Origin of the sequence: Methylobacillus caricis (genome assembly GCF_020532705.1) — a bacterium.
Classification (GTDB): domain Bacteria; phylum Pseudomonadota; class Gammaproteobacteria; order Burkholderiales; family Methylophilaceae; genus Methylobacillus; species Methylobacillus caricis.
Genome location: NZ_JAJAVD010000004.1, coordinates 517,491 through 573,983, shown reverse-complemented (window position 1 = coordinate 573,983; position 56,493 = coordinate 517,491). Strand labels below are relative to the sequence as shown.

Here is a 56,493-nt window from a genome sequence, read left to right as displayed (position 1 = left end):
TGGGATGGCATATTTACCAGCTTACACATGATCCCCTGTCACTGGGGTTGATAGGCCTTGCGGAGGTCTTTCCTTATTTCTGTACCGCATTGTTTGCCGGGCATGCAGTGGATCATTATTCCAGGCGTATGTTTGGCGTCATGGCCAGTGTCGTCCTCACTTTTAATGCATTGATTCTGGCTGCCATTGGGGCTGGCTTGGTATTGCCTGATAGCGAGTCCTCACTGTTTATCTATGCCTCTGTCGCTTGTGTGGGATTTGCACGTGCTTTTATCGGACCTTCCTACGGTGCGCTGTTTGCTTTGGTATTGCCTCGCCAGCAATTTGCACGTGCTGCAAGCATTGGCAGCTCTGTCTTGCAGACAGGGCTGGTGCTAGGGCCTGCGATCGGCGGTGGCATGATCGCCTTGGCAGGCATCAGCGCAGCTTATCTTGCTTCTGCCTTATTTTCCCTGTTTGCGGTGGTTGCCATGCTGAGCCTGAAGGTCAAGGAGCCACCAGCGACGGATAGCGCGCCCGTATTTGCCAGCATTGCGCAAGGCTTGCGCTTTGTATTTGGCAACCAGATCATGCTGGGTGCGCAGGCGCTTGATATGTTTGCCGTGCTGTTCGGCGGCGCGGTAGCCATGCTGCCCATGTTTATCCACGATATATTCCATTATGGTCCGGAAGGCCTCGGGATATTGCGTGCCGCTCCTGCTATTGGCGGGATTGCCACCGGGATATGGTTGACACGCCATCCAGTGAACCTGCATGCCGGACGCATTCTGCTGGTTGCCGTGGCTGGGTTTGGCCTCAGTATTATTGCATTTGCGCTGAGTGGCAGTTTCTGGATGGCGGCGGCCCTGTTATTGATTTCCGGGATATGTGACGGTGTTTCGGTTGTGGTGCGTACCACCATCATGCAGTTGATCACGCCGGATGCCATGCGTGGCCGGGTATCCGCGATCAATGGTATTTTTATCGGTTCATCCAACGAGCTGGGCGCATTTGAGTCCGGCATGATGGCGCGCCTGATGGGCCTGATTCCATCCGTGATATTTGGCGGGGCAATGACAGTTGCGGTGGTAGGGACTGTGGCCAGGTTTGCGCCAGGTCTGCGCAAACTGAACATGCGAGACCTGCACTGATTTCAAGAGCTGGCTAGGGCTGGATGGGAAACAATTTCTTATCACCGAGGGCTTTGGCGATTTCGTCATAGACCAGCCGTATCCGATCCGGCACCGGGCCTCGTTGTGGACGATATACATACAGATCCCATGAGGGAGCAATGTGTTCATCAAGCACCGTGACCAGATGCCCGCTTTTAATATATGGAATGACCAGCGGTGCGCCAATCTGGGCAAAGCCTATGCTGTCCAAAGCGAGATCAAGTTCTACGCTGGAGTCATCAGTGATGAAACTTGCCATTTTGGGAGTCAGCTGCTGTCCGTCGGCAAAGAACCAGGGCCAGGTCTTGCCACTACTTTTGTCGACGAGGGCGATAGTGGGATGATCATGCAGTTCCTGCAAGGTGCGTGGCCTGCCGCTACGTGCTACCAGCTCTGGCGTGCCAACTATCAGAAAGGATACTTTGGACAAGGCGCGTGCCACAAAGCTGCTGTCGCGTAAAAAGCCGACCCTGACCCCGATATCAATCTGTTGTTCCACCACATCACTGTGCGTATCCGACAAGCGAAGATCAATGGTGATCTGCGGATGCTCGCGGGATATCTTGCCCAATAGCGGCACCAGGAAGCGCTTGCCGATGACGATGGGGGCCGTGATACGGACTATGCCGCTCATCTCGCTGGCAAGCTGTTTGCCTGACCGCAGGAATAATTCGTCCACATCAGCAATGGTGTCGCGTGCGCGTAGTGCCAGTTGCTCACCAAATTCGGTAATACGCATTTGCCGCGTGTTGCGGTAGAACAATGGCTCTGCAAGGATTGCTTCAAGCTCCTTCACTGCGCGCGTGACGGCCTGTGGCGATACCCCAAGGCGAATGGCTGCCTCCTTGAAGCTGGAGGCTTCGGCAGTAGCGCAAAAGATGCGCATCATTTCCAGGCGATTGAGCATGATGGGACGATAGGAAGGTTGATGTCGCAATTATTCCATATTATGGAATTCTAAAATAAATATATTTCCATTTATTCAATAGGGGAATTTCCGCATACTCTCGGCATATAGTTGATTTTAAACGATATATTCAAGTATATATAACGTTATCAACAGGATTTTTGCTTTTTATGAGGGAAACGCTTCATGGTCAGTTTGAATATCAACGGCAAGGACAGGCAACTGGATGTGCCCGGTGAAATGCCAATCCTCTGGGCCCTGCGTGACATCGAGCACCTGACTGGTACCAAGTTTGGCTGCGGTATGGCGCTGTGCGGAGCCTGTACCATTCACCTGGATGGTGAGCCAGTACGCTCTTGTGTCACCCCTGTGTCGGCGGCAGCCGGTAAGAAAATTACAACGGTGGAGCAGATTTCCGCTGACCCGGTGGGAAAAGCCGTGCAAAAAGCCTGGCTGGATCTTGGAGTAGCGCAATGCGGATACTGCCAGGCTGGCCAGGTGATGTCTGCTACTGCCCTGTTGAAAGCAACGCCCAATCCCAGCGATGAAGAGATTGATGAAGCCATGAGCGGCAATATCTGTCGTTGTGGAACCTATCCGCGCATCCGTGCAGCCATCAAGCAGGCAGCAACAGGAGCGGAAAAATGAGTCTGGAGATTGAACTGGATTTGCCCAACCTCAGCCGCCGCCAGTGGCTGAAGGGCGCGGGCGCCATCACTGGTCTGGCATTGACTATCGGTGTTAGCGGACTGGTACGTGCAGCGGTGGAAGAGCCCAAGAAATTTGGCGGTGACGCCATGCCGGGTGGCCTCAAGGATGATGCACTGGTGTTTGTCTCCATCGGGACGGACGGCATTGTCAGCATCGTGGCCCATCGCTCTGAAATGGGCCAAGGTGTGCGCACCAGCTTGCCTATGGTGGTAGCGGACGAGCTGGAGGCTGACTGGAGCAAGGTACGTGTGGTGCAGGCTGAAGGCAATGAAGCCAGGTACGGCAACCAGAATACCGACGGATCACGCAGCATACGCCATTCCTTTGAGCCGATGCGACGCGTGGGTGCGACGGCCCGCCACATGCTGGAAACCGCGGCGGCGGCCCAATGGGGAGTGCCAGTCAATGAGGTGGAAGCCAGGCATCATGAGGTCATCAATAAACGCACGGGCAAGAAGCTAGGCTACGGCGAACTTGCGACCGCGGCTGGTAAGCTCGCGGTACCTGCGCGTGAGAGCCTGCACTTGAAAACGCCAGCACAGTTCCGCTATATCGGTAAGCAGAATACACGCAATATTGATGGCCGGAAGATCGTGACTGGCGCTACGCATTACGGTATCGATACCCAGCTGGACGGCATGCTGCATGCGGTGATTGCGCGTCCCCCCGTGTTTGGTGGCAAAGTGAAGAGCTTTGATGCGAGTACCGCGTTGAAAGTGCCAGGCGTGGTAAAGGTGCTGGAGCTCAAGGGCAGCAATTTACCACCGCTGTTCCATCCGCTGGGCGGTATTGCCGTGCTCGCAACCAACACATGGTCTGCGACCAAGGGGCGTGAAGCGCTCAAGATCACCTGGGATCACGGCCCAAATGCCAGTTATAACTCGCCTGCCTTCAGGAAAACACTGGAAGCCGCTGCCCGTAAACCGGCCAAGGCGGTACGCAATAACGGCAATGCGAGTGCAGTATTGGCCAAGGCCAAGCAAAAATTTGAGGCGGAGTATTACCAGCCCCATATTGCGCACTCCTCCATGGAGCCGCCTGCTGCTACGGTGCGTATCATCAACGGCAAGTGCGAAGCCTGGGCCTGCGTGCAGGCGCCACAGGCCACGCTTGAAACAGTAGCAGCGCACTTGGGATTCAAGCCAGAAGACGTCAAGATCAATGTCACCTTGCTGGGTGGCGGGTTTGGTCGTAAATCCAAGCCGGATTTTGTCGCTGAGGCAGCACTCCTGTCACAAGCCATAAAAGGCAAGCCGGTCAAGGTGACCTGGACCCGTGAGGATGATATTCACCATGATTATTTCCACACGGTCTCCCTGGAGCGCATTGAGTGCGCGCTTGATGAAAAAGGCCTCCCCACGGCCTGGCTGCACCGTACCACGGCGCCTACCATTGCATCGACATTTGTGGCTGGCGCCAAAGGTGGCGCACCATTTGAGCTGGGCATGTCAGCGGTGAACATGCCGTTCAATATTCCTAATGTGCGGGTGGAAACCCCTGAAGTGGCTGCCCATACCCGTATAGGCTGGTTCCGCTCAGTGTCCAACATTCCGCATGCGTTTGCAGTGCAGTCTTTTGCTGCTGAACTGGCACACAGGGCAAAGCGCGATCACAAGGATTACCTGCTTGACCTGCTCGGACCGGCCCGCAAGATCAACCCTGATGATATTTCCGATAGCTGGAATTATGGGGAGTCGCCTGAGCGTTATCCGCTGGATATCGGCCGTATGCGCAATGTGATTGAATTGGCGTGCAAGAAAGCGGGATGGGGTCGTAATTTGCCCAAAGGACACGGCCTGGGCCTGTCGTTGTGCTATAGCTTTGTGACGTATGTCGCCACCGTGGTTGAGGTCGTGGTCGCGGACAATGGTGAAATCAGCATTCCCCGCGTAGACCTGGCAGTGGATTGCGGTCCGCAGGTGAATCCTGACCGCATACGCTCACAGGTGGAAGGCGCTTGTATCATGGGTGCCAGCTTGGCGTTGAGCGGCGAGATTACGTTCAAGAACGGGGTTGCCGAGCAAAGCAATTTTCACCAATATGAAGTGCTGCGCATCAACGAAGCCCCGCGGGATATTCAGGTGCATATTGTGGAACACGGCTTGGATGTTCCACTGGGCGGCATAGGTGAACCTGCCACGCCGACCATTGCGCCTGCCCTCTGCAATGCCATTTTTGCGGCAACGGGCAAACGGATACGTACCTTGCCTATCCGTGATCAGTTGAGCAAGGCTTAAGCCATGGCCATTATGCATGCACTGGATCAGGAAGTGCTTGAGCAGGCGTTGGCATGGCTGAATGCCGACCATGAGGTGCATCTTTTCACCGTGGTGCAAACCTGGGGCTCTGCGCCACGCCTGCCGGGCGCTTTGCTGGCGGTGCGTGATGATGGTCAATTGGTTGGCTCGGTTTCTGGGGGGTGTATTGAGGATGATCTGGCTGACAAAGCCAGGGAAGGCGTACTGCCCACCAAGACCGCGCTGCTTGAGTATGGGGTCAGCCGTGATGAGGCGCAGCGTTATGGCATCCCTTGTGGAGGACGGTTACAGATATTTGTTGAGCCATTGAAAAGTACGCAGCACATCCAGCTGTTGCTGCAAAGTCTGCATGAGCGCCGTTTGGTGAAGCGATCTGTACGCCTGGGTACTGGCGAAGTCATGCTGGCCGATGCGATGCCAGGCTCGGTGGCAGCGCTGGATGGCGACTGGTTCCACAGCTATTTCGGCCCACAGTGGAGGCTGCTCATCATCGGAGCCAATCAGCTCGGTGCTATGCTGGCCAGTATGGCGCAAGCCCTGGAATTTCAGGTATTGATGTGTGACCCGCGTGAGGAAATGCGCGCGCAGTGGCGTGTGGATAGTGTGAGCTGGCAAGCAGGTATGCCGGACGATGTGGTGCTGGATATTACGCCTGATTCCTTTACCGCCATTGTAGCCGTGACTCACGATCCCAAGCTGGATGACATGGCCCTGCTGGAAGCACTCAGGTCAGAAGCGTTCTACATAGGTGCCCTGGGCTCCAGACTCAATCAGGAAAAGCGCCGCGAACGCCTGCGCATGTTTGACTTGAATGACGAGGAAATTGGCCGGTTGCATGGCCCGGTAGGCTTGCCGATTGGCAGCCGGACGCCCGCTGAAATCGCTGTCGCCATCCTGGCCGAGATCATCCAGATTCGCTCTCAACAACGTGCTGCCGCACTCACCAGCCAGTCAATTGCCCAGGCTTTCCCTACAGGCAGTGCTTGCGCCAGTTAAGCCATGTTCTAGGCCCTGGGCAAACTAGCTTAGCTGGAGCTTAGTCGCTCCATATCTTCCCAAGTATCAATGTCTTGCAGGATGCCCGGGTCGTTACATTCCAGAAAATGAATCTCCTGCGCATGGCGACGCAGGATGGATCGTGCCCCTTCATCACCATTTAAGTCAGCGAGTTCTGCAAAAAAACGCTTATTGAAACCCACCGGGTGACCGCGTTGCTGCTGATACGTCGGTACCACAATGCCAGCATCAGTTTCCAGTTGTTGCCTGATGCTGGCGATGGTCTGCGGGTGAATAAAGGGCATATCCGCCAGCGCAATCACAATGGCATCAGGCGGCGGGTTGCGAGAAGAGACATGGCGCACAGCGACAGCCAAGCTGTCTGCCATTTCCTGCTCATGCGCTTGACAGGTCAATACCCTCAATCCGGCACTTGACATCAGCTCTGCAAGCTCAGGCACCTCAGGCCTGGTGATTGCCAGGCTATCGGGAAGCGCTGTAATCAGGTTGTGGGCGGAAACAGCAGCAGTTGGCTGGTCTGCTTGCAGTGGCTGGAGCAACTTGTTGCCGCGAGTAAAACGGCGAGAGTGTCCAGCGGCAAGCAGAATGCCTGTAATTCTCATTGCACAGAGGGTTGCTCTGGCTCATCAACCACAGGTTCTGAGGCTGGGGCTTCCTTCTTGGGTTTGCGTGGCTGCTTTCGGCGTGCCTCCAATGAGCGGGCCAGGGATGCGTCCCGTGCGGTCACTTGCCCTGCCGGATTGCCTTCCAGGTCAATGCGAGGCGCATTTTCAACGATGCTTGCCCAATAGCGGGTGCCGCGACACCAAGTCTTGATTGCTTCCGTAATCGTCGCTTCATCTAGTCCAATCTCCTTGGATTTTGCAATGAGGTCTTGGTAAATGCCAATCTTGAGTGGAAGCTTGGGTGCCGGGTTCTTGGGAAATGTCTTGGGGAAATGCTTTTGCAACCTGCCAATTGCAAGCACTACCGGGTCAACCGGATTGGCCGTTGCCGGCTTGCGCGGTACGCCCTTTGGCTTGGCCGGGTGCTCTGCCTTTGCTGTGGCGGCCAGTTGTTTTTTCAGTTCTGCGAGTTGTTCAAAGCCCATGGTGGTATCTGGAAAAAGAGAAAAAGGGATTCTACTACTGAAATCACGAGGATTATGCTGCTAATCACATAGTAAGCATTACAGCACAGAGTATGCCAGCTACTTTAACGCTGCGGGCCGGGGAGCAGGAGCTTGGGAAAGTCATGAAAAATCATAGGTGGCGAATGGATCATGGTTATTCCCCTGCCTGGTTTGCATGATGAATAATTACCCGGATTCCTTTGGGCTTATGGTTTCCAACGTCTACCCGTGACAATCCAGCCAAAAAAGACAGCTTCCAATAAAACACGCAGTGAACGCTGAGTAGACCGCTTGGTTGAATTCAGCTCGAGCTTATCTGGTGCTATGAATTCTGATAACAATTCTTTCGTGATATCTAAATATTCAATATGCACCATAAATGTTTGCGTATTGTAATCCTTGACATGCATGCCAGGATAAAGCTTGCTGAAGCTGCCGCCTCGAATAAAGAATGGAATTTCATAAGCATCTAGCATTGCCGAAATCACTGCCGCCTCAGATTCCGATATGGGTGAATATACAGGAAGCATAAAATTACTTAGCTTGCTGCCTGTACTGGTGTATCCAGCGCTTGTTTCAACCGATACATAAATTCCCGGCGCACACTACTCTTATCCTGCGGCTTCACCTGGAGGCGGCCGCGCAACACGGCAGTTTCATGGTCCATTTGCTCGATACCGGCAATTTCCAGGTCGCTGTCTATCTTGTCCTTGTAATCTTTATCAGTACGTAGCTCAGCGCCAATCTCGCGCATGGCCTGCATGATATGGTTGAAATCGCTCATCACTGGCACTTTGAGGTCAATCACCGCATAGGCAAAGTCGCGGCTCATGTTGCTGACGGTAGTGATGACGCTGTTGGGAATGAAGTGCACGCTGCCTTCATAATCGCGCAGGCGGATGTGGCGCAGAGTGACCTCTTCCACGATACCCTGTTTGCCTGCGGCTTCTATCGAGTCTCCCTGGCGAATCTGGTTTTCCAGCAGCATGACGAGGCCATTGAAGTAATCCTTGACCAGGCTTTGAGCGCCAAAGCCGACGGCCACTCCAACAATTCCGGCAGCAGCCAGAATGGGGGCGATGGAAATGCCTAGCTCATGGAGTATTTCAACGACGGCAATACCGCCAATCACAGTGGTAGCGATATAGCTGATCACGCGCCCTAAGGTTTCTATGCGTTTGAGTTCTTCCAGGTTTTGCTGGGCATGCTGGCGCAGCCTGCCTTTCAGCAGGCGGATGGCGTTGCTGCTGAGGCGGATAAGGATGAGGGCTGCGATAATGACCAGGATAATCCTTAGGCCGGACTGGATGAAGTGTGTGAGACTTTCAGCGTTGGAGATACCCAATGAGTTTAGATATTGTTCCATATGCTTCCTTTGCTAGTGGTTAAAGTTGCAGCCAGTAAAAGCCCAGTGGCGGAATCACCAGTTGGCCATGACGGGTGGACAATACTTTATCGCTGTATAGCTCACGTACCTGGCTGTGCCCGAACACATTCACTGCTTCCAGCTCTTTCAAATCCAATGTTTGTGGAGCTGTATCGAAATTGGCAACTACCAGCACACGGGAATGAATGCCGCTGGAGGTGAAACGCAGGAATGCAAACAGGTGCGGGTTGCCGATGGTCAGCATCTCACGGTTGTTGAGATCGGCAAATGCCGGGATCTGCTTGCGGATGGCGAGGATTTTCTTGATAGGGTGGAAAATACGGTGTTCCACCGTGCCTTCGATATGGCGTTTTTCTGCGTTCTCCCAGTTCAGTCGTGGCCGATGTACCCAGCGGCTGTCATGGTGCTTGTTCTCGTCGGTCAGGTAAGTGTTGTCGTTCAGGGTGCCGATGGAGTCACCGTAGTACAGCAACGGGATACCGCCGAACGAGGCGATCATGCTGTGCAGCAGAATGATGGTCTTGATGCTGATGTCGATGGCGGTCTCGTCCTGGTTCAGCAAGGCAGCTTCCAGCCCTGCCAGCGAAGCCAGGGATCCGGAAATACGGGCATCGCCGGTTTTCTCGTTGCGGCCGAAGGCAACGCCAGTGGCGGTGGAAGCCGGGTATTGGCCAGTGTAGTAATCCACCAGGAAGCGGCGGTGCGCCTGGGGGTCATAACCTGCTTCGCGGATATCGTTGTCATCGAAACCCAGGCCGATGTCGTCATGGCAGCGGATGTAATTGAGCCAGGTGGCACGGTCCAGTTTGGTTGGCAGGCTGCGTACGCCTTTTTCCAGCAGGGTGGCTTTCTTGGTAGCGACTGCCTCCCAGAGTAAAGCCATGAATGTGGCGTTGTAGGCGATCTCGCACTCCTTGGCATTGACTGCGTCCTCGCCGAAGTACTTGATGATTTCCACTGGCGCGACAATGGCTTCGGCGATGAACAGTGCGCCCGGGGCCGTGACCTGGCAGCAGTCTTTCATCAATTGCAGGATGAGGTGGGCTTCACGCTCGTTCTGGCAGGTGCTGCCCACTTTTTTCCAGAGGAATGCCACTGCATCAAGCCGGATCACGTCGGCGCCGTGGTTGGCCCAGAACAGGATGATGTCTATCATCTCGATGAAGACAGCCGGGTTCTTGTAGTTGAGGTCCCATTGGAAGTCATTGAAAACCGTCATTACCCACTTGCCCATTTCCTCGTTCCAGGTGAAGTTACCCGGCGCGGTTTCGGGGAAGACCTCAGGCATGGTCTGTTCAAACAGGTCAGGTATTTTCCGGTCGGAATAGGTGTAGTAGTAATCCTGGTATTTCTTGTTGCCCTTGCGTGCTTTCCTGGCCCATTCATGCTCATCGGAGGTATGGTTGACCACGACGTCCAATATCAGCAGCATGTCGCGTGAGCGCATATCGGCACTCAGCCTGTCCAAATCTTGCAGGGTGCCGTATTTGCTATCTATCTTGCGGAAGTCGCGCACTGCATAACCGCCGTCGTTACGCCCCTTGGGGCCGTCCAGCAGCGGCATGACATGCACCAGGTTGATACCCAGCTCCTGCAGGTAGTCCAGCTTGCTGTGCATTCCGTTAATGCTGTCTGCGTATTCCTGGCAATAAAGCGTATATCCTGCCAGTTTTTGACTCAGGAACCAGTCGTGGTCTTTTTCGCGCGCAAGATCGCGTTGACGTAATTCGGTGGGGCGGTTGGTATATTGCCTGGCCATCACATCCACTAGTTTGTGCATCTGCAGGCGGAAATCGCGGCGATCACCATAGAGCTGGTGGAATAAGGAGTGAATGGCATAGAAATTAGCCCCAAGGCGGATGTAAAAATGCTTGAGGTCATCACAATCGACCTTGGGGTCAAGTCCGATCAGGATGTCGTTGAGTAAAGAGTGGGAAACTTGTTCATACATGCCGGTTCACTTTCTTTTTTATTGATCGCCTTTGCAACAGGACGTGCGTGCCTGGGTTAGTACTCGACCACAGGTTCTGGCTCAATCTCGTCAAAGCGGTAATGTTCAATGCCTTCCAGGATACCCGCAGCACAATGACCCTGGGCAAAATAAACCTGCTCAATGCCGCGTAACTTTTCCAGCTCCTCACTGTGGTTGCCCACCACCACGCCGAGGGTATCGCCCACCAGCATTTCATGATCATTGCCTGAGTCCCCTGCTACCAGGAAGTTCCGTAACGGTACTTTCCATTTGTATGCAAGATAGCGAATGGCATGACCCTTGGATGCACGGATGGGCAGGATGTCAAGAAACTCGCCATGGGAGTAGATCAACTGGGCAAAAAGTTGTTGGTCACGCAGCTGGCGGTTGATATCTTCCAGCGAGGGCATTTTTTCCTGGTCAACGATATAACTCAGTTTGAATTCCCGCTGGTTCTCTGAAGCCTGCAAGGTCAAGCCGGGGAACTTGTTCATGGCTATGGCAAGGTCATCACGTCGCCACTTGTGGCGAATATGGTTGGCCCAGCCAGTGTCCGGAATCAGGCGTGAGCCGTAATGGATTTCACTACCGACCGAGGTGATCAATACTTCCGGAATAGGCACCTGCCATTCCTTGAGGACGGCGACTGCGCTTTCCAAGGGGCGGCCTGTGGCAATGCCGAACGCCTGCTTGCCTTTGTGGGCCTTGAGCCAGGCTATCAATTGACGCAGGGAGCGCTTGTCCCCCAACAGGGTGTTGTCGATATCGCTGATCAAGGCGGAATTCACCAGCGGCATATAGGATTTTCCTGAGTCCAAAGTAATGACGAGCTGGCGGCGCCAGCGTTTGCGATCACGCCTCAATACATGGCGTACCTGTCTCATATAGGCATTCACATGCGCTTGCCAGTTGTAATGGCGCTTGATGCCGGTCAGTCCGTTCTTGGCCCAGGTACGCCAGCGTTTCTTGTCTGACAGGATTTCCCTGAGCGCCTGGGCAATGGCGCCGCTATCCAGTGTATTGGCGAGCAGGCCGCTGCGACAATTGTGTGCAATATCGCGTGGACCGCCATCATCCGGTGCAACAAAAGGCAGGCCGCTGGCGGCGGCCTCAATTAGGGTGAGACCAAATGGTTCGGTCAGAGCGGCGTTGACAAATACGCCACGCCTGCGTGCTGCCAGCCGGTAAAGCTCGGGGATATCGTCCTGTGTGACATGCTTGGGGATGGATACCTTGCCCCATAAGTCATAGCGGTCTATATCCAGTAATAAGTCCCGCATGACCTGCTGCTGCGATTCTTCCAGGGTACGTATGTCTTCTCGTGTACCTGCCACGATGAGCAGGTTGGCTTGTTGCTGTAGCTCAGGATCTTCGCCAAACGCGGTGACCAGGCCTTTCAGGTTCTTGCGCATCTCTGGACGGCATATCGTGAGGATGAGCGGCTTGTCAGGGTCAGAAAAAAACCGGTCTATATTTTGCTGCAGGCCGGAAGATATTTTCTTTCGTCCCGGCGGGGAAAAGCGGGATGTATTGGTGCCGGGAGGAATCACGCGGAAGCGCTGGTGGTCGAAGTGACGGTATGTGCTGTATTGCTCATCAATTTCCTGCTGTGTGCTGGTGATGATCATGGAGGCATGCTCCAGTACGGACTCTTCCACCGCAATGCGACGCTCGAAATTGAATTGCCGTTCTATGCTCTGGGGCTTCTTGCCGGATGCCAGCAAGCGCTCACGTTTGGGGTGCCCCAGCGAGTGGCCGGTATGTACCTGTGGAATGCCCAGCAGCAGTGACAGCTGTTGCCCGACATAGCCGGCATCTGCGTAATGCGTATGCAATAAGTCTGGCAGGCGCCCGCCTTGGCTACGCAGGAAGTGCAGGCACTGATCCACCATCTGGTCCAGGTGCGGCCATAAGGACTCCTTGCGCAAATAGCGCTTGGGGCCGCATGGCAGGCGGATGATACGGGCGTTGTCCTCAAGGTTTTCGCAGGGGCGGCTGTAATCCTCAGGCAGGCTGTCGTCGTCAATCAGGCGTGTGAGCAGGTCTACTTTTTCTACCAGTGCATGCTTGGAAAGCGCATGTGCCAATTCCACCACATAGGTAATCTGACCCCCTGTATCTGCATCACGGCCCAGTTCGAGGTTCTCAGAGCGGATCAGCCCATGCATGCTGATCATCAGGATGTAGATGGGGCGCTCATTATGTTTTTCTGGTGGCGTCATATCTGCCATTCCTTGAGAAATTGCAGATAAAAATCGGAAGACTTGGGCGCGGCACCGCGTACAGTACACAGGGCGGCAGCAAACTGGTTGGCCCGTTGCAGTGTGATGTCCTTTGGCCAGTCCTTGAGTATGCCGAGAATATAGGCAGCGGCAAAGCCATCACCTGCCCCTACCGTGTCAACGAGTGCATCCGGCAGTTCGGTGCCCTTGATCTCGGTAACCGTGCCATGTTGATCCATCAACCATGCGCCTCCTGCTCCTACAGTAACAAGTACTATGTCTAGGTTAAAACGCTTGATCATCGCGGAAGCATGTTCCAGCGCAGTCTTGCCAGGCAGGCGCAACATGGTGGCCAGCACGCCAAGTTCATCATCATTCATCTTGACGATGTCTGCGCGTAACAGGGAGCGCCGTACCGTATGCTTGTCATACCAAGGGTCGCGCAGATTGATGTCGAGGAAGCGTGGGCTGGTGCCGTAATTGAGGAAGTTATCCAATGCCAGCCTGGCTTCCATATTGCGTTGGGCTAGCGTGCCGAAGTAGACCAGGTCGGGCTTGGTCGACATGGTCACCATATGCGTGACGCCTGCATTGATGTAATCGTAGGCCTGGGTGGGCAATATCTCGAAACGATGGCCATCTTCCTCGACATGTACCTTGACCTGCCCTGTAGGGTGGATAGGGTCAGCCTGTACGCCGGCGGTATCCATGCCCAGGCGTGTCATTTCATCCAGCAGTTGTTGCCCCAACTCATCATGCCCGATGCGTGTGATCATGACCGGGTGCAAGCCAAAGGCATGCAGATGGCGGGCAACATTGAAGGGAGCACCGCCCAGTACGCTGCCATCAGGGAAGATATCGGCGAGTACTTCGCCGAAAATGGCCACAGCCTGGCCGTTTTCCTGTGAGAAATTACGCTTGTTAAGTGCCAATGTTGCTCCTTTTTTATTTACCGTGAACGGCAACTGCGCATAAATACGGAGTTGAGTGGCGTGTTAATTACTTGGTCAGCTGTATATTTGCCCAGTCGTTACCTCTTGCCTCCAATAATCGGGCCAGGGCTTTGCTCTTGCTGCGGTAATTGTCTGTGTTGGCATCCCAGCGTTGTTTGACCGACATATGAAGTGGCCCAGAAATCTCGCGGACATGTTCTTCGCGCGCCAAGTAAATGCCTTTCCGTTCGTTGTGTTGCTGGTCGTTTGCATCAGGTTTGATGGCATTCTTCAGGTGAGGTTCAAAAATCAGTCCACATTCTTCAGCTTCACTGATCATCCATTGAGCGGCGCAATAGCTTAATCCGGGCTGATCATAACCTCCGCCGACGTCGGAATGCACGCCCGCAAACCAGACCTGTTTCAAATCCAGTCCGGGTTTCTCGCTCCACAGCGTAGGTTCAAAGTCCTTGCGATTTTCGTCGATGGCGACTGCATGACGTGCATGTAGGATGATTTTGCTGGGTTCTGTGTCATGGAAGAGGAACTCACGTTCACCCAAGGTGCCCCAGAACGGAATGGGAATGCCAAGTGCGCCAACTGTATCCCAAACGCCAACGAAATTGATGTAGGTGATATCGTCCACCGCGTAATCCTGCCGGAATTTGACAGCATCGGGCTGGCTGGGTCCGCTGGTACGGGAGCGTTTGCGGTAAAGCTTGTAGGCATCGGGGATCCTGCCTGCAAATTCACGCTTCAAGAGGCCGCTGTTGCGGATAAAACCCGCCAGAGAGCGCACGGTATAGGCACCGCGGCTAAAGCCAAAGAAATATAACTCATCACCCGGGTCATAGTTATGGACAATAAATCGGTAGCAATCCATGATGTTCTTGTCTATGCCTGCGCCGGTAATTCCACCGCTGATCTTGTTGCCGTCAGACCCTATGCCCCAGTCGTAAAAGGCTACCTGGTCAATATTCTTGGCCGTGGGTTGTACAGCCTGCGCCATGCTCAATACATTGGTAGGTTTTCCCTGTTCCGGCGAGTTCCAGGTGCCATCAGCGAAAATCGCAATTCTTTTCATGGAGTACTCCTTTTTTCCAAATGGTCAGCGGCTGATAAAACGTCCTTCTAGATACAAAAAATCCTGTCCGCGCGGTCACGGACAGGATGGTTATAACGGTGCCGGCAACATATGGGCTGGCAATTTGATGCAGTAATTACAAGGTACGGCCGAATAGTTGTAGCGCAAGCTGGTAGCCAGTGGCAGCCAGTTGTGGATCGTAACGTTCTCCCTCGTCACGCATGAAGGCATGCTGGCCGTTGAACTCGTGCCAGGTAAAGCTGAGGCCAGCTTCCGTCAATTGTTGGTAAACCTGTATGCGGCCTGCTGTCGGGATATGGTTGTCCTGCTTGCCCCAGATCATGAGTAGTTCGCCCTTGATGTCTGACAAGCGTTCCATGCTGTGCTGGCCTGGCTGGTTGGGGATGACCTGGGTATGCAGGTCAGTGGCATAGAAACAAGCTGTGGCCTTGATTTCTGGCTGCAATGCTGCGCGGAATGCCAAGTGGCCGCCGATACAGAAGCCCATGGCACCGATTTCGCCTGCGCTCCATGGCTGTTGCTTGATGTATTCGATCAAGGCACGGTTGTCGGTGTCATAGCCTTGCACGTCCTTGGCGGACTTGTCGGCATTGCCCTTGTCACGGCCTGCATCATCATAGGCCAGTACGGTGCCTATCGGGTTGAGTTCATGAAAGACCTCGGGGACCAGGACGGCGTAACCATGGCCCGCCATGATCTTGGCTGCACGTTCAATCGGGCCGGTTTGCTGGAAAATTTCCGAGTAGAACAGGATGGCCGGGAAGCGGCCTTCACCGGCAGGACGGTGAACATAGGTCCGCATGACACCGGTTGGGGTTTCCAGGTCGGCGATATGGCTTTGAATCAGCATTGCGTGGCTCCTCCCACAGTAGGTCTATTGATAATGCTTATATTCTATCGCGGCACAGCATGAAATGCAGGATTAATCATGCTTAGGAAACTTGGAAATGGCAGGTTGCCTGACAGCGGGCAACCCGTTGTCAGCCTTATTTGCTGGAAGACAGGCAGCTTTGCATGAATGTCTTGCGTTCGTTGCCTTCCAGTTTTTTGCTGGAAGCCTCGGTGTTGCAAGTCTTCATCTTGAGTTGCTGCGTGTTGCTGCTGGCTTGCGGATTTGCAGACAGGCAGTTCTTCATGAAAGCTTTGCGCTCATCACCTTTCAGGCTTTTCTCCCCTGCTTCTGCATTGCAAGCCTTCATTTTTTGTTGCTGGGTGTTTTCCGTCGTGTCAGGTGTGGCGGAAAGACAGGTTTTCATAAACGCTTTGCGAGTATCGCCCCCCAGGTCCTTGGCAGAGGCTTCCGCGTTACAGGCTTTCATTTTCTCTTGCTGGGTGCCGGCGTATGCCACGTTGATGGCCAGGGAGGAAAGCAGGATGGCCGCGATCAGTGTTTTCATGGTGTAACTCCTCAGCGTGTTGTTGTCGAATGAACTACCACGATATCTTATGCCAATTGCATGTAAAGAGGAGGAAGCAGATTGTGATCTATTGTCAACATACGAGGCATTGGCTTGCTTTAGTGATCAGCCAGATATAGCACAATAATATGCTGGACATATAAAATCATTAGAGCAATGCTATTGGCAATGCGTAAAGCGAATTGATTGACTATTTGTATCATGCGATGTCCTTTGTGCCTGTCTTATTCATTCAGGCCTTCTTGTCCAGAAAGCGTGTCAGGGCGTGTCCCAGGGAGTAATCCGCCCCCGGATTGGTCACTTCCAGATACGGCATCAATGTCGGTACGATATCCATATGGAGTGCTGAGTTCCTTATGTACCCTTTCTCTTCATCCCTAGCAGCTACAAGACCAGCAGTGCGGATTTCTGTTCGTTGACGGAGGTGGAATTCCCCAGTAGCCATGTCCCAGGAACTCTTTGCCATAATCACCGACCATGATGACAATGGTGTGATCCAGCAGGTTTTCCACGTAGGCACGGGAACTGGTAGTTGCCTGGCAGGGTTGTAAACATGGAGAACGCATCCATTCGAGTGTCAATTCAACGCTGTAGTGGTTGATGAAACGTTGTGCCTAGTTCGGCAAATTTCCAAGTTTCAGGCATGATCTCCGGGTTAAGCATGCCTGCGCGCAGTGATTCCGCGAAGAGCCAGATAATGTTGTGAGGTTTCGGGGGCGGTGATATTGCCGGCTTCAAGAGGTAATTCGGATGCCCGTCTTAAGTTCAGCTTGGCTTTCGGTTTGACATTCGTGCCCTGGCTTGAAAAAATTTCTGGCAATGTTTGCAGGGAGAGCTGTGCAGAGAAAGCCATGCAAGTTTTGTATGGTCCTACAGAAAGGTTTCAGGTGGATATCATGAAGAACAGTTTGTTGGCTGCGGTGCAGGCAGCATTAAGTGGTGATTGGGATGCGGCGCATCATATCGCCCAGGATTCCAGTGCACCGGAAGCCCATTGGTTGCACGCGGTATTGCACAAGATTGAAGGGGATGAATGGAACAGTCGCTACTGGTACCAGCGTAGCCAGCGTCGATATGAGGATTTTGATGACACCAGTGCCGAGCTGCAGGCAATTGCCAGGCAACTTGAAGCGCAGCATGAGTGACCTGAAGGACCAGGCGGGCCACGATGGCAGCCCGCCTGTTGTTGCCTAGACTTCCAGTTGCGGGCGCTTGGCTTCGGGCCAGTCAACGTGGAAGAATTGGCCACGTGGCTGGTCTATACGTTCATAAGTATGAGCGCCAAAGTAATCGCGCTGGGCCTGCAGCAAGTTGGCAGGCAGGGTGGCGCTACGGTAGCCATCGTAGTATGACAAGGCCGCGCAGAAAGCCTGGGCGGGAATACCATTGCGTACTGCCAGTGACACGACTTCACGCCAGCTGGATTGGCCTTCTTCCAGTGCCTGGGTGAAGTAAGGATCCAGCATCAGGTTTTTCAAGCGTGAATCCAGCGCATAAGCATCTGTGATCTTCTGCAGGAAGCGTGCGCGGATGATACAACCCCCACGCCAGATCTGGGCGATCTCGCCAAAATTGAGTTTCCAGTTGTAAGCGACCTGCGCCTTGTCTATCAACTGGAAGCCTTGTGCGTAAGCACAAATCTTGGAGCAATAGAGGGCATTGCGGATTGATTCGATCAGCTTTTTACGGTCAGATTCCTGCTTGATTTCGGGACCCTTGAGAATGGTGCTGGCGGCTACGCGTTCATCCTTGACGGTGGAAAGCGCGCGCGCAAACACGGCCGCTGCAATGGCATTGGCTGGAGAGCCAAGTTCAAGCGCATTTGCTGCAGTCCATTGCCCCGTCCCTTTTTGGCCAGCGGCATCCATGATCTTGTCGACCAGGAAGCCTTCACCCGCGGGATCCTTTTGTTGCAGAATATCGCCAGTGATCTCGATCAGGAAGCTGGAAAGTTCACCCTTGTTCCACTCCTCGAATACCTTGCCGATTTCATCGGCACGCATACCAAGCAAGTTCTTCATGAGCCAGTAGGCTTCGCAGATTAGCTGCATGTCGATGTATTCAATACCGTTGTGTACCATCTTCACATAATGGCCTGCGCCGTCGGGGCCTATGTATTCTGCACATGAGAAGCCGCCCTCTACGGGCTTTCCGGGGGTGGCGCCTTCAATTGGGTTGCCGGTGCGCGGGTCAACCTTGGCCGCAATGTCACGCCAGATGGGTTCCAGTGACGACCATGCCTTGCGTGTTCCGCTGGGCATCAGCGATGGACCGAAGCGGGCACCGGTTTCACCACCGGAAACACCTGATCCGATGAATTCCAGGCCCTTGGCGCGCAATTCTTTCTCGCGGCGTATGGTATCTGTCCAAAGGGCGTTGCCACCATCAATGATGATGTCCCCTTCTTCAAGGAAGGGCACGAGGGCGTTGATGGTCACGTCAGTGGCGCTGCCTGCCTTGACCAGCAGCACGATCTTGCGTGGCCGTTTGATGCTGAGAACGAAAGTGGCAAGATCCTCGAAACCAACCAGGCGTTCAGCGGATGGCTCGTTTTCCTTGCAATGTGTGATGAAGTCGCGGGTTTTTTCCGGATTGCGGTTGTATACCGAGATCGTGTAGCCATGATCTGCGATGTTCAATGCCAAGTTTTGCCCCATTACTGCTAAACCAATGAGGCCAATATCTGCCGTATTTGTACTCATAATGATTGCTTCTTATTTAAGTAGGGTGGAAAGGAACGAAAGCCGGCTTAATGCAACGATATATACAAATCGGTACAGCGACTTCCAAGGCAAACTATAGACCTTTATGGCAAAAGTCACAAAGCGTGAGTTCCGGGAATTTTGGAAAAAATGGAAATTTATGACGGTTTTGCTGCCTGGGTGGCGGCAATCTGGGAAAGGGTGTTCAGGCGGCGGTTTAGGCTGTGGCCCGCAATCAGTAGCAAACTGCCCGGTATTGTTACCGCGACTTCTGCTGCTTCACCTATTGGCAGGAAGGCGGCAAAGCCTACAAGAGTCAGGCCTCCGGCAAGCAGCATGCTGGGCTTGAGGTCATGGTGGTGACGCCATCCAGACCAAGCACCAAATATCGCTGCCGGCAGCAATGCAATGAACAGCCATACATGGACACGCTCATCCATCAATATGGCTAAGGGCAGGGTCAAGGCTAACCAAGGCAACGCGATGCAGTGGATCAGGCAGAGAAAAGACAGGATGTTCCCAAGCTTGTCCCAGTTGATCAATTTTTGCTTTAAAGAATGAATGATGAATACACGGGTCAGATCAAGGATGTAAATTCTAGTGCATTTTGCTTCAATCAAGCAACATTGTTGCAAAAATATCAAGTGATTAATTGTGATTTAACACTCGCTTTGATGGCTTACGAAAAATTACTCATCTTTACAGAAACCGCTAAAACTTCGCATTTGCTACACCAGTCTTAATCTATGCCCACTTGATGGGTTTGTTAAAGGCGAGGTTGAAAATGCATACAATCAAAAAGATCATGTTACTAGGGTTGCTTGTTGGCCTGGTCATCAGCGGTTCAGCCAATGCTGATCCCTGGCGCGGCGGTCATCGTCATGGTGGCGCCAATATAGGCTTCTATTTTGGGCCAGGTTTCGGCGCCAATTACTACGGTCCAGGCTGGGGGCCTTACTATCCAAGGCCATATTACGCAGTTCCCACTTATCCCTATTACCCACCCGTCATCGTGGCGCCTGCTCCTGCTGCCCCACCGGTTTACATAGAACAGGCACCGCAAGAGGCTGTTCCGGCACCCCAGGCTTCCAGCCAGGAAGGCAGTTTCTGGTATCACTGCAACCAGCCGGAAGGCTACTATCCTTACGTCAAGGAATGTCCACAAGGCTGGCAGAAGGTGGCTCCCCAGCCACCCTCACAGTAAGCGGGGCGCATCATGAAAATTGCAGCTTTATTGATCCCGTTGGCTTTGCTGGCGGGATGCGCCACGGTTCCGCCTGATGGCCCCAGCCGTATGGCATTGCCGGGAACTGGCAAGAATTTCGACCAATTTCGTTATGACGATAGCTTATGCCGCCAGTTTGGCCTGGAACAGAGTGGCTCAGTCAAGGCCGCAGCCAAGGAAAGTGCAGTGACCAGTGCTGCTGTTGGTACGGTAGTAGGCGGTTTGCTGGGAGCTGCGGTTGGCGGTCATCAAGGTGCAGCGGTTGGGGCAGGCTCGGGCCTGCTGGTAGGAACGGTAGCAGGTGCCGAGGCTTCTTCAGATTCTTATTACACGGCCCAGCAGCGTTATGACAACGCTTATACCCAATGTATGTATGCCCAAGGCCACAAGGTGGCAGTCTCTGGCAGGCTTGCGCAGGGTCGCCAGCAGGTTCAGCCCGTCAGCCGCAGTCCTGCCGTTGCTCCTCCGCCTCCACCACCGCCAGGTTACACAGGGCAACCCCTGTCAGCCACGGTACCGCCGGATTACCGGGAATAAGCTGACTAGGGCTGGAGAGAATCCAGTAGTGGATGGCAATACAACAGTGAATAACTGCATTACCAGGAGGAAGTCATGAATAAGTCACTCAAGCGTACCCTGCCCGCTTTATTGCTGGGGCTGATGATGGGGGTAATGAGCGTCGGCAGCGCATATGCCGACCGCGATGGTCGCGGAGACCGACGCGACCGGTATGAACAGCGTGGAGGCAAAGGGAATGGACACGATGGTCGCTGGGAAAGCCGTGGGCCAAGCCGGTATGACGGCCAACGCGGGAACAATAGGCAGGCAATAGTACGACCTGTAATTGTCCAGCAGGATGTGCACTATCATTTCCGTGATAATGACAGGTATCGCCTGCGTGTCCAGTATGAGCGCAGCCTGCGGATGGTGAACCGTGACCACCGGCCTTATTTCCAGCCTGGCTATGCAGTGCTCCCTGCCTATAGGCCTTATATTACCCCGGTGCCGGTGCAGATCCTGCACAGGTTGCCACCCCCGCCGCCGGGATATGTGATTGGCTACTATCAAGGTTATAACGTGGTGTATGACCCGATCAGTTTTATAGTGCTGACGACGATAGACTTGCTGCGTTAAGGCTGATTGATCAACCCATCTTGGGCCTGGTTGTTTTGGCAGCCAGATAGCAGAAAGCTTTGGCATGTGCCGCATTCAGAGCGCCCTTGAAGCGTTGTCCTGTTACCAGTTGACGGGCGGCGTGCCCAGTGTGGCGAGGGCGATGTTGGTTTTGCTGAAAGGGCGGCTGCCAAAAAAGCCGCGGTGCGCAGATAATGGGGATGGATGCACCGAGCTGATCACGATATGTTGCGGCCCGATTAATTCTTGAAATTTCTGTGCATGCCCTCCCCACAGGATAAATACCAGCGGCTTTTCCCGTTTGCCCAGGTAGACCATCAATGCATGTGTAAATGCCTGCCAATGTTTGCCATGCGCACCGGCTATGCCACCGCGCGTGGTTAATGCCGCGTTTAGCAGCAATACTCCCTGTTCTGCCCATGGCGTCAGGTTGCCGCCACTGATCACGGAAGTTACCCCCAGGTCGCTGTGCAGCTCCTTTAGCATGTTGCGTAAAGAAGGAGGCGGCCTTACACCATCGGGAACCGAGAATGACAGCCCATGCGCCTGCTGTATGCCATGATCTTCACCATGGTAGGGATCCTGGCCAAGCAGCACCACACGGACCTGTTCTGGCGCAACCCTGCGTAATGCCTCAAACCACAACCCTCTCCTTGGTCGTACATCTTCTTCATTAGCCAGTGTTGCGGCAATGGCCGTGTAATGCGCCAGGAGTTCAGGGATGGCGGCCATCCAGGCCGGTGGCAGGGATTCTTCTCTTGTGTGATTCATGGTGCTGGTGCCAGTGGCTGTAATAAATGCCTTTTAAACTACTGGATTCAGTAGTGCTCGGCAACTACAAAAGGCGTAATATCATCTCTATGAGTGTGCCGGCTTCATGCAGGACACAGCCTGAAGTACCGTGCATGCCGTGGGATCAAGACAGACTCAAGATCTGTGATCAATCGCATTCGACTATGGAGAAACGAATATGAAAACCCTGCTTGCAGTCATCCCGGTATCACTCCTGTTGGCTATGCCAGCCCAGGCCGATTCCCAGTCAAATGAGAACGAGTTCGAGCTCATGAAAGTCTGTCATGTGAATGCGACCGCCATGAATCTGCATGGAGGTGTTCGCGAGCATTACCTCAATAACTGCATACTGTCACGTGCCTCCGAGGATAATCAGCCACATATGCGCAAGCAGTGTCAGGTCAATGCCACTGCCATGAACCTGGCAGGTGATGTGCGCAGGAACTACTTGCTGTCTTGTCTCGCCAGCAATTGAAGGTAATTGGCTAGGCAATGTAGTCCTGCAAGCGCTCGGCCAGCCAGGCAATGAATACCTTGATACGTTCAGGCTGGTTGCGACGGTTGGGATAAAGCAACGATACAGGCATGGGTGCAGACCTGTGGTCAGGCATTATCTCTATCATTGCGCCGGAAGCAATGATAACGCTTCGCCCCTGCCAACGGCACCTGGATGATGCCTAGTCCTGCCAAGCAGGCTTGGCTATAGGCATCCGAGTTGTTGACAGTGATTAAAGACGGCATTTTGATGCTGCGGACGTCTTTACCGTCCAGCCATTCCCACGCAGCATTGCCTGATCCCAGTGTCTGGGCGTAATTGACCAGATAGTGCTTTTGCAGGTCATGGATGCTGCCGGGCATGCCATAGCGCGCAATATATGCCGGGCTGGCGCAGTTGATCATACTTAGGCGGCCCATGTTTCTTGCAATCAATCCCGACTCGGTGAGGTTGCCTACGCGAATCACGCAATCAAAGCCTTCAGCAATCAGGTCAACCTTGCGATCAGTGCTGCTGAGTTCTATACGAATGCCTGGATGTTGCATGATGAATTCAGGCAGGTGTGGTACCACGAAGTCGCGTGACAACGCGAGCGGCAGGTCGACACGGATGCGGCCATGGATATTGTGTCCCCCAGCCTGGAACATGGATTCCAGTTCATCCATGTCAGCTAGCACATCCTTGCAACGCTCATAGAACACCTCGCCATCCTGGGTCAGCACTACTTTGCGCGTGGTGCGATGCAACAGGCGTGATCCCAGATGGGACTCCAGGTTTTGTACGGCTGATGAAATGCTGCCCTTGGGCAACCCCAGGCTCTCTGCGGCTTTGGTAAAGCTTGCAAGTTCCGCCACACGGATGAATATCTCCATGGCATTCAGCCTGTCCATTGGTTTCTCGCTTATGGATATTTGTTCATATTACATGAACAGTGAAATCAATTTTTTGCAGTTTATCACTTTTTATAATGGCAATAGACTATGTTCCAGCAACTCAGGAATGATGTGAAACCCTAATATTGACCGAGAAGGAGCAAACATGAGCAAGATTGCAATCATTACAGGAGGTAACCGCGGTTTGGGCAAGAACATGGCGCAGCATCTTGCAGCCAAAGGCGTTGATGTCATCATCACGTACCGGGCAGGGCATGAGCAGGCGCTGGAAGTAGTGGATGGCATAGAGAAACAGGGCAGAAAAGCAGCAGCCCTGCAATTGGATGTTGGAGTGAGTGCAAGCTTCAGTGCTTTCGCAGCCCAAGTTTCTGACGTGCTGCAGCAGAAGTGGGCACGCAACGATTTTGATTTTCTGGTCAACAATGCCGGCATGGGGCTGCACGCCACTATCGCCGAGACTACGGAAGATCAGTTTGATGAACTGGTGAATGTGCACTTCAAGGGAGTGTTTTTCCTCACACAAAAACTGTTGCCCTTGATCAAGGATGGTGGGCGTATCCTCAATGTTTCCACCGGACTTACCCGCTTTGCCTTGCCTGGCTTTGCAGCATATGCTGCCATGAAAGGCAGCATTGAAGTATTGACCAAGTACCTGGCAAAAGAATTGGGCCCGCGTGGGATTGCCGTGAATGTACTGGCACCTGGCGCCATTGAAACCGATTTTGGCGGCGGTGTTGTGCGGGACAATGCAGATCTGAATAATTTCGTGGCCAGCCAGACTGCGCTGGGACGCGCCGGCCTGCCCAATGACATAGGAGGAGTCGTTGCATCCCTGCTTTCTGATGATAATCGCTGGCTCAATGCCCAGCGGATAGAGGCTTCTGGGGGTATGTTCATCTGAGGCGGCCGCCTGGATGGTTAATCCAGGATAGTGGTGTTAGGGCTGGATTATCTGGAACGATGGGCAGTATTCAGGGTAATGGTTTATAAGCAAGCAGCCCCGCGAGTTGCTCGAATAGTTTCTTGCGCGGGTGGTTCCTGCGCCAGACCATGGCAATGGTGCGGCTAGGCTGTTGCTTGATATCGATATAGCGGATATCGCTATCGTCCGGTTGAATCGCCACGGAAGGCATCAGCGTAATGCCTACGCCATTTTTGACCATGAAGCGCAGCGTTTCCAGGCTGGAGGCACGGAAATCGTCCTCGACAAACCGCGATGGATTGCACAACTTTAGCGCCTGGTCGCGCAGGCAGTGTCCTTCATCGAGCAGCAGCAGGTTTTCCCGGTCTACCGAGTTGAGGTCGACCACTTGCAGGTCTGCAAGCGGGTGGTCAGGGCAAACTGCGAGTGTGAATGGATCGTCAAATAGTATCCTGGACTCAAGCTCGGGATGATCTACCGGCAGGGCTAGCAAGGCCGCATCCAGCTTCATGCCCAGCAGAAGATCCATTAATGCGCTGGTTTTCTCTTCAATCAGCAGCATTTTCATGTCGGGAAAATGCTGTTTGATGCGAAATACATATTCTGGCAATACGTAGCTGGCCACCGAGGGGAACGCACCAAGTGATAGCTTGGTGCCTTGCGGGTTCTGCGCCTGCGCCGCAATCTGCCGGATATGCTCAACATTGTTCATCACCGTGCGCGCGACCTGTACGATCTGTTCTCCCAGCTCGGTGGTGCTGACCTGGTTTTTCTCGCGCACAAAAATAGGGACGTTGAGGTAATCCTCCAGTTTCTTGACCTGGGTGCTCAGTGTCGATTGGCAAATAGCGCATTGGTTTGCCGCCTGGCTGAAATTCCTGCAGTCAGCAACTGCTACCAGATAGTTCAAGTCTCTCAAGTTCATTTTCTTAACCTTTGCCGGTTGTGCATTGTCAATACCGCCCAGGCCTATGCCTGCAGCGGCTTTGTGTCTTTTTCATCAAACGCACTTCCATGCTCCATCCACACCATAGTTTTCGCTGGACTATTTCATTGATAGCCGCTTTTTGCTGCCCATTCTAGCGATATCACCATTTCCTGATTATTGATTTTGCCGATAGGGGTATTGAAGGAATGAATTTCACCCGCTGCCCAAAAAAAACTTTAATGGCTTCACTCCTTTACTAGGTATCTGAATTCTAGATACGGAGTGGAGGAAAGCAGATCAGTGAAATCATTAATTTATAAAGGAGATAGTCATGAAAAAACAAATCATAGGGGCGGCCATCTTGATGGCATCTGCAGTTTCCTCCGCCCAGGCAGAGTCCATTTTGCCTTTTGCCAGCAGTTTGCTCGGCACCTGGAAGCCATTGCCCGAGGCCGTCAGTAATCAACGTCCAGATGTTGACCAGTCTTTGAGCCTATTTGCCAACAGCCTGCTAGGGAGGAGTGAGCGACAGCCAACCGCTGTCAGCAATGACAAGCCGGATGTCGATAAATCGCTCGCATTGTTTGCCTCCAGCATCCTGCACTAGCTGAGCGTTGGCGTCATACCGTCATGTGGCATGGCGCCAGAACATAACAAAACAGAGGAGAAAGTAACATGAAAGAAAATACGATTTTCTACAGCAAGGTATTGGTATTTTCATTGGCGGCATTGGTGCTGGCAAGCCAGGTTCAGGCGCAAGAAGGCAAGGCACCAGTCGCATCCAGGACGGCCTCAGGGCAGGACGCACCGCAATCAAGCCAGTTCTGGTGGCCTGACCAACTGGATCTCCGGCCATTGCGCCAGCACGCTGCCGAGTCCAGCCCCATGGATAAGGCGTTCAATTATGCCGAAGAGTTCAAAACCCTGGATATCAATGCCGTGAAGAAAGACATTGAAGCCGTGATGAAAACATCCCAGCCCTGGTGGCCAGCGGACTATGGCCATTACGGGCCGTTTTTTATTCGCATGGCCTGGCACAGTGCAGGCACCTACCGTATCGGTGATGGGCGTGGGGGTGCAGGCGGCGGCCAGCAACGGTTTGAGCCATTGAACAGTTGGCCGGACAATGTCAGCCTGGACAAGGCCAGGCGACTGTTGTGGCCAGTCAAGCAAAAATACGGCAGCAAGATTTCTTGGGCCGACCTCATGGTGCTTACCGGAAATGTCGCGCTGGAGTCCATGGGCTTCAAGACCTTTGGCTATGCGGGTGGACGTGAGGATGACTGGGAGCCAGACATGGTTTTCTGGGGCCCTGAGAAGAAGTTTCTTGCCGATGAGCGCTACAGTGGCAACAGAAAGTTGGCCAACCCACTGGCGGCGGTGCAGATGGGCCTGATTTACGTTAACCCTGAAGGCCCGAATGGCAACCCGGATCCACTGGCTGCCGCCAAGGATATTCGCGAAACCTTTGGCCGTATGGCAATGAATGATGAAGAGACCGTTGCCCTGATTGCGGGTGGCCATACCTTCGGCAAGGCGCATGGTGCCGCTGATCCGGAAAAGTGCCTGGGCGCGGAGCCTGCAGCAGCTGGGATTGAAGAGCAGGGCTTTGGCTGGAAGAACAAATGCGGCAAGGGAAATGCCGAAGACACGATCACGAGCGGACTGGAAGGTGCCTGGTCAACCAACCCCACGCGCTGGACACACGAATACCTCACCTGGCTTTATACCTTTGAATGGGAAAAAACCAAGAGTCCGGCAGGCGCCATTCAATGGGTTCCCAAGGGCGGCCAGGGCGCAAGCCTGGTGCCAGATGCTCACGACCCTGAAAAGCGTCATGCCCCGATCATGTTCACGACTGATCTTGCTTTGAAAATGGATCCTGAGTATCACAAGATATCAAAACGATTCCTTGAGAATCCGAAAGAGTACGAACTTGCCTTTGCCAAAGCCTGGTTCAAGCTGACACATCGCGACTTGGGACCGCGAGCGCGCTATCTTGGTACTGAAGCCCCTGCCGAAGCATTGCTCTGGCAAGACCCTATCCCTCCATTGGATCATCCGTTGATTGATGATAACGATATTGCCAGCCTGAAAAAGACTCTCCTGTCATCGGGGCTGACCGGGCCGGAACTGATCAGGACCGCCTGGGCATCAGCGGCTACCTTTAGGGGGACCGATATGCGCGGTGGTGCGAACGGGGCGCGTATCCGCCTGGCTCCGCAAAAGGACTGGGCTGCCAATAATCCGGCTGAACTGGCAAAGGTATTGCAGCGCCTGGACAAAGTCCAGCAGGACTTCAATCGTGCACAAACGGGCGGAAAAAATGTATCGCTTGCCGACCTGATCGTGCTTGGTGGCTCCGCAGCGCTCGAGCAGGCTGCGAAGCAGGCTGGCCATGATGTGCAGGTGCCTTTCAAGCCAGGCCGTATGGATGCATCGCCAGCGCAGACCGATGTAAGATCGTTCGCAGCGCTGGAGCCTCCCGCGGATGGTTTCCGGAATTATTTCGGCAAGGATAGCCGTCGCTCGCCGGCAGAAATGCTGATTGAACGTGCAAACCTGCTGACCTTGACGGTGCCTGAAATGACGGTGCTGGTGGGTGGCATGCGTGCCTTGAACGCCAATGCCGGGCAATTGCAATATGGTGTGCTGACAGACCGTCCCGGCACATTGAGCAACGACTTCTTCGTGAATCTGCTGAGCATGTCGACCAAATGGTCAAAGTCATCCGTAGATGGTGTTTACGAAGGACATGACCGTGCCACTGACAAGCTCAAGTGGAAGGCAACGCCTGTTGACCTGGTCTTTGGCTCCAACTCCGAATTGCGTGCTGTTGCCGAAGTCTACGCGGCAGATGATGCACGTGAGAAGTTCGTGCGGGACTTTGTGAGCGCCTGGTCCAAGGTGATGGAGCTGGATCGCTTTGACACGCACTGATTGCTATAGCGCTGGGTGCCCGTAGTTTATAGCTCTGGGCGCCCAATTTTTTCAACCAGAAGCAGCGTTTGCTGCTTCTTTTTGCATGTACAACAATTTTCCTGGCTCCAATTGAGCCAGGCAATCAGCCTCGCGCCTTGACCGGGCACGTTTTGAATCCATGCGTACTCCATGAAAAGCCTTTGAGCAGAGTTCTTACGCGGGGTGCTGTATCCGTAATGGCAGTTGCAATGTAAAGGCCGAGCCTTCGCCCAGTGTGCTTTCCACCGATATCCTGCCCTGATGGGCCTCTGCCAGTTGCTGTGCAATGTAGAGGCCCAGACCCAGGCCCGAGCTGACCTGGTTGCCCTGGCAACGCTCGAAGGCCAGAAAGATGCGCGCCTGGTCCTCGGCCGAAATGCCTTGCCCCTGGTCGCGCACGGTAATCACGGCCTGATTGTCCTGCTGCCGTAGCGAGACGCTGATGGGTTTTGCATTGCCGTAGCGCATGGCATTGGTGAGCAGGTTGACAATGATCTGCTCAAGGCGGAAGGCGTCCCATTGCCCTTCTATCCGCCGCTGAATGTCCAGGTTAATGGTATATCTTGCCGCTTGCGCCTGTGGCATGAAGTCGGCAACCAGGCGCTCCAGCAGCTCTGCCAGGTTGGTTTCCACGGGGCGGATGGAGAGTTTGCCGCTGGAGATGCGGGAGAGGTCCAGCATGTCGTCAATCAGGCGGATCATGCTTTTTATCTGCCTGCGATCACGCTCGACCATTTTCCCCAGCTCTTCCTGGCTGAATGCGGCAAGGTTTTTACGTTCCAGTTGCAGGGTGCGCACCTGCACATCCAGAAACAGGGTATTCAGTGGGGTACGCAGTTCATGCGCCACCATGGACATGAAGTTGTCGCGCTGGGTGATGGATTGCTGAAGTTCAGCCTGGGTCAGCTGCAGTTCATGTAGCAGCGCTTCCTGTTGTCTACGGCTAGATTCGAGTGCTGCAACCTGGCGCTGGGTTTCCAGGCGTTGCTGGTGCAGGGCCACAAACACATTCACCTTGCTCTTGACCGCATTCACATCCAGGGGTTTGTAGAGAAAATCCACGGCGCCGGTTTCATAGCCGCGGAAGGCAAAGTGAAGTTCCGTGGCGGCCGCAGTGACGAATACGATAGGAATATGGCGGGTCTTTGCGGTGCCTCGCATCAGTTCTGCCAGTTCGAAGCCATCCATGCCAGGCATTTGCACGTCGATAATCGCCAATGCAAATTCATGCTCCAGCATCAGTGTCAATGCTTCTTCACCAGAGGCGGCCTGGTGGATGATGCGGTTCTCCCCCCGGATAATAGCTTCAAGTGCTTGCAAGTTTTCTGCCAGGTCATCAACGATCAGCAGTTTGCTTGGCAGCCGCTCAATCTTAATGGACATGCTGTTCTCCCAAGGCAATCAAGAATTGTTGAATATCGCGCAGGCCTAATACCAAATGTGGGGCTGCCAGCTTGATGGCGGCCAGGGGCATATAGTCTGCCATTGCCTCTTGTGGATCTTGCACCACGGTGAGTCCTCCGGCGTGTTTGATTTTTTGCAAGCCTACGGCTCCGTCCTCATTGGCACCGGTGAGCAGTATGCCTGCAAGACGCTCGCCGTAGGTATCTGCTGCGGATTCCATCAGGAAGTCAATCGCAGGCCGCGAGAAATGTACCGGTGGTTCGCAGCTGAGCGAAAACTCGCGGGATTGCTCGATAGAGAGATGATAGCCCGGACCGGCGAAATACAAGGTGTTGTTGCGTATGGTTTCCTTGTCCTGTGCTTCCTTGACCTTGATGGAAACATAGTGCTGGAAAAGATCTGCCAGCTTGCTTTCGCGCATTTCCCGCATATGCAGTATGGCGATGATGGGCAGCTGATAACGCTGAGGCAATGAACGGAACAGGTGCAGCATGGCTTCGACTCCGCCTGCAGATGCCCCGATCACCACTGCCTCTATATGTCGGCTGGTGATGAGTTGCGTGTAGTCTGCCTGTGTGCGTGTCATAACTTGCGGAAAATGCGCTCGCGTTTATCAATGGCTTCAAAGCGGTGGCTATAGTCGGAAAAGTCCAGACTTTCCTTGCTGCCCAGGCCCAGGAACCCCCGGTGGCATAATGATTCGTGAAACAGGCCCAAAGCACGGTCTTGCAACCCCCGGTTGAAATAGATCAGCACGTTGCGGCATGAAACCAGGTGGGTCTCGGAGAAGACAGTGTCGGTGGCCAGGCTGTGATCTGCAAATGTGACGTTGTCGCATAGGGAACGATCAAACAGTGCGGCATTGTAGGCGGCAGTGTAGTAATCGGAGAATGCCCGCTTGCCGCCTGCTTGTTGATAGTTTTTGGTATAAAGCTGCATGCGATCCAGCGCAAACACGCCCTTCCGCGCTTTTTCCAGGGATTGTGGATTGATATCCGTTGCATAGATGATGGTACGGTCAAGCAGGTCTTCTTCTTTCAGCAGGATGGCGAATGAATACACCTCCTCCCCCGTGCTGCAACCAGCAATCCAGACCTTGAGCGAGGGATAAGTCTTGAGCACAGGCAACACTTCTTCACGTAGGCGTGCAAAATAGCTGGGGTCGCGGAACATCTCGCTTACCGGGATGGTGAGGTATTGCAGGAGGTGCATGAAAATTGATTGGTCATGCAGGACCAGAGCCTGTAACTCGGAAACCGATTGGCAGTTGAGTGCACGCAAGGCCTGCACGACACGGCGTTTTTGCGAGGCTCCGGCGTAGTCGCGAAAATCGTAGTTATAGCGTAGGTAAATCGCTTCAAGCAGCAAGCGCAGTTCGATATCCAGCGTGCTTAACCTGGTATTTTCAGCGCCTGTTTTGGTGGGGATCGTTGCCTTGCTCATGACTATTGGGCGTGGTTGATGTCGGCAGGCAACCAGACCCGCAGCAATGAATGCAGGCGTGACAAGTCAATTGGCTTGGCAAGATAATCATTCATGCCTGCCTTGATGCACTGTTCCTGGTCATCCTTCATGGCCTTGGCCGTGATGGCGATGATAGGCAGGCGTTCGAAGCGATCATCAGCACGGATACGGCGGGTGGCTTCCAGTCCATCCATTTCCGGCATCATCACGTCCATCAGCACCAGGTCGATATTCGGGACCTGGTCGAGCTTCTCAATGGCTTCGATGCCATTGCGGGCAACTTCTACTGCCATGCCTTTTTGTTCCAGTGCGCTGGTCAGGGCAAATACATTACGTACATCGTCATCCACCAGGAGTATGCGTCGACCGTCGAAGATACGCTCGCGACTGCGCAAGGTTTGCAGCATGCGCTGACGTTCGCTAGAGAGCTCGGACTCCACCTTGTGCAGGAACAGGGTCACTTCATCCAGAAGACGTTCCGGCGAACGTGCGCCCTTGATGATGATGGAGCGGGAGTACTTGAGTAGCTCGGTCTCTTCATCGCGGCTTAGGTTGCGGCCCGTGTAAACAATCACGGGTGGGAAGGCACAGATATCCTCGCTGGACATACGTTGCAGCAATTCGCTGCCCTGCATGTCCGGTAGCTTGAGGTCAATGATCATACAGTCGAAAATCTGGCTGCGCAGTAACTCCAGCGCTTTCTCGCCAAACTCTACCGAGATGATTTCTATGTCGTCATCGGCAATCAACTGGTGCACGCTCTCACGTTGGCGCGCATCATCTTCCACCAGCAGTACGCGCTTGATCTTCTGCGTCAGTTTTTCTTCTAGCCGCGCGAACACCTGCTTGAGTTCCTCCAGGGTGGCAGGCTTGAGCGCATAGCCGATGGCGCCTAGGTGCAATGCGGCTTCCACGTGATCAGAGCCTGACACTACATGGACAGGGATATGGCGGGTGCGTGGATTTTCCTTCAGTTCATGCAATACACTGAGGCCGGATTGATCAGGCAGGCGGATATCGAGCAAGATGGCTTGTGGTTGGTATTGTTCGGCCAGGTGCAGGCCCTCGTCTGCGCCATGGGCGATCAGGCAGCGATAACCCATTTCATGGGCGAGATCGTAGAGGATCTTGGCGAATGCGGCCTCATCCTCAACCACGAGTACCACACGCTTGGCGTCTGCTGCCTGTTCCCTGTCATCCGGGAAGGCCGGGCCACTGAATTGCGTCGCTGCCTCTGGCTTGGCTTGAGGTGCTGGCGCAGGCTCTATTGGCGCCGGAATGCTGGGTTTGGCTGCTGGCAACAACACAGGGGCAGGTTGCCAATTGAGTGGCAGGGTGAGGGTAAAGCGGCTGCCCTGCGCACTTTTACTGCTCACTTCAATGGCCCCGCCCAACAAGGTGGCAAGGTTGCGCGAAATCGAAAGCCCCAGGCCCGTACCACCATAGCGGCGGCTCGATGTGCCGTCTACCTGGCGGAATGGGGCAAAAATAGCTTCGTGGAAGCTCTGGTCTATACCAATACCGGTATCTTCCACCACGAAGCTGATCTGGTCGTTGCCAACCTGGGCAATGCTGAGAGAGACGGCTCCCTTGTCGGTGAACTTGATGGCATTGGATAGCAGGTTCTTGAGGATTTGCTCCAGGCGCTGGCGATCGCTATACACACTGACCGGCGTGTCGGCGGCAACCTCCACCTTGAATTCGAGTTTTTTCTGCGTTGCCACTGGCGTGAAAATCGATTGCAGCGTGTGGGTAAGGTCGCTGAGTGCCAGGTGCTGGGGATTGAGTTCAAGCTTGCCAGCTTCCACCTTGGAAATGTCGAGGATATCGTTGATCAGGTTGAGCAGGTCGTTACCTGCAGAATAGATCGTGTTGGCAAATTTCACCTGCTCCTCGGTCAGGTTGCCATCGCGGTTGTCAGAAAGCAGCTTGGCCAGGATGAGCGAGCTATTGAGCGGTGTGCGCAACTCGTGCGACATGTTGGCAAGGAACTCGGATTTATATTGGCTGGCGCGTTCCAGGTCTCGTGCGCGCTCTTCAAGTTGGGTTTGTGCCTCTTGCAGGGCTGTATTCTTCAGGTCCAGGTTCAGGGCTTGTTCTGCAAGCTTGTCATTGGTCTGTTCCAGTTCGGCTTTCTGGTTTTCCAGCGTGGCCTGGGATTCTTCAAGGATGCGCGATTGTTCTTCCAGCTCTTCATTGCTGGTGCGCAACTCTTCTTGCTGCACTTGCAGTTCTTCGTTGAGTTGCTGGGTTTCGGCAAGCACGTCCTGCAGGCGTTGCCGCGACAGGGCCGCTTCGATGGCAATCCCGAGATTGCCGGCAATCAGCAGTAGAAATTCTGTACAGCGCGCTTCTGGCTTGTGCATGAAACCAAGCTCGATGACGCCATTGATGTGGCCGTCATTGTTGATAGGCACGATGATCAGGTAGCGCGGCTTGGCATCGCCCAGCGCTGAATTGACCTTGAAATAGTCGTTGGGCAGGCTATCAAGCTCCATGAAGCGCTTTTCAGACACTGCCTGGCCCAGGAGTCCCTGGTGTTCATAGAGCACGGAATCCCGTTGCTCCTGCTCGGCGCTGAAGCCATAGGAAGCAAAACGGCGCAGGGTGCCATCGTCATCGCGCACATAAATCGCACCTATCTGGATGTTGATATAGCGGGCAAGAAAGTCCAGCGAGGTACGACCTAGCGGAGGCAAAGCCATCTGCCCAATTCCTAGTTCTGCCAGTGAGGATTGCCCCGTGCGCAGCCAGGCTTGCTGTTGCAGGATATCCGCATGTTCCTGCTGGTGCTGCAATACAGTTTCATAATTTTGGGACAGGCCCAGTAATTCACGACGGCCTAAATAACCTAGCAAACCAGTGAGGCCCAACACGAACACCAGGTAGGATGCAAGCGAGAAGCTGATGGTTTTGCGAGCCGTATCATTACGGTCTTTGAGCAGGCGGCGTTCTTCATCAATAAAATTGGTTAATTCACGGCGAATTTCATCAAATTGGATCTTGCCGCCTCCTGCACGCAGCACAGGCAGAAAATCTTCCTGTTCGCGCTTTCTATCAATCAACATGCTGGCATAGGCATCCCACTGTGTCATATGGGCCTGCACCCGTTTCAGGCGGTCCACCTGAGTGGGATTGTCATTGGCAAGCAGTACCAAGCTTGAAATCTCGGCTTGCATTTTTGGCTTGCTTAACAGGTATGGAGTGAGAAAACTATTATCGCCGCTCAATAGATAGCCGCGCATGCCACTTTCCATATCAACAGCCAGTTTGGAGATTTCCTGGGCTTTGCCAATGACACGCTCAGTATGTTCCACCCAGCTCATGGAAGAAAGCAGATTGATGATCAGGGTGACGAACACCGCTGCACTGGCGATACCCACTCCCAGCGGCAGGATGATATTGCGGCGCAGGATGCGCTTGAAACTGGCCTGATCGATATTGGCTTGCCCGGTCATGGTGTTTTCTACAGATTTCAAGAAGCGCTAGTGTAGCCTACCTGCAGAAATTTCTGGCGTCAAAGGAGCCTAATATCGGCAAAAAACACCTATTGTTTACGAGAAAATACCTTAATTTCGTGGTTTGTAGGATTTTTCTTACAATTGTGGTAATCAATTCCTACATGACATAGTCATGTAGGTTTTTCTAGATAGCCAATATTAATTGTCACTTCCTTTGGCCGATCTTGTAAGGCTTGTCCTTGATGGATGCAATTTCTCTAATTGCTCCTTGTTTATGCTGTTTGGCCAGGGTACGGGAGAGAAAATAAGTAAATACGATGGCAAGGCCAAGCCATTGCCGGCTTGGGTTATTTCATGGTGTGGATGTTGGCGCCGAGTGATTGCATATTGTCGACGAGGGCGGTTCTTTGTTCTTGGGAGAGTATCGACAAAAGTGCCGCGACCTTGGTGTAGTAGTCGGGCATCACCTGATCAAGTTTTTGCAGGCCGGCAGCTGTCAGCTTGATCTTGAGTTTGCGTCTGTCCTTGCGGTCGGTCAGGCGGCTGACCAGTCCCTCGTTTTCCAGTCCGTCAATAAAACCAGTCATGGTGGCTTTGGTTACCCCAGCTTTTTCCGCCAGTTCAGATGGTGATGATGTGAGGTTATCCTCGCGTAACAGCAACACCAATACCCACCAGCGGCCTTGCAACAGGCCATGTTGTGCCAGCATTTTATCAAGTGCATCAGAAATATCAGAGGCAGCGCGCAGGATATTGACGAACTCCCAGATGGCCTTGATATCGGCATCAGGATAGCGGAGGGAAAACTTCTTGAGTGACTCTGAGGTCGGCAACTCTTTGATTATCAACATATACGGACTATGGTAGTTAGGGTCCATAATTTATGTCAAGAGGTAAAGAAAAAAACCATAAAAAATATATGGGATTGGGTGGCACGGGAATTGGGCCGAATTGAGCTATTAGCCTTGCATGGCACGCAGTAGCTGTTGCTTGTACAAGCCCAGCGTACGCGGTACAACCTGTATGTCACCGCTGGCCTTGGCCAGCAGCAGCGCACCCTCCAGTGTTGTGATATACAGCTCGCCCCAGGCAACAGAGTCGAAGGTATTCAGTGCGAGTTCCCCACTGGCAGCAGTCAGCATGGTAATCATTTCCTCACGCCACGCCTTGAAATAGGACTGTGAGATCGTAAACAGTTGAGGATTGGTCTCGGCAAGACTCATGGTGAAAATTGCCAGCATGCAGCCTTGGCTGATCTCCGGGTCCTGGTAAGCGGTAATGGCGTGATCGAGATAGCGCGTCAGCAAATCATAACGGCTGTTCGCGGCTGCCAATGCCAGTTGCTGCCGTGCGCCTGCGTCATGCCAGAATTTCTCCAGTACGGCCTGTCCCAATGCCTCTTTGTTGGCAAAGTAGTGAAAGAAGCCGCCCTTGGTGATGTCCCCTTGGACACAAATCATGTCGATTGTCATTGCTGAATAACCCCGGGACAGGATCAGGTCGCGCGCAATCGTTAGGATGCGCTCGCGGGTGGATAGGCTGGGTGTACTGGTTTTCATCGGGGTCCTTAATGTTGTCTCATCTTACTGCGGATTGACTGTCATGGCATACCAACGGTCTGTATGCCGATGATAGAAGCAGTCTCAGGACGTAGCTTTCTGTGCCTTGTGCTTGACAAGTCTGTATACTGATTTAACATACCAACTAGTCGGTATTATAAACGCTTAGCAAGGTGCAATGAATATGTGGCGTATCTATATAAGTATCTTTGCGATGCTGCTGCTTGCGCAGCCAGCCGCAGCCGAGGTTGAGAACAATTACTGGGAGAGTATCCAGCGCGACCAGTTTGCTGGCAAGCAGGTGTTGCCTGGTGAATTCATCAAACTTACCGCCCCTCAACGTGCTGAAAGCGGTGCACAGGTGCCGTTTGCGTTTTCGGTGGATTACCCAGTGAAGGCAGGACAATACGTGAAAACGGTCACTGTGGTGGCTGATGCTAATCCGGTGCCTGTCGTTGCAGTGTTCCATTTCACGCCGCAAAGCGGCAAGGCAGAAATCTCGACCCGCATCCGCCTGGAGGTCGACTCCCTGGTACATGTGGTGGCGGAGACCAGCGACGGCAAGTTATATGTCAATGCAATCGCGATCCGGGCTACAGGGGGGTGCGGCGGTACGGTGGGTGGTGACGAGGAAGAGGCCAAGCGCAATGCAGGCAAGATGAAGTTGGTGATTGACGATGGGGCTGGCGAAGGGGACTTACGTTATGCCAAGCTCCTGATCAAGCATCCCATGTTCACCGGGCTACAGCGTGACCTGGAATCACAAGGCTACCGTCCGGCTTTTTTCATCAACAAGATCGATATCCGCTTCAATGATGAGCCAGTGCTGCTTGCCGACACATATATCGGCGTCAGCGAGGATCCCAGCATCCGTTTCCCTTTCATTGCCAAAGGCGGAGGAACGCTACGCGTCACTATACTCGACAATGAAGACAACGAGTTCAGCCAAAGCCTAGAGATCAGCCCTGATACTTGAAATTCCAATGGAGAAAAGTCATGCCAAAATTCATCATTGAACGTGAAATCCCGAATGCAGGACAGCTCGGTCCTGAGGACTTGCAAGGCATCTCGGCGAAATCCTGCAGTGTGCTGAAAATGCTGGGTCCACAAATCCAGTGGGTCGAGAGCTATGTCACCGATGACAAGATCTACTGCGTGTATATCGCACCATCCGAGGCATTGATCCGGGAGCATGCCAGTGAAGGCGGCTTTCCTGCGAATCGTATCTTGCAGATCAGGCGAATGATAGACCCCACAACGGCAGAAGCAGAATCCTGAGGCAGCAGAGCGGGTCATCCTGAGTGCCTGCCATGGAACCGGTAGCGGTTAGGCAGCGATCTCTGGCACCACCCTGGTTTAATGGACCGCCGTTAGCTGTTGACGATGCAATTGCGGCCGCATTGCTTAGCTTGGTAAAGGCGCTTGTCCACCTGCTCAATGAATTGCAGCACGGTTTCCTGGTGCGCGGGCATAATGGTGCCCAGCCCCATGCTCAAGGTGAGTATCTGGCTGTTGTCTGACTTGGCATGTGGAATCTGTTCTTTGAATACCAGATTACGGCAACGCTCCGCTACTACCTTGGCAGACTCTGCATCCGTTTCCGGCAATACCAGCACAAACTCCTCGCCGCCAAAGCGGGCAAAAAAGTCACGAGAGCGAGAGGCTGCGCTAGCCAATATGCTGGCTACCCGTTTCAGGCAGTCGTCGCCTTGGATGTGGCCGTAAAAATCGTTGTATTGCTTGAAAAAATCAATATCAAACATGATGAGGGATAAAGGCTGGTTATTGCGCCGCGCATTTGCCCATTCGATTTCCATGATGGAGTCAAACATACGGCGATTCGCCACGCCTGTGAGGCCGTCCTTGAACGACAGCTCTTCCAGCTCTTTTTGCAGGATAAGCAGTTTTTCCTCGGTTTTCTTGCGTTCGCTGATGTCGAACATGAAACCGATCAATGCTTCCACTTCACCGTTCTTGTCACGGACGACATGTACCACATCACGAATCCAGACATACTCGCCTTCTTTGGTTAAGGCGCGGTAGTCTGCTTCGTGGTCATTGCCTGACTTGGATTGAGTCACGCAGAAATCCACTACCCACGCCCTGTCTTCAGGGTGCATGCGCTCAGCCCAGTCTTGGGCGCTGACCCAGCTTACAGGCGTCCAGCCCAGTAATTGTTCGATCTGCGGACCAATATAGGCAAACGTCATGGTCTTCCAGTCTATTTTCCAGGGAATCGCATTGGTCGATTCCAGCAGGGTTTTATAGACATCGCTCTCGGTACTATGTGGTTCTGTTGTCATTGCCATGGGGCTATCAATCTATGTTGGCTTGGTTGCGTTGGCCTGCAAACGATTTTGCACAAGCAGAAGCCATATGCCAATAACCGCGCATATGCATAAGCGAATACCATGCCATCATTTGCAAGCGCCAGACTTCGGGAAGCTTGTATGAGCTTTCCGGTAAGGCAGGCTGCATAAGAAGCAGAGGTTTTGATGGAATATATTAATCTCGACGATCATGCTGAAAAACTGACAAATTCCCAATGGTTATGAGTCCTGGCCATGCAGCAGTTTTGCCTGGCTCGGCTGATGGTTTGATAAAAACAGGCCGGCAAGGATGGCGGCAATGCCGAGTAAATGGAACAGGTAGAGTGATTCACCCAGAAAAAGCACAGATAGTACACTGCCAAAGGCTGGCATCAAGTGTATGAATAGTCCTGCCCTGGCTGCTCCCACCTGTGCTACTCCAATGGTATAGAGAGAATAGGCAATGACGGAGGGGAAGATGCCGACATATGCCAATGCGAGCAGGGAGTGCTGGTTCCATATCGGCGCTGAGCCATGCCTCAACTCCCATAGATACAAAGGAAGCAACGCTATGATGGCGATGAGGATTTGTATGCCCATCAGTCCAATCCGGTTGATCTCGGCTGGAATGCCACGCAGCCACAAGGTATAGAGCGCCCAGCAGACCATGGCCATGAAGATGATGAGGTCACCCGTTGAAAAATCCAGCGCCAGCAAGCGTTGCCAATCACCATGCAGAATAATGGTCAGCACACCTGCAAAAGAAATGGCCAGTCCGAGTACCTGCATCAGTGTAATGCGCAGTTGATAGAACAGCACGCCAAATAGCAGGATCAGGATGGGAATGCAGGAATTGAGCAAGATGCCATTGGTGGCAGTGGTGTAATGCAAGCCACTGTAAACCAGTGTGTTGAACGAGGCGACCCCGGCAATCGAAACAGCCAGTATGCGCCAACGATAATGACAGTATTTTTGCCAGTCCCTGCGCATTGGTTGCCATGCAAATGGCAGGATACAGGCAAATGCAATAATCCAGCGTCCCAGAGAAAGCGTAAATGGCGGGATCTCGGCATGAATGGCACGGCCAATGACAAAGTTACCGGCCCAGAACAGTGGCGGTAACGTCAGGATAAGCCAGATACCTGTTTCAGTAAGCCGGCTGCTGGATGTGGCCTTATTCATCGTCTTTGATTGATTAATGTTCCAGGTTTCGAGCTCAACCGTGCTGCTCCTGGTTGAACCAGTCTTTGAGCAATGCAGACGCCAAGTCAACAAAAGCCCGAAGTTTCACTGGAACAAAACGCTGCCTGGGATACACCAGGTGTACGGGGTCTGCTTTGGCATGCCAATCAGGTAATATCCGGACCAGTTTGTCTTCCACCATTTCTGGACGGCAGACATAGGTTGGCAGCAGTGCTACCCCTTTGTTTGCCATGACCATGGCCCTTACCACCCCTATGCTGTTCACCAGCGAACTCCTTTGCATTGGGATGGTGATGCTACTGGTATTGTTGGTCAGCGTCCATTCATCCCGGCCGATAGGTGTGAATTGTACACAAGGGTGATAGCGTAAATCCTGGGGCGCATTGAGCATGGGGGCCGAGCCCAGGTATTCCCGGCTGGCAAACATTGCCCAGCATACGGTGCCCACCTGTCTTGCGATCAGGCTGGAGTCACGTAACTCTCCGGTCCGGATTGCTGCGTCCACGCCTTCGGCTACCAAGTCCAGATAACGGTCCGTCAGTAACAGCTCTATCTCAATTTTGGGATAAGTCTCCTGCACTTTGTTTACCAAGCTTGAAAGCAGGAAGTCACCCAGGTCAGCAGGCGCCGTGATTTTCAGCCTGCCTTGGGCTTCGTTGATGGCAGTGCTGATGGCCGCTTCCGCTTCCATCATATAACCCAGTCCGGTGGAGGCATGCTGGAAATAAATGCTGCCAGCCTCCGTCAGGTTTAATCGTCGGGTTGTCCTTTGCAGGAGCGTCACGCCCAGACGTTTTTCCAGCCTCGAGATTCTGGTGCTGATAGTGGACGTAGGCAACTGCAGTTGTCGCGCGGCACCACTGAAACTGCCAGCTTGCACCACCTTCACAAATACAGCAGTTTCGTTGAGATTCAAGATTATCCCGTTTATTGAAAATTTATTTAGTATTTAACCATCTAGTTAAACAAAAGTCTTCTCCTTATAGTAAGAGCTATCAACACAGTGAACCAATCCAGGAGACAGACATGAAAAAACTGGCTTTCATCAAACGCAGTAACGGCAAGCATTGGGTAGGCAATGGTTTTCCCGTGCAAAGCATTTTTTCATATCGGGATATTCATGAAGAAATGTCACCTTTTTTGCTCATGGACTATGCAGGTCCTGCCAGCTTCGAGCCCACCGAAGAAAGACGTGGGGTCGGGCAACATCCGCATCGTGGTTTCGAGACGGTCACCATCGTCTATGACGGCGAGGTTTCCCATCATGATTCCACCAATGCCGGCGGTACCATAGGCGCAGGCGATGTACAGTGGATGACAGCAGGCGCTGGCATTATCCATGAGGAATACCATGGGGATGGCTATGCAAAACGCGGCGGTGCGTTTGAAATGATACAGCTCTGGGTCAACCTGCCCGCCAAGGACAAAATGACCTCTCCGGGCTATCAGGGCATTGAAAATGCACAGATTCCTCAAGTTGCATTGAGCAATGATGGTGGCAGCGTACGAGTAATTGCCGGTGAATATGAGCAGCATCGTGGTCCTGCACGTACCTTCAGCCCGATGAATGTATGGGACGTGCAGTTGAAGGCTGGCAAGGTCTTCTCAGTGCAGTTGCCGGAGGGATACACCACTGCTTTATTCATTTTGCATGGTGCGGTGCGGATAGGAGATACCCACACGATACGGCCTTCTGAGCTTGCAGTACTTGAACGCGAGGGGACCAAGCTGGAAATTGAAGCCGTGGAAGATACGGTATTGCTGTTGCTGAATGGCCAGCCATTAAACGAGCCTGTCGTTGGGCACGGACCTTTCGTCATGAACTCCTGGGAAGAAATTGACCAGGCGATCAATGATTACAACAACGGCCGTTTTGTTACTGTTGCAGAGTAGTTCCATCTCCTGCCACCATTTGGTGGCAGGTTTTAACCGCAATCTGGTGGCCTGATTAATACATCAGGCATGAAATAAACAAGACAGTCATGAAGAGCTGCGGCGTTGAACCGAGTGTCAGGTATGTCCCGGTTCCATCCAAGGAACATCCCTGTCTATCGCAATGCAGGTGGCGAATGGATAGGCTGAAATAAATAAGACCATCATATTGTTTTAGATAATTCGCGCTAATATGCTGCTATCGGCAATATGCTTTTTGTAAAGGAGTCCTACATGCAAGCCATCGTCCGTTCCGTCCTTCTGGCTACTCTGGTTTTTCAGGCATCCACACTCTCTAACGCTCTAGCTGGGGCGTCCGATAAGCCAGTGGCCGAACAGCTGGTGGATACGCTTACCCAGCTTTCTGCCGGCCCGCATCCGGGCTTTCGTGCCAATCATGCCAAAGGCATTGTGACAGAAGGGCATTTCACGCCAGCGCCTAGTGCCGCTGAAATAACCAAAGCCGAGATTTTCAACCATTCCAATCCCGTTGTTGTACGCTATTCCAATGCCACAGGAGTACCGAATATCCCGGACAATGATGGCGGCGCATTTCCTAAGGGAATCGCCATACGCTTCCAACTGGCCGATGATGCGATTGCAGACTTGGTATGTATTTCGGTCAACGGTTTTCCGGCTTCAACCCCGGAAGAGTTTCTTGGGCTGTTGCAGGCAGTCGCCGCTTCGCAGCAAAGCCAGGCTCAACCTAAACCAATCGAGACTTTTCTCGAGCAGCATCCGGCAGCCAAACGTTTTGTTACCACTCCCAAGCCTTTGCCGATAAGCTTTGCCACCCAGAGCTTTTTTGGCGTGAACGCATTCAAGTTCACCAATGCCAAGGGTGAAACCCATTATGGCCGTTACCGGATTGAGCCTGTTGACGGTGCCAAATTCCTCAGTGCTGATGCTGCCAAGGCTGTAGAGCCTGATTATTTGATGCATGAACTGCCCAAACGCCTCAATCAGGCTGCCTACAGCTATCGCGTCTCAGTGCAATTGGCCGAAGCTGGGGATGCGTTGGACGATGCAACAGTCTCCTGGCCAGAAAGCCGCCGCATCGTAGAACTGGGCACGCTGACGATAGACAAGTTCCGCTCAGATAGTGCCATGTTTGAGAAAACTGTCATGTTCAGCCCGCTCAACCTGGTGGATGGAATAGACGCAAGTAATGATCCTATACTGCTGACAAGGCCAGCGGCTTATAGCGTGAGTTTCAGCCGCAGGATACAAGGGCATTGATTGCCTGGGGTCTTGGATATGCTCCCCATGCGTGAGGATATATCTGCAGAGTAGCCTTCACGGGCCGACGTAGGTCCCTTGCCCTTTTAAATCTTCCATTCTTGATCCAGCGTAGGTGTATTGATTTTCCTACAACAAGACGCTGCATTAGCCTACAACTTATCCCTATAACTACTCCTAATATGGTGCAGATTAATAACCATATAATTGAGAGGGGATAATCATGGCGGATAAGAAACCATTGGTAGATAAAAGCCAGGCGGCAGGTTCCGATGCTCTGGATAAGAAGAACTCCAATCCTAAAATCCAGGATATAGAGCAATTCAAGTCGGATGCCACTGGCCAGGCCTTGCGCACGAACCAGGGGGTGAGAATTGCGGATAACAAGAATTCCCTGCGCATAGGCGCGCGCGGGCCCTCTCTGCTTGAAGATTTCATTTTGCGCGAAAAAATCACGCATTTTGACCATGAGCGCATTCCCGAGCGCATCGTGCATGCGAGGGGTGTTGGCGCCCATGGGTATTTCGAGTCCTATGCCAATCATGCCAAACTGAGCAAGGCAGGATTCCTCGCTGAAAAAGGCAAACAGACGCCGGCCTTTGTCAGGTTCTCCACCGTGCAAGGCCCCAGAGGGTCCGCCGACACGGTGCGCGACGTGCGCGGCTTTGCTGTGAAGTTTTATACCGACGAGGGCAATTTCGACCTGGTCGGCAACAATATCCCGGTATTTTTCATCCAGGATGGCATCAAGTTCCCCGACTTCGTCCATGCAGTCAAACCCGAACCCCATAACGAAATTCCCACTGGCGCCAGCGCGCATGACACCTTCTGGGATTTCGTCTCATTGCAATCCGAATCTGCCCACGCCGTGATCTGGGCCATGTCTGACCGTGGCATCCCTCGTAGTCTGCGCACCATGCAGGGCTTTGGGGTGCATACCTTCAGGCTGATCAACGATGAGGGGGTCTCCAGGTTCGTGAAGTTTATCTGGACACCCAAGCAGGGCGTGCTCTCATTGGTGTGGGACGAAGCGCAGAAGCTGGCCGGCAAGGATGCGGACTTTCACCGCCGCGATCTCGGCGAGGCGATAGAGCTCGGCAATTATCCCGAGTGGGAGCTGGGCGTGCAGGTCATTGAGGAGCAGGACGAGCACAAGTTCGATTTCGATATCCTTGATCCCACCAAGGTCGTCCCCGAGGAGCTGGTGCCCATCACTCCCTTAGGCAAGTTGGTGCTGAACCGCAATCCGGACAACTTCTTCGCCGAGACTGAGCAGGTGGCTTTTTGCCCTGCGCATATCGTCCCGGGCATAGACTTCAGCAACGATCCCCTGCTGCAGGGGCGGGTGTTTTCCTATACCGATACGCAGCTGAGCAGGCTTGGCGGGCCTAATTTCCATGAAATCCCCATCAATAAGCCGGTCTGCCCTTTTCACAACAACCAGCGAGATGCGCTGCATAGGACCACCATCAACAAGGGACAGGCCTCCTATGAGCCCAATTCGATAGATGGCGGATGGCCTCTGGAGACGCCGCCGGCAGCGAAGGACGGAGGATTTGAGAGTTATTACGAGCGCATTGATGCACACAAGGTCAGGGAGCGGTCCCCATCGTTCAGTGACCACTTTTCACAACCGCGCCTGTTCTACCGGAGCCTAAGCCCCCACGAGCAATCCCACGTCGCGGACGCATACAGTTTTGAGCTCGGCAAGGTGAAAAGGAAATATATCCGGGAACGGGTCGTGAACGAAATTCTTGCCAACATCGACCTGGAGCTTGCCGGCACGGTTGCCAAGAATTTGGGCATAGCCCCGCCGAAAAAGCCGAGCGTCAAAGTTCCGGAGCCTGAACTTCAGACATCTCCCGCACTTAGCCAGCAAACGCTTCTTCCTGAGAGCGTGGCAGGAAAAAAAGTGGCGGTGCTGGTATTTGACGGCGTTTCCGATCAGCATCTGCAGCAAGCCGTTTCCTGGGCAAAACAGCACCAAGTCAACTTGATGCTGCTGGGCCCTTTAAGCGCTCCTGTCACAACCTCCAAAGGCAAGGCCGTGGAAGTGGACGGCTCCATCAAGGGCGAGCCCTCCATATTGCATGATGCGGTCCTGGTGCCGGAGGGTTCGGGCATCGCATCCACCTTCCTGGAAAATGGCGATGCCGTACATTATCTGCTTGAGGCCTACAAGCATTTGAAAGCAATTGTCTTGACCGGCGAAGCGGCCAAACTACTGGCTTCCCTTCCGCTCAAGGAAGACGCCGGCTTAATCAGTGGCAGCAACTTTTCTTCTTTGGAGGGTCAGTTGACAGAGGCATTGAAGTCGCACCGGGTCTGGGCCAGGGAAGGCAGTATTCGTAATATTCCTGCGTAGCAGGTGCAATGACGGAATTTATCAACGAATGCGGATTGCGGTGAAGGCTGCAATCCACTGATAAAATCAGCGCCTTAAAATACATATTAAACACTATGAATTATCAGGGCCATTACAACTGCGGGCCCTGCATTACTGACATCAAACTCCATCAAGCTATCGGGGTTAAAGGGGCAACTTGTTCTGGTTGACCGCCTGTCAGGCGAGTGCGTTGCGCTGGGTCTGAAAGAAAATCATGGGGAAACCCGAGCGGTATCGCGCTTGCTGCTGTGAGGCGCGTGAGTTGTGAGTCATTTAAGCTGATTTCAGTCGCAGCCAGGTTTTCTGCCAGTTGTTCCCTCGTTCTAGGGCCGATAATAGGCAGGACGCCTCGTGAGGACATCCAGGCTAACGCAACCTCGCCCGGGGTTACCGCCAATTCCGCTGCTATCTCCAATAGAACGTCGACAATACCTTTCTTGCGAACATCATCTTCTGCATGGATCAAACGTTTAAATGTCGTAGCCCTGCCTTCTTCACCGCGGCGGTATTTACCCGTCAATAATCCCCCTGCCAATGGTGACCATCCCACCATGCCCAGACCTAAAGCCTCAGCCATGGGAATAAGCTCACGATCTGGAGTACGTTCTATCAGGCTATATTCCATCTGGATCGCGATCACTGGAGCCCATCCACGTATTTCCGCGATTGTAGCGGCACGTGCTACCCGCCATGCAGGAAAGTCCGATAGACCGATATAGTTGACTTTACCGGCGCTCACCAAGTCATCCATAGCGCGCATGATTTCCTCCGATGCCGTCAGACCGTCTGGCATATGAACCCAATACAAGTCGATACGATCAGTCTTGAGTCTTTTAAGGCTGGCCTCCAAAGAAGCAACCATCACCTGCCTGCTATTACCCGTGCCCGTTGCACCTTTCCCCGGTCCGCCTAAGGTATATTTTGAAGCAAGCACAAACTCGTTGCGCCGCCCTGCAAGGAACTCGCCAATCAGTTCTTCAGATTGCCCAACTTGGTAGCTATCAGCAGTATCAATAAAGTTGCCGCCATGGTCTGCATACAGGTTGAACATCGCCAGCGCTTCGCCTGGCTCAGCGCCATAGCCCCAGCGCGTTCCAAAAGTACCGCAGCCTAATACGAGCTCGGAGACACGTAACCCAGTACCCCTGCCAAAGTTCTTATAATTCATGATAGATCTCCAGTGACTACTCCACGTTGGTCGCGATTCTTGCTGCCTTTAGTATTTCGTCTGACAGTTCAGACTGGCCTGCAGCGCGAGACAGCATTAAGGCACCGACCCATTGAGAAAATGTGATGATCGCCTTTGCGCGGCGCTCTTCCTCGGTTTCACCGGCAACGATCGTGGCAAGGAAATCGATGATGGATTGAGTGCCATCACTGAATACCCTTTTAACTGCATCTTCGTGACGAGGTGCTTCGCCTGCAAGCGTAGAGTAGATACAGGTCTTAGCCAGATCATCACGATTCTTGGACGATAGATAGGATGTTCCGATACGTTTGAAAGGGTCGGGAATGGAAGGATCAGCGGCATAGCCCTTCCACTTTTCAAGTGTGCTATCACTTATCCGTTTGCAGGATTCAGCCAGCAGATCTTCCTTGGAGTCGAAATTCTTATAGAACCCACCCACCGTGAGGCCAGCACTCTTCATCAGGTCAGCTACGCCAATCCCATCGAATCCATGTTCCCTGAATAACTTACCAGCAGTCTCGACGACCAGCTCTCGATTCTGTTCCGCTTTTTCCCGACTGACTTTCATTACACTTCCTTATGATCTATACGTTTAATTCCTACTTGGCAGACACTCGCCAAATCGTATTAGGCAATTGATATAACCAGCGCGGATGTTCCATAACTTTGCAAAAGTATTGACCTTGGTATCCACTCCATCAGGCGCTCCTGTCCCATCCTACCAATTACTTGTGCCACATGGACGGTAGGATGGTTGTTTGGGCTGGTTCCGGTAACACCGGATTAGTGCCTGTACCTGAAACGGTATCGCGTAGCCAGCAAATTCACCGCGTCTTGTTTAAGGTTAATAAACTAGGTATCGATAATGGTCCGTTGTTCAATTTCATTCGCTTATTAATTTATTTCAACAGGGATTTCACCGCATCAAGCCCTGCCTGAGCACAGGCTTCGTCTTCATTTGGCATGCCACCGCTTACACCGACAGCGCCAAGAAAATCCTGACTTGTTTTAATAGGGAGGCCACCGGCCAATGTCACGAATCCAGGTATCAATGCCAAGCCAGGTGCCGGGCCGCCTTTTTTGTCTTTACCGAATGAGAAATCCTCTAGTGCGCTCGTTGGCATCTGCATCTTGGCTGAGTTCTCTGCCTTCAAACTGGCAATTTCACCCGATGCGATATAAGCCCCATCCATGCGTTGGAAGTAGATGGGATTAGCGCCTGCATCCACCACGGTAACGCTCATCTTCCAACCTTTCTTTAATGCTTCGGCCTGGCAGCCGGCAGCGATCTTTTGCGCTGTTTCAAGATCCAATACTGGATGGCTATCAAAAGCATTCGCTTGAAAGCTGAAGCCGGAAGCAACAAGGGCCAAGCCCATTAAAATCTTATTTGTTTTCATATTATTCATCCTCTATTGGTTTAGATTGAAATTACAGATACTGAAATCAATAATTTTGATTATGATCGTAATCAAAATATACAAGAGGGATGGCGGAACGTCAAATATAAATTATATTCGTAATCTAAAAATAGACTATCTTCAACATATGGGTCTACTTAATATATTAGGAGCAACAACATCTAAGCATCTATTGCCAATAGCCGTGGTATTCACACTACATTAGCTTTTGAAACGGCCATCTTGAGTAATGCGCTGGAGTCTATGGATGTACCAGGCTCTCCCACAATAAAAATGCCTGCTAATGAGCAGGCATATCAAGTTGCAATATTATTTCAGTTGCACATTGCTAAAAGCGATCACTTCTCCCGAAAAAAACGGGAGCATGAGCTCCCGTCATTTCGTGTATCAAGCCATTAAGATTGAATGGCCTTGCGGCGTTTGACCGTGGCACCTATCAGTCCTAGACCAACAAGCAGCATAGCGTATGATTCTGGTTCCGGCACCGCAGCCGTGATGGCTGTATATTGCAGGCTGAGGAAACCGTTGAATGGAAGCTGCCATCCATTGTCTGGGATGTTACTGAGATAAGCACTGCCAACACCGAAACCGGAGGTGTCCGCAGCAGTCTGGGTGCGCGACAGTTGAATGCCGGTCACGGTCGGGTCATTGCTGGTCAAGTATGCAATGTACTTGATATCGGAATTCAGGTTCAGACCCAGGTTGTCGAAACTAATGGTGGTGTAGCCTCCAGTTGAGTTATAGGTCAAGTCAGCAGCACCGGTTGTGGTCAGCAGGATAGGCCCAACAAAATTAGTTGCCTGATTCAAGGCGTTCGTATCAGGGTTCCACTGTGCTACATTCAATTGCAAGGACGACGAAATGTTGCCGATCGCATAGAAGCTGAAGGATGATAGCGTGGCTTCCGAAGTCAGGGAAAACACTTCGCCGACCTTGGGCGAGTCGCCGCTCGGATTTGCCGCGTTGCCAAAATAGGCAAACGGCAAATTGGCGTTAGCACCACTCGGCACATTGGTATAGGTGTCTGCGAATGCGTTACCGGCGAACACCAGCACAAGGCTGGCAATTACTTTCATCTTCAGTGCTGCTTTAGTCATCTTTATTTCCCCTATTAAGTCATTGGCTGATTCTCATACGATGGGCATGTGCCGTACATCGGGATTGAGCAAATTTATTGACTGTGCCGCTGTTGTTAGCACAGTTATCTAACGCAACCAAAGTACTCTTGGGATGTGTCGATGGTGTGAAAGAAAATTCACCAAACATAGTCCGAAAGCAGGCTTTTTTTTAACTCTTATCCATCGAAAATTACGGCCTTTGCCAAGCAGAGAGGTCAGCACATGCAAGAAAGTTGGGAATCAAATTTCTTGAGTTAGCCTGGGAATGTGGAATCTCTGCAGGTTTGCGCCAATCAATATCTTGCGAAAACAATGTAGGCATAATTTGAAAATTCCTCAACCTATTGTATTAGTTGGTTTTTATGATTTTCAGGTATCGGCTGGAGTTAAGTGGCTGTGCATTGGATATCAAGAGGAATTCAAAGCTTGATTTGGCAGACACTTAAAATTGAGTTTCCTCATGACAAAGAATACAATGATAATCGTTATTGTTTATAAAAAGTCTTGAGGGATACGAATTGCAAACGACAGGGAAGCATCCCTTGGAGAACCAACTGGCCGATCTTTATGGAGCTCACCACGGCTGGTTGCATGCGTGGCTGAGAAAAAAGCTGGGTTGTACGCATTTGGCGGCCGATCTTTCCCATGACACATTCCTGCGCCTGATGGTCAAGCAGGAGCTGGTGGTAATGCAGGAGCCCAGGGCTTTTTTGGTGACTGTCGCACAACGGGTGTTAAGTAATTACTGGCGCCGGGAAAAGATTGAGCGTGCTTATGAACTGACACTATTGCAAATTCCTGAGGCCACAGCCCCTTCTCCCGAAGAGCGCGCCATCCTGATCGAAACCCTGCTGGCCATAGATCAATTGCTCGACGGTCTTCCCCAAGCCGTCAAACGGGCCTTTCTCTATTCACAGCTGGATGGCCTCGGCCATGCGCAGATCGCTGAGCTACTCGGAGTGTCGATCACCACGGTCAAGCGCTACCTGGTGCGTGCGGGCATCCAGTGCTATTTCGCCATTAGCCCGGATAGCCTCTGATGAGTCACGATACTATAAACGACTTCAAGCCGGACGCCAGGGCAGGCCTCACGATAGACCCCAAATCCATCCCCGCGCGCGTGGCAAAAAAAGCCGTGGAATGGATGGTGGAAATCAAGGGCTCTGACGATGCCATGCTGCATCTGCAGCTAGCAGACTGGTTGAACCAGCATCCTGATCACCTGCGTGCCTGGCAACGAATCTCTGAAGTGAATGCCAGCCTCAGCGGTGCTTCAACTGCGCTGGGCAGTGCGATGGCGCAGGCAGCCCTGAACGCACCTCAATCTGCGGGCCGTCGTCGCTCCATCAAGTTGTTGTCCATGCTCATCTTTGCCACTGGTAGTGGCTGGGTGCTGACGCAAAGCGATAGCTGGACTGACTGGCAGGCGGATGAGCACACCAGCACAGGCGAATACAAAACATTGCGCCTGGCGGATGGCACGCAATTGATCCTGAATTCCAATAGTGCGGTGAATATTCACTATACGGCCCAGCACAGGAGAATTGACTTGCTCAGGGGTGAAATCATGGTGGCAACTGCCAAGGATGCGCAACAGCGCCCCATGCAGGTTGCTACGCAACACGGGGTGATGCAGCCACTGGGTACGCGCTTCAATGTCAGGCTGGATGAGGATTTCAGCCAGCTGGCAGTCTTGGAGGGCAAAGTCGCTTTGAGCGCGGCAGGATTGCCACAGCAGGAGATCATCGTCATGCCCGGCGAGCTGGTTGTGTTCAATGCGCATGGCCTGGGTGAGCGCCTGCCCTGGAACGAGCGCAGCGCGGCCTGGGTGGATGGCATGCTGGTGGTCAGCCAGATGCGGCTGGAAGATTTCTTGCGGGAGCTGGGGCGTCATCGCAGCGGCATCGTGCGCTGCGACCCGGCACTGGCTGACCTGAGGATTTCTGGTTCTTTTCCCCTTGCCGATACTGAACTGATCCTGAAGAATCTTGCCAGTATCCTGCCCTTGAAGTTGCAGTACATCACACGCTACTGGGTGAATCTTCTGCCTGCTTGAGGGCTAACCTGGCCTGTTTCGTGGCCAATCCAATATAGAAGCATGTTTCAACCAGCAAGGTTTATCACCTGCTAAGTGACTGTTTCAACAGTTTATTAAAAAAATTATTCCAGCTAGAGAAAATATTGCAAATAAAGTGGGCTGATTTCTATTCTCAAGAGACATGGATGATGAAACCATCATTCATTGCTCAGGAATCTGCATGTATACACACTCGTCTCAAAACTCAGCCAAGCTAAAGGCTGTGTCAGTGGCTGTCGCCAGCCTGTTTACCGTGGCTGCTTTCAGCAGCGGCATGATTTTTAGCCAGGTTCTGGCCGCCGAAACCCAGCAGGCAGCGGTCAGCCGCAAGGCCTTTGACATTCCCGCTGGCCCGTTAGAAACAGCCCTCACCAGGTTTGGCAAGGAGGCAGGCATTCTGCTCTCATACCCAAGCTCCACCACCGCCAAGCTCAGTAGTGCAGGGTTGAAAGGGGATTACACGGTGGAAGAAGGGCTGGCGCACCTTTTGCTGGGGACAACCCTGCAAGCCGTAAAGCAGCTGGATGGTAGCTATAGCCTGAAACCCCTGGAAAAAATCAGCCAGTCGCCGAATAAGGACGTGGGGGTATTGCCTGAAGTCAAAGTCGTCAGCAACCAGCTGGGCTCCATTACCGAGGATACCGGCTCCTACACGCCAGGTACCATCGCCACTGCCACCCGCCTGGTGCTGAAGCCCAGTGAAACCCCGCAATCGATTACCGTTGTAACCAGGCAGCACATCGACGATTTTAATCTGAACTCCATCGATGATGTGATGCGGCACACCCCAGGCATCACGGTCTCGCACTATGACAGCGAGCGTACTAATTATTGGGCGCGTGGTTTTGCCGTCGAGAACTTCCAGTACGATGGTATTCCCTCATTGCGCAATGCAGCCTACTCGGCAGGCCAAACCCTGAGTGATATGGCGATCTATGATCGCGTCGAGGTATTGAAAGGCGCCACCGGGTTGTTGACTGGCGCTGGTTCCATAGGGGCTACCATCAACCTGGTACGCAAAAAACCTACTTCTGAATTTCGCGGCGAGTTCACGCTGGGTGCAGGCTCATGGGATAACTACCGCACGCAACTGGATGTAAGTGGCCCCTTGACCGAGAGTGGCAATGTACGCGGCAGAACCGTGATTGTCTACCAAGATAAACAATCCTTCATGGATCACTACGAGCGCAAGACCGGTGTGTTCTACGGCATCCTGGAGTTCGCCTTGGTCCGCAGACCTTGCTGACTGTAGGTGCTGACTACCAAAATAATGACCCAAAAGGTTCGGGATGGTCGGGCAGCTTCCCGCTATTCAATAGTAGTGGAGGCCGCAACTCCATTTCGCGCTCATTCAATAATGGCGCAAAGTGGAGTCGCTGGGAGCAGGATAGCCGCACAGTGTTTTCTACCCTGGAGCACAAATTCGATGGCGGTTGGGTAGGTAAGCTGCAATTCAACCATCAGACCAATGGCTATGACGCGCCGCTGGGCTCCATCCAGGGTAATTATCCACGGGCCGACGGCACAGCATCCATCTACGCCAACAAGTACACCGGCGAGACTACCAGCAATGCATTGGATGCCTATGCCAGTGGCCCATTTGAATGGTTTGGCCGCACCCACGAGCTGGTGGTGGGCGCCTCCGTCTCCCGCTCGCACTGGACTGGCAAGGATTACTGGGACCTGACCTATATCAATAATATGGTTCCAGATTTTTCCCAGTGGAATGGCAATATCACGGAACCTGATTGGGGCCCCGTCAGCTCGCGCAGGGATGAAGTCGTCAAGCAAACCGGCGGCTATGTCACTGCCAGATTCAACTTGTCTGATGACTGGTCGCTGTTGCTGGGCACTCGCCTGGCTAGCTATCACCTGGCCAATCCCGATGAAGAGTCACGCGAGAGCGGCAGGCTCGTGCCTTATATAGGCACAGTGTACAAGCTCAACCAGAATTATTCGCTCTACGCGAGCTATACCGATATTTTCATGCCGCAAACCTATTACCGCAGCAGCAACAACAAACTGCTTGAACCGAATGAGGGCCAAAACTATGAAGCAGGCCTCAAGGGAGAGTTCTTTGACGGTGCCTTGAACGCCAGCCTCGCCTACTTCGAGGTGCATCAGGACAACCGGCCGGAATCGGACCGACTCTACAACAGCAACCCTACCAACCCGGCCATCACTGATGCCTACAAGGCGATTAATGCCAAGACCAGGGGCTTTGAAGCTGAGCTCACGGGACAGCTGGCACCGGGCTGGCAAGTACAAGCCGGGTTCACCCACAAGATCATCAGGGATGAGCATGGTGACAAGGTTTCAACCTGGGAACCGGAAGACCAATTCACGATCTTCAGTAGCTACAAGCTCAAGGGCAGGCTGGATCAGTTGACCATAGGGGGCGGTGGACGTTGGCAAAGCAAGGGCTGGCAGATGATCAACAACCGGGTGCTTGGCCGTACCGAGGAATTTTCACAGTCAGCTTATGGGGTGGTCGATTTGATGGCCAGGTACCAAATCAGCAAGCAATTATCGGCAAACCTGAACGTGAATAACGTCTTCGACAAAAAGTATTACACCAATATTGGTTTCTACAATTCAGGCTATTACGGTGAGCCAAGAAATGCCATGCTGACCTTTAAGTACGCTTTTTGAGGGTGGATGGTGAGATAAGTAGGAGCATCTAAAAAAGCTTCCATCTAAGAAAATTTAATCCATAAAAAAGCCTGCAATTGCAGGCTTTTTGTTTCGCATTGGTAATGCAAGGTTAACTACTTTAGCCTCTATTCAAGCAAATCCATTGGCTCAGCCTCCTCCATTATTTAGCGTAAGATCTATCTGATACCGCCTGCCACATTGATTATTTCGCCAGTAACATATTTGGAATCTTCCGATGCCAAATAAACGGCCGTAGGCGCAATATCATCCACTTGCCCAATACGCCCTAAGGGAGCAGTCGTTTCAACCCAATTCTTCATATCACCTTCTGTAAATCCACCGGCATGGGCACCTTCAGTGGCAATCAAGCCGGGGTTAATCGCATTTACCCGGATTTTCCGCGCACCAAGTTCTTTTGCCAATACGCCCGTCAATGCATCCACCGCACCCTTGGTGGCGGTATATACAGCAGAGTTAGGTGGCGTCAGGGTGGTCACGGCAGAGCTGATGTTGATGACACTAGCGCCTGTCTCATTGAACAAAGTCAACGCTTCTTTGGTAGAGAGCAGCAAGCCCAGTACATTCAAGTTGAACTGCTTATGGAAATGGTCTTCATTGATCTGTTCCAGCGGGGCAAAGTCAAACACACCGGCATTGTTGACCAAGATATCCAATTGACCGTAAATCGATTTAGTTTGTGCAAATAAATGGGTGATATCAGCTTGCTTGGAAACATCTCCTTGAACCGCAACAGCCTTTCCGCCCTGGTTAATGATTTCCGCTACCACCTTATCCGCCCCCTCTTTGCTGGAAGCGTAATTGACGATCACCGATGCACCTTCGGCGGCCAATGCTTTCGCAATACCGGCGCCGATGCCTTTTGATGCGCCTGTCACAACTGCAACCTTGTTTTCTAATCGTTTACTCATTTTTTGCTCTCCATAAATTGAGGGTTGGACGTGAATTGTTCAATAGTTCATTGTTATTGAACAATTGAACCAAGTCAACTGAAATGTTAGAATCCCTTCATGGTTCAATTTGTACATCCCGCTAAAGAAGACATCACCTTGGAAGGCATGCTCGGGGCTCTTGCCGACCCTATGCGCCTGAGAATCATGAGAAGCCTGATGAATGTGGAAGGCTGTTTGTCCTGTTCAGAAGCTGCTCCCTGCCCCAACATGGCCAAATCCACTTTGTCGCATCACTTCCGGGTATTGAGAGAGGCTGGATTGATTCGGACGGCAAAACTAGGCGTGGAAAACCGCAATATCGTCCGGGCCGAAGAAATCAATGAGAAGTTTCCTGGACTATTGGAATTGATCCTTGACCTCTATGGCCATTAATAGGTCTTTTCTGAGCCAGGCCTGCTGACACCTTGATGTTCTAAAACCCAATGCAAAAAGAAAGCCCATATATCAGTATGGGCTTTTTGTTAGTTTTTAAACGAGCACCTACTTAATTCAACTTATGCCTCAATGCAAGATTAAATGTGCTTACATCCAAAAGCGTAAATTGAAAAATAAATAAAAACAATCACATATATTATTTTTACTTTGAAGAAAGTAAATGAAAATCCATGCATGAGTTTAAATATTTGTATCTTTTACTCTGAAGAGCATAAATACCTAAGTAGTAATCTCATCAGCAGGACCTAGAATCGGGTCATGTAACAATGAAATTGCGTATATGATATTACATAATTTCACGTTAAATAATTGATTTGACAGTGGTATTTATTTGTGTTCATAATTCTTCCATGCAATTTCTCCGCAAACACTTCAGTTTGTTCCTAAGACGCATCGGCTCAACCGGCCGACGAATACCTCCTGTGCGTAATTCCTTAATTCAACACTAGGTCGTCAGTCATGGCGACCATAAGGAGTCGTCATGGTAATCAGCAAATCATCCATTGCTCGCCCAGAGCAATTTCAAGTTCAAGTCAAAGACGTTGATATCAACACCCACGTTGTTATTGCGCCGCTAGCGCCGGTGCTGAAACACGTCCGTCTAGTGTGCATTCGTTCATCTGATTGGCCTGATTTCAAGGAGATCCGAAATGCTTAATGACAAAGTAGAGTCACTGCAAAACATCATTCCAAAAACTCTGGATGACATAGTTAGGAATAACCGTGAGCAAATGCAGCTTGAGTATGCGACTGAGCAGGATTTAGCAAAAATGCAAAAGCAAATACCTGGTGATTTTTACAGAGGAGCGTTGCGGGGTGCCTTTATTTATAAACGCATCTTTCCTGCCTTGCAGCAGGAGGCTTTATATCTTGTGGGCTTTATGGACGAGCGAGGTCGTACCATCACTTGGCACACTTCGCGTATAGAAGGGTTTGATCCAAAAACACGGATGGTCTTTACTGCATCTGGTTCTTTGTACTGGGTGGAGGATTTTGTAACAGGCGAGCCTGATAGTCAGTTGCTCATCAATGTTTGCGCCATTCTTCATCGCGATGGGCTGGGGAGCGGCTTCGGCGTCCCCTATTTCTTTTACTAAATGGTATGGCTCAGGTGGAGTAAGCAAAGTGACTAAGCATAGTAGTGGTGATCAATCCCTATCAACCAAGGTGTTTTTTGATACAGAGTTTACTGACCTGCTGGGTATTGCTCAGGATCCAGCCCTCATCAGTATTGGATTGATAACAGAAGACGGGAGGCGCACCTTCTATGCTGAGCTGACAGACACTTACACACTTAAGCAATGCAGTGATTTTGTTCGAGTGGGTGTGCTTCCTTTCCTGGACGCTTCTGAATTACCCGAGGTACTGGACTTCACCGCTATCTATGCGCGAGTGAGTGCAACGCAATGTAGAGACTTATTAACTC

At 52.5% G+C, this 56,493-nt stretch carries 57 protein-coding genes (2 of these 57 running past the window's edge); 25 read left to right on the top strand and 32 right to left on the bottom strand.

Annotated features, from left to right (window positions below; genetic code table 11):
- Positions 1-1,130, top strand: partial view of an MFS transporter gene (locus tag LG200_RS13065; protein WP_226758065.1) — the 3' portion only. The gene continues 118 nt to the left of window position 1, outside the view; 1,130 of the gene's 1,248 nt are visible here — the last part of the coding sequence; its start codon lies off the left edge, out of view; its stop codon occupies positions 1,128-1,130.
- A 13-nt stretch (positions 1,131-1,143) separates the two neighbouring features.
- Here the strand turns inward: LG200_RS13065 and LG200_RS13060 are convergent, their stop codons facing one another.
- On the bottom strand, positions 1,144-2,088 hold the full coding sequence (locus LG200_RS13060) for a LysR family transcriptional regulator (protein WP_226758064.1): 945 nt from the start codon (positions 2,086-2,088) through the stop codon (positions 1,144-1,146).
- A gap of 156 nt (positions 2,089-2,244) precedes the next feature.
- Here LG200_RS13060 and LG200_RS13055 point away from each other — a divergent pair, with 156 nt between their 5' ends.
- From LG200_RS13055 to LG200_RS13045, 3 genes are read left to right on the top strand one after another with little or no spacing between them, the layout of a single operon-like run.
- On the top strand, positions 2,245-2,706 hold the full coding sequence (locus LG200_RS13055; protein ID WP_226758063.1) for a (2Fe-2S)-binding protein: 462 nt from the start codon (positions 2,245-2,247) through the stop codon (positions 2,704-2,706).
- A complete protein-coding gene (locus LG200_RS13050) occupies positions 2,703-5,006 on the top strand; it encodes a xanthine dehydrogenase family protein molybdopterin-binding subunit (protein ID WP_226758062.1) in 2,304 nt (767 codons plus the stop codon). Before LG200_RS13055 ends, LG200_RS13050 begins: the two co-directional genes overlap by 4 nt.
- 12 nt (positions 5,007-5,018) lie before the next feature.
- Positions 5,019-6,023 carry an XdhC family protein gene (locus tag LG200_RS13045; RefSeq protein ID WP_226758260.1) on the top strand — a complete coding sequence of 335 codons (1,005 nt, stop codon included), beginning with the start codon at positions 5,019-5,021 and terminating at the stop codon, positions 6,021-6,023.
- A gap of 29 nt (positions 6,024-6,052) precedes the next feature.
- Here the strand turns inward: LG200_RS13045 and LG200_RS13040 are convergent, their stop codons facing one another.
- The 11 genes from LG200_RS13040 to LG200_RS12990 form a co-directional block, all read right to left on the bottom strand.
- Positions 6,053-6,646, bottom strand: a complete 594-nt coding sequence (locus LG200_RS13040) for a nucleotidyltransferase family protein (RefSeq protein ID WP_226758061.1) — start codon at positions 6,644-6,646, stop codon at positions 6,053-6,055.
- Positions 6,643-7,134 (bottom strand): ProQ/FinO family protein, encoded by a 492-nt coding sequence (locus tag LG200_RS13035; protein ID WP_226758060.1) that lies wholly within the window; start codon positions 7,132-7,134, stop codon positions 6,643-6,645. Before LG200_RS13035 ends, LG200_RS13040 begins: the two co-directional genes overlap by 4 nt.
- A 227-nt stretch (positions 7,135-7,361) precedes the next feature.
- On the bottom strand, positions 7,362-7,685 hold the full coding sequence (locus tag LG200_RS13030; RefSeq protein ID WP_226758059.1) for a hypothetical protein: 324 nt from the start codon (positions 7,683-7,685) through the stop codon (positions 7,362-7,364).
- An 8-nt stretch (positions 7,686-7,693) separates the two neighbouring features.
- Complete coding sequence (locus LG200_RS13025) at positions 7,694-8,521, bottom strand: mechanosensitive ion channel family protein (RefSeq protein ID WP_226758058.1); 828 nt, start codon at positions 8,519-8,521, stop codon at positions 7,694-7,696.
- 19 nt (positions 8,522-8,540) lie between these two features.
- Complete coding sequence (locus LG200_RS13020) at positions 8,541-10,493, bottom strand: alpha-amylase family glycosyl hydrolase (RefSeq protein WP_226758057.1); 1,953 nt, start codon at positions 10,491-10,493, stop codon at positions 8,541-8,543.
- Positions 10,494-10,549: 56 nt separating this feature from the next.
- Complete coding sequence (locus LG200_RS13015; protein ID WP_226758056.1) at positions 10,550-12,736, bottom strand: HAD-IIB family hydrolase; 2,187 nt, start codon at positions 12,734-12,736, stop codon at positions 10,550-10,552.
- Positions 12,733-13,668, bottom strand: coding sequence for a carbohydrate kinase family protein (locus LG200_RS13010; RefSeq protein ID WP_226758055.1), 936 nt, complete (start codon positions 13,666-13,668; stop codon positions 12,733-12,735). Before LG200_RS13010 ends, LG200_RS13015 begins: the two co-directional genes overlap by 4 nt.
- Positions 13,669-13,735: 67 nt before the next feature.
- Entirely contained in the window at positions 13,736-14,752 is a 1,017-nt protein-coding gene (locus LG200_RS13005) for a DUF2235 domain-containing protein (protein WP_226758054.1), read from the bottom strand.
- 136 nt (positions 14,753-14,888) lie between these two features.
- Complete coding sequence (locus tag LG200_RS13000) at positions 14,889-15,623, bottom strand: dienelactone hydrolase family protein (RefSeq protein ID WP_226758053.1); 735 nt, start codon at positions 15,621-15,623, stop codon at positions 14,889-14,891.
- Between the two features lie 136 nt (positions 15,624-15,759).
- Positions 15,760-16,170: a PsiF family protein gene (locus LG200_RS12995; RefSeq protein WP_226758052.1), complete on the bottom strand. Its 411-nt coding sequence runs from the start codon at positions 16,168-16,170 to the stop codon at positions 15,760-15,762.
- A 676-nt stretch (positions 16,171-16,846) separates the two neighbouring features.
- On the bottom strand, positions 16,847-17,044 hold the full coding sequence (locus LG200_RS12990; RefSeq protein ID WP_226758051.1) for a hypothetical protein: 198 nt from the start codon (positions 17,042-17,044) through the stop codon (positions 16,847-16,849).
- Positions 17,045-17,087: 43 nt separating this feature from the next.
- On the opposite strand from LG200_RS12990, the gene LG200_RS12985 reads away from it, so the two are divergent.
- On the top strand, positions 17,088-17,336 hold the full coding sequence (locus LG200_RS12985) for a hypothetical protein (protein ID WP_226758050.1): 249 nt from the start codon (positions 17,088-17,090) through the stop codon (positions 17,334-17,336).
- Positions 17,337-17,381: 45 nt separating this feature from the next.
- Here LG200_RS12985 and gndA read toward each other — a convergent pair whose 3' ends face one another.
- Positions 17,382-18,893 (bottom strand): NADP-dependent phosphogluconate dehydrogenase, encoded by a 1,512-nt coding sequence (gene gndA, locus LG200_RS12980; protein WP_226758049.1) that lies wholly within the window; start codon positions 18,891-18,893, stop codon positions 17,382-17,384.
- Between the two features lie 158 nt (positions 18,894-19,051).
- Positions 19,052-19,435 (bottom strand): MerC domain-containing protein, encoded by a 384-nt coding sequence (locus LG200_RS12975; RefSeq protein ID WP_226758259.1) that lies wholly within the window; start codon positions 19,433-19,435, stop codon positions 19,052-19,054.
- Between the two features lie 242 nt (positions 19,436-19,677).
- Between LG200_RS12975 and LG200_RS12970 the strand changes: the two genes are divergently transcribed.
- From LG200_RS12970 to LG200_RS12960, 3 genes are all read left to right on the top strand, one after another.
- Positions 19,678-20,097, top strand: a complete 420-nt coding sequence (locus LG200_RS12970; RefSeq protein WP_226758048.1) for a hypothetical protein — start codon at positions 19,678-19,680, stop codon at positions 20,095-20,097.
- 12 nt (positions 20,098-20,109) lie between these two features.
- Positions 20,110-20,655, top strand: a complete 546-nt coding sequence (locus LG200_RS12965) for a YMGG-like glycine zipper-containing protein (RefSeq protein WP_226758047.1) — start codon at positions 20,110-20,112, stop codon at positions 20,653-20,655.
- Positions 20,656-20,730: 75 nt separating this feature from the next.
- Positions 20,731-21,252, top strand: coding sequence for a hypothetical protein (locus tag LG200_RS12960; protein ID WP_226758046.1), 522 nt, complete (start codon positions 20,731-20,733; stop codon positions 21,250-21,252).
- A gap of 102 nt (positions 21,253-21,354) precedes the next feature.
- On the opposite strand, the gene LG200_RS12955 is transcribed toward LG200_RS12960, so the two are convergent.
- A complete protein-coding gene (locus LG200_RS12955) occupies positions 21,355-22,023 on the bottom strand; it encodes a uracil-DNA glycosylase (protein ID WP_226758045.1) in 669 nt (222 codons plus the stop codon).
- Positions 22,024-22,222: 199 nt separating this feature from the next.
- Between LG200_RS12955 and LG200_RS12950 the strand changes: the two genes are divergently transcribed.
- Positions 22,223-22,519: a hypothetical protein gene (locus LG200_RS12950; protein ID WP_226758044.1), complete on the top strand. Its 297-nt coding sequence runs from the start codon at positions 22,223-22,225 to the stop codon at positions 22,517-22,519.
- A gap of 10 nt (positions 22,520-22,529) precedes the next feature.
- Here LG200_RS12950 and LG200_RS14165 read toward each other — a convergent pair whose 3' ends face one another.
- Entirely contained in the window at positions 22,530-22,655 is a 126-nt protein-coding gene (locus LG200_RS14165) for a hypothetical protein (protein WP_319004572.1), read from the bottom strand.
- Positions 22,648-23,412, bottom strand: a complete 765-nt coding sequence (locus tag LG200_RS12945) for a LysR substrate-binding domain-containing protein (protein WP_319004571.1) — start codon at positions 23,410-23,412, stop codon at positions 22,648-22,650. The genes LG200_RS14165 and LG200_RS12945 overlap by 8 nt, the downstream gene beginning before the upstream one ends.
- A 166-nt stretch (positions 23,413-23,578) precedes the next feature.
- Here LG200_RS12945 and LG200_RS12940 point away from each other — a divergent pair, with 166 nt between their 5' ends.
- Complete coding sequence (locus LG200_RS12940) at positions 23,579-24,334, top strand: SDR family NAD(P)-dependent oxidoreductase (protein WP_226758043.1); 756 nt, start codon at positions 23,579-23,581, stop codon at positions 24,332-24,334.
- 70 nt (positions 24,335-24,404) lie between these two features.
- On the opposite strand, the gene LG200_RS12935 is transcribed toward LG200_RS12940, so the two are convergent.
- The gene (locus LG200_RS12935; protein WP_226758042.1) at positions 24,405-25,280 is read right to left on the bottom strand and encodes a hydrogen peroxide-inducible genes activator; all 876 of its coding nucleotides are present in this window, start codon (positions 25,278-25,280) and stop codon (positions 24,405-24,407) included.
- A 334-nt stretch (positions 25,281-25,614) separates the two neighbouring features.
- On the opposite strand from LG200_RS12935, the gene LG200_RS12930 reads away from it, so the two are divergent.
- Both LG200_RS12930 and katG read left to right on the top strand, forming a co-directional pair.
- Positions 25,615-25,890, top strand: a complete 276-nt coding sequence (locus tag LG200_RS12930) for a hypothetical protein (protein WP_226758041.1) — start codon at positions 25,615-25,617, stop codon at positions 25,888-25,890.
- A 68-nt stretch (positions 25,891-25,958) separates the two neighbouring features.
- Entirely contained in the window at positions 25,959-28,223 is a 2,265-nt protein-coding gene (gene katG / locus LG200_RS12925) for a catalase/peroxidase HPI (protein WP_226758040.1), read from the top strand.
- 195 nt (positions 28,224-28,418) lie between these two features.
- On the opposite strand, the gene LG200_RS12920 is transcribed toward katG, so the two are convergent.
- The 6 genes from LG200_RS12920 to LG200_RS12895 all read right to left on the bottom strand — a co-directional run bounded on the left by LG200_RS12920 (position 28,419) and on the right by LG200_RS12895 (position 36,132).
- The gene (locus LG200_RS12920; protein WP_226758039.1) at positions 28,419-29,627 is read right to left on the bottom strand and encodes a hybrid sensor histidine kinase/response regulator; all 1,209 of its coding nucleotides are present in this window, start codon (positions 29,625-29,627) and stop codon (positions 28,419-28,421) included.
- The gene (locus LG200_RS12915) at positions 29,617-30,234 is read right to left on the bottom strand and encodes a chemotaxis protein CheB (protein WP_226758038.1); all 618 of its coding nucleotides are present in this window, start codon (positions 30,232-30,234) and stop codon (positions 29,617-29,619) included. The genes LG200_RS12920 and LG200_RS12915 overlap by 11 nt, the downstream gene beginning before the upstream one ends.
- A complete protein-coding gene (locus tag LG200_RS12910) occupies positions 30,231-31,091 on the bottom strand; it encodes a CheR family methyltransferase (RefSeq protein WP_226758037.1) in 861 nt (286 codons plus the stop codon). The genes LG200_RS12915 and LG200_RS12910 overlap by 4 nt, the downstream gene beginning before the upstream one ends.
- Positions 31,092-31,093: 2 nt before the next feature.
- Positions 31,094-34,591, bottom strand: a complete 3,498-nt coding sequence (locus tag LG200_RS12905) for a response regulator (protein WP_226758036.1) — start codon at positions 34,589-34,591, stop codon at positions 31,094-31,096.
- Between the two features lie 329 nt (positions 34,592-34,920).
- Positions 34,921-35,424, bottom strand: coding sequence for a MarR family winged helix-turn-helix transcriptional regulator (locus LG200_RS12900; protein ID WP_226758035.1), 504 nt, complete (start codon positions 35,422-35,424; stop codon positions 34,921-34,923).
- Positions 35,425-35,532: 108 nt separating this feature from the next.
- On the bottom strand, positions 35,533-36,132 hold the full coding sequence (locus tag LG200_RS12895; RefSeq protein WP_226758034.1) for a TetR/AcrR family transcriptional regulator: 600 nt from the start codon (positions 36,130-36,132) through the stop codon (positions 35,533-35,535).
- 178 nt (positions 36,133-36,310) lie between these two features.
- On the opposite strand from LG200_RS12895, the gene LG200_RS12890 reads away from it, so the two are divergent.
- Complete coding sequence (locus LG200_RS12890) at positions 36,311-37,108, top strand: quinoprotein dehydrogenase-associated SoxYZ-like carrier (RefSeq protein ID WP_226758033.1); 798 nt, start codon at positions 36,311-36,313, stop codon at positions 37,106-37,108.
- A gap of 20 nt (positions 37,109-37,128) precedes the next feature.
- Complete coding sequence (locus LG200_RS12885) at positions 37,129-37,410, top strand: DUF4242 domain-containing protein (protein WP_226758032.1); 282 nt, start codon at positions 37,129-37,131, stop codon at positions 37,408-37,410.
- Positions 37,411-37,502: 92 nt separating this feature from the next.
- On the opposite strand, the gene LG200_RS12880 is transcribed toward LG200_RS12885, so the two are convergent.
- From LG200_RS12880 to LG200_RS12870, 3 genes are all read right to left on the bottom strand, one after another.
- Complete coding sequence (locus LG200_RS12880; protein ID WP_404809812.1) at positions 37,503-38,435, bottom strand: GGDEF domain-containing protein; 933 nt, start codon at positions 38,433-38,435, stop codon at positions 37,503-37,505.
- A 246-nt stretch (positions 38,436-38,681) separates the two neighbouring features.
- The gene (locus LG200_RS12875) at positions 38,682-39,623 is read right to left on the bottom strand and encodes a DMT family transporter (protein ID WP_226758030.1); all 942 of its coding nucleotides are present in this window, start codon (positions 39,621-39,623) and stop codon (positions 38,682-38,684) included.
- A gap of 34 nt (positions 39,624-39,657) precedes the next feature.
- Complete coding sequence (locus LG200_RS12870) at positions 39,658-40,560, bottom strand: LysR family transcriptional regulator (protein WP_226758029.1); 903 nt, start codon at positions 40,558-40,560, stop codon at positions 39,658-39,660.
- Between the two features lie 110 nt (positions 40,561-40,670).
- Here LG200_RS12870 and LG200_RS12865 point away from each other — a divergent pair, with 110 nt between their 5' ends.
- The 3 genes from LG200_RS12865 to katE all read left to right on the top strand — a co-directional run bounded on the left by LG200_RS12865 (position 40,671) and on the right by katE (position 45,180).
- Positions 40,671-41,537, top strand: a complete 867-nt coding sequence (locus LG200_RS12865) for a pirin family protein (protein ID WP_226758028.1) — start codon at positions 40,671-40,673, stop codon at positions 41,535-41,537.
- 273 nt (positions 41,538-41,810) lie between these two features.
- The gene (locus tag LG200_RS12860) at positions 41,811-42,815 is read left to right on the top strand and encodes a catalase family peroxidase (RefSeq protein ID WP_226758027.1); all 1,005 of its coding nucleotides are present in this window, start codon (positions 41,811-41,813) and stop codon (positions 42,813-42,815) included.
- 223 nt (positions 42,816-43,038) lie between these two features.
- Positions 43,039-45,180 (top strand): catalase HPII, encoded by a 2,142-nt coding sequence (gene katE / locus LG200_RS12855; protein ID WP_226758026.1) that lies wholly within the window; start codon positions 43,039-43,041, stop codon positions 45,178-45,180.
- A gap of 151 nt (positions 45,181-45,331) precedes the next feature.
- On the opposite strand, the gene LG200_RS12850 is transcribed toward katE, so the two are convergent.
- From LG200_RS12850 to LG200_RS12835, 4 genes are all read right to left on the bottom strand, one after another.
- On the bottom strand, positions 45,332-46,369 hold the full coding sequence (locus LG200_RS12850) for an aldo/keto reductase (RefSeq protein WP_226758025.1): 1,038 nt from the start codon (positions 46,367-46,369) through the stop codon (positions 45,332-45,334).
- 16 nt (positions 46,370-46,385) lie between these two features.
- Positions 46,386-46,958 (bottom strand): TetR/AcrR family transcriptional regulator, encoded by a 573-nt coding sequence (locus tag LG200_RS12845; RefSeq protein WP_226758024.1) that lies wholly within the window; start codon positions 46,956-46,958, stop codon positions 46,386-46,388.
- A gap of 331 nt (positions 46,959-47,289) precedes the next feature.
- Entirely contained in the window at positions 47,290-47,790 is a 501-nt protein-coding gene (locus LG200_RS12840) for a GlcG/HbpS family heme-binding protein (RefSeq protein WP_226758023.1), read from the bottom strand.
- Between the two features lie 416 nt (positions 47,791-48,206).
- On the bottom strand, positions 48,207-48,908 hold the full coding sequence (locus LG200_RS12835; RefSeq protein WP_226758022.1) for a PEP-CTERM sorting domain-containing protein: 702 nt from the start codon (positions 48,906-48,908) through the stop codon (positions 48,207-48,209).
- Positions 48,909-49,471: 563 nt separating this feature from the next.
- On the opposite strand from LG200_RS12835, the gene LG200_RS12830 reads away from it, so the two are divergent.
- From LG200_RS12830 to LG200_RS14155, 4 genes are all read left to right on the top strand, one after another.
- Entirely contained in the window at positions 49,472-49,969 is a 498-nt protein-coding gene (locus LG200_RS12830; protein ID WP_226758021.1) for a sigma-70 family RNA polymerase sigma factor, read from the top strand.
- Positions 49,969-50,985 carry a FecR domain-containing protein gene (locus tag LG200_RS12825; RefSeq protein ID WP_226758020.1) on the top strand — a complete coding sequence of 339 codons (1,017 nt, stop codon included), beginning with the start codon at positions 49,969-49,971 and terminating at the stop codon, positions 50,983-50,985. Before LG200_RS12830 ends, LG200_RS12825 begins: the two co-directional genes overlap by 1 nt.
- Before the next feature lie 202 nt (positions 50,986-51,187).
- Positions 51,188-52,252: a TonB-dependent siderophore receptor gene (locus LG200_RS14160; protein ID WP_319004570.1), complete on the top strand. Its 1,065-nt coding sequence runs from the start codon at positions 51,188-51,190 to the stop codon at positions 52,250-52,252.
- On the top strand, positions 52,246-53,658 hold the full coding sequence (locus LG200_RS14155; RefSeq protein WP_319004569.1) for a TonB-dependent siderophore receptor: 1,413 nt from the start codon (positions 52,246-52,248) through the stop codon (positions 53,656-53,658). The genes LG200_RS14160 and LG200_RS14155 overlap by 7 nt, the downstream gene beginning before the upstream one ends.
- A gap of 179 nt (positions 53,659-53,837) precedes the next feature.
- Here the strand turns inward: LG200_RS14155 and LG200_RS12815 are convergent, their stop codons facing one another.
- Complete coding sequence (locus LG200_RS12815) at positions 53,838-54,590, bottom strand: SDR family NAD(P)-dependent oxidoreductase (RefSeq protein WP_226758019.1); 753 nt, start codon at positions 54,588-54,590, stop codon at positions 53,838-53,840.
- 99 nt (positions 54,591-54,689) lie between these two features.
- Here LG200_RS12815 and LG200_RS12810 point away from each other — a divergent pair, with 99 nt between their 5' ends.
- The 4 genes from LG200_RS12810 to LG200_RS12795 all read left to right on the top strand — a co-directional run.
- Positions 54,690-55,004 (top strand): ArsR/SmtB family transcription factor, encoded by a 315-nt coding sequence (locus LG200_RS12810; protein WP_226758018.1) that lies wholly within the window; start codon positions 54,690-54,692, stop codon positions 55,002-55,004.
- A 544-nt stretch (positions 55,005-55,548) separates the two neighbouring features.
- Positions 55,549-55,725 (top strand): hypothetical protein, encoded by a 177-nt coding sequence (locus LG200_RS12805; protein ID WP_226758017.1) that lies wholly within the window; start codon positions 55,549-55,551, stop codon positions 55,723-55,725.
- Positions 55,718-56,164, top strand: a complete 447-nt coding sequence (locus LG200_RS12800) for a hypothetical protein (protein WP_226758016.1) — start codon at positions 55,718-55,720, stop codon at positions 56,162-56,164. The genes LG200_RS12805 and LG200_RS12800 overlap by 8 nt, the downstream gene beginning before the upstream one ends.
- A gap of 28 nt (positions 56,165-56,192) precedes the next feature.
- A protein-coding gene (locus LG200_RS12795; protein WP_226758015.1) for a 3'-5' exonuclease family protein crosses the window boundary here: on the top strand, positions 56,193-56,493 show its 5' portion. The gene runs 272 nt beyond the window's last position; only the first 301 of its 573 coding nucleotides appear in the window; its start codon is at positions 56,193-56,195; its stop codon lies off the right edge, out of view.

Bases quoted from the DNA above. Each gene is read 5' to 3' on its own strand.
- LG200_RS12805 (WP_226758017.1), top strand. From the start codon at position 55,549: ATGGTAATCAGCAAATCATCCATTGCTCGCCCAGAGCAATTTCAAGTT.
- LG200_RS12930 (WP_226758041.1), top strand. From the start codon at position 25,615: ATGAAAAAACAAATCATAGGGGCGGCCATCTTGATGGCATCTGCAGTT.
- LG200_RS12845 (WP_226758024.1), bottom strand. From the start codon at position 46,958: ATGAAAGTCAGTCGGGAAAAAGCGGAACAGAATCGAGAGCTGGTCGTC.
- LG200_RS12865 (WP_226758028.1), top strand. From the start codon at position 40,671: ATGAAAAAACTGGCTTTCATCAAACGCAGTAACGGCAAGCATTGGGTA.
- LG200_RS12885 (WP_226758032.1), top strand. From the start codon at position 37,129: ATGCCAAAATTCATCATTGAACGTGAAATCCCGAATGCAGGACAGCTC.
- LG200_RS12900 (WP_226758035.1), bottom strand. From the start codon at position 35,424: ATGTTGATAATCAAAGAGTTGCCGACCTCAGAGTCACTCAAGAAGTTT.
- LG200_RS12955 (WP_226758045.1), bottom strand. From the start codon at position 22,023: ATGAATCACACAAGAGAAGAATCCCTGCCACCGGCCTGGATGGCCGCC.
- LG200_RS12995 (WP_226758052.1), bottom strand. From the start codon at position 16,170: ATGAAAACACTGATCGCGGCCATCCTGCTTTCCTCCCTGGCCATCAAC.
- LG200_RS12825 (WP_226758020.1), top strand. From the start codon at position 49,969: ATGAGTCACGATACTATAAACGACTTCAAGCCGGACGCCAGGGCAGGC.
- LG200_RS12945 (WP_319004571.1), bottom strand. From the start codon at position 23,412: ATGGAGATATTCATCCGTGTGGCGGAACTTGCAAGCTTTACCAAAGCC.
- LG200_RS12915 (WP_226758038.1), bottom strand. From the start codon at position 30,234: ATGACACGCACACAGGCAGACTACACGCAACTCATCACCAGCCGACAT.
- LG200_RS12875 (WP_226758030.1), bottom strand. From the start codon at position 39,623: ATGAATAAGGCCACATCCAGCAGCCGGCTTACTGAAACAGGTATCTGG.
- LG200_RS12880 (WP_404809812.1), bottom strand. From the start codon at position 38,435: ATGACAACAGAACCACATAGTACCGAGAGCGATGTCTATAAAACCCTG.
- LG200_RS14165 (WP_319004572.1), bottom strand. From the start codon at position 22,655: ATGCCTGACCACAGGTCTGCACCCATGCCTGTATCGTTGCTTTATCCC.
- LG200_RS12985 (WP_226758050.1), top strand. From the start codon at position 17,088: ATGAAGAACAGTTTGTTGGCTGCGGTGCAGGCAGCATTAAGTGGTGAT.
- LG200_RS14160 (WP_319004570.1), top strand. From the start codon at position 51,188: ATGTATACACACTCGTCTCAAAACTCAGCCAAGCTAAAGGCTGTGTCA.
- LG200_RS12910 (WP_226758037.1), bottom strand. From the start codon at position 31,091: ATGAGCAAGGCAACGATCCCCACCAAAACAGGCGCTGAAAATACCAGG.
- LG200_RS12940 (WP_226758043.1), top strand. From the start codon at position 23,579: ATGAGCAAGATTGCAATCATTACAGGAGGTAACCGCGGTTTGGGCAAG.
- LG200_RS13005 (WP_226758054.1), bottom strand. From the start codon at position 14,752: ATGAAAAGAATTGCGATTTTCGCTGATGGCACCTGGAACTCGCCGGAA.
- LG200_RS12800 (WP_226758016.1), top strand. From the start codon at position 55,718: ATGCTTAATGACAAAGTAGAGTCACTGCAAAACATCATTCCAAAAACT.
- LG200_RS13055 (WP_226758063.1), top strand. From the start codon at position 2,245: ATGGTCAGTTTGAATATCAACGGCAAGGACAGGCAACTGGATGTGCCC.
- LG200_RS12850 (WP_226758025.1), bottom strand. From the start codon at position 46,369: ATGAATTATAAGAACTTTGGCAGGGGTACTGGGTTACGTGTCTCCGAG.
- katE (WP_226758026.1), top strand. From the start codon at position 43,039: ATGGCGGATAAGAAACCATTGGTAGATAAAAGCCAGGCGGCAGGTTCC.
- LG200_RS12835 (WP_226758022.1), bottom strand. From the start codon at position 48,908: ATGACTAAAGCAGCACTGAAGATGAAAGTAATTGCCAGCCTTGTGCTG.
- LG200_RS12970 (WP_226758048.1), top strand. From the start codon at position 19,678: ATGCATACAATCAAAAAGATCATGTTACTAGGGTTGCTTGTTGGCCTG.
- LG200_RS13030 (WP_226758059.1), bottom strand. From the start codon at position 7,685: ATGCTTCCTGTATATTCACCCATATCGGAATCTGAGGCGGCAGTGATT.
- LG200_RS12965 (WP_226758047.1), top strand. From the start codon at position 20,110: ATGAAAATTGCAGCTTTATTGATCCCGTTGGCTTTGCTGGCGGGATGC.
- LG200_RS12890 (WP_226758033.1), top strand. From the start codon at position 36,311: ATGAATATGTGGCGTATCTATATAAGTATCTTTGCGATGCTGCTGCTT.
- LG200_RS12960 (WP_226758046.1), top strand. From the start codon at position 20,731: ATGAATAAGTCACTCAAGCGTACCCTGCCCGCTTTATTGCTGGGGCTG.
- LG200_RS12935 (WP_226758042.1), bottom strand. From the start codon at position 25,280: ATGAACTTGAGAGACTTGAACTATCTGGTAGCAGTTGCTGACTGCAGG.
- LG200_RS13000 (WP_226758053.1), bottom strand. From the start codon at position 15,623: ATGCTGATTCAAAGCCATATCGCCGACCTGGAAACCCCAACCGGTGTC.
- LG200_RS13040 (WP_226758061.1), bottom strand. From the start codon at position 6,646: ATGAGAATTACAGGCATTCTGCTTGCCGCTGGACACTCTCGCCGTTTT.
- LG200_RS12840 (WP_226758023.1), bottom strand. From the start codon at position 47,790: ATGAAAACAAATAAGATTTTAATGGGCTTGGCCCTTGTTGCTTCCGGC.
- LG200_RS12950 (WP_226758044.1), top strand. From the start codon at position 22,223: ATGAAAACCCTGCTTGCAGTCATCCCGGTATCACTCCTGTTGGCTATG.
- LG200_RS13015 (WP_226758056.1), bottom strand. From the start codon at position 12,736: ATGACGCCACCAGAAAAACATAATGAGCGCCCCATCTACATCCTGATG.
- gndA (WP_226758049.1), bottom strand. From the start codon at position 18,893: ATGAGTACAAATACGGCAGATATTGGCCTCATTGGTTTAGCAGTAATG.
- LG200_RS13025 (WP_226758058.1), bottom strand. From the start codon at position 8,521: ATGGAACAATATCTAAACTCATTGGGTATCTCCAACGCTGAAAGTCTC.
- LG200_RS13045 (WP_226758260.1), top strand. From the start codon at position 5,019: ATGCATGCACTGGATCAGGAAGTGCTTGAGCAGGCGTTGGCATGGCTG.
- LG200_RS12990 (WP_226758051.1), bottom strand. From the start codon at position 17,044: ATGGCTTTCTCTGCACAGCTCTCCCTGCAAACATTGCCAGAAATTTTT.
- LG200_RS13020 (WP_226758057.1), bottom strand. From the start codon at position 10,493: ATGTATGAACAAGTTTCCCACTCTTTACTCAACGACATCCTGATCGGA.
- LG200_RS12920 (WP_226758039.1), bottom strand. From the start codon at position 29,627: ATGTCCATTAAGATTGAGCGGCTGCCAAGCAAACTGCTGATCGTTGAT.
- LG200_RS12815 (WP_226758019.1), bottom strand. From the start codon at position 54,590: ATGAGTAAACGATTAGAAAACAAGGTTGCAGTTGTGACAGGCGCATCA.
- LG200_RS12860 (WP_226758027.1), top strand. From the start codon at position 41,811: ATGCAAGCCATCGTCCGTTCCGTCCTTCTGGCTACTCTGGTTTTTCAG.
- LG200_RS12895 (WP_226758034.1), bottom strand. From the start codon at position 36,132: ATGAAAACCAGTACACCCAGCCTATCCACCCGCGAGCGCATCCTAACG.
- LG200_RS13050 (WP_226758062.1), top strand. From the start codon at position 2,703: ATGAGTCTGGAGATTGAACTGGATTTGCCCAACCTCAGCCGCCGCCAG.
- katG (WP_226758040.1), top strand. From the start codon at position 25,959: ATGAAAGAAAATACGATTTTCTACAGCAAGGTATTGGTATTTTCATTG.
- LG200_RS13035 (WP_226758060.1), bottom strand. From the start codon at position 7,134: ATGGGCTTTGAACAACTCGCAGAACTGAAAAAACAACTGGCCGCCACA.
- LG200_RS12810 (WP_226758018.1), top strand. From the start codon at position 54,690: ATGGTTCAATTTGTACATCCCGCTAAAGAAGACATCACCTTGGAAGGC.